The 56,203-nt window shown below is 67.1% G+C and carries 55 protein-coding genes and 2 pseudogenes (1 of these 57 cut by a window edge); 41 read left to right on the top strand and 16 right to left on the bottom strand.

Going from position 1 to position 56,203, the window contains the following annotated elements; translation table 11 throughout:
- Positions 1-571 carry the 5' portion of an imidazolonepropionase gene (hutI, locus tag JX613_RS03925; protein WP_207100162.1) on the bottom strand. It extends 632 nt beyond the left edge of the window, so the window shows 571 of its 1,203 coding nt (coding positions 1-571); it begins with the start codon at positions 569-571; the stop codon falls past the left edge of the window.
- A gap of 108 nt (positions 572-679) precedes the next feature.
- On the opposite strand from hutI, the gene JX613_RS03920 reads away from it, so the two are divergent.
- On the top strand, positions 680-2,044 hold the full coding sequence (locus JX613_RS03920; RefSeq protein WP_207100161.1) for a formimidoylglutamate deiminase: 1,365 nt from the start codon (positions 680-682) through the stop codon (positions 2,042-2,044).
- Positions 2,041-2,754 (top strand): GntR family transcriptional regulator, encoded by a 714-nt coding sequence (locus JX613_RS03915; RefSeq protein ID WP_336512263.1) that lies wholly within the window; start codon positions 2,041-2,043, stop codon positions 2,752-2,754. Before JX613_RS03920 ends, JX613_RS03915 begins: the two co-directional genes overlap by 4 nt.
- Before the next feature lie 72 nt (positions 2,755-2,826).
- Here the strand turns inward: JX613_RS03915 and JX613_RS03910 are convergent, their stop codons facing one another.
- Positions 2,827-3,150, bottom strand: a complete 324-nt coding sequence (locus JX613_RS03910) for a hypothetical protein (RefSeq protein ID WP_207100160.1) — start codon at positions 3,148-3,150, stop codon at positions 2,827-2,829.
- Here JX613_RS03910 and JX613_RS03905 point away from each other — a divergent pair.
- Entirely contained in the window at positions 3,149-4,207 is a 1,059-nt protein-coding gene (locus JX613_RS03905; RefSeq protein ID WP_207100159.1) for a YeeE/YedE family protein, read from the top strand. The two genes, JX613_RS03910 and JX613_RS03905, sit on opposite strands and share 2 nt — an antisense overlap.
- Positions 4,208-4,228: 21 nt before the next feature.
- Here JX613_RS03905 and JX613_RS03900 read toward each other — a convergent pair whose 3' ends face one another.
- Genes JX613_RS03900 through JX613_RS03885 form a run of 4 tightly spaced genes read right to left on the bottom strand, consistent with a single transcriptional unit; the run spans position 4,229 to position 7,459 of the window.
- Entirely contained in the window at positions 4,229-5,191 is a 963-nt protein-coding gene (locus JX613_RS03900; protein WP_207100297.1) for an MBL fold metallo-hydrolase, read from the bottom strand.
- Positions 5,192-5,193: 2 nt separating this feature from the next.
- On the bottom strand, positions 5,194-6,120 hold the full coding sequence (locus JX613_RS03895; protein WP_207100158.1) for an MBL fold metallo-hydrolase: 927 nt from the start codon (positions 6,118-6,120) through the stop codon (positions 5,194-5,196).
- Positions 6,121-6,161: 41 nt separating this feature from the next.
- Complete coding sequence (locus JX613_RS03890) at positions 6,162-6,725, bottom strand: thioredoxin family protein (RefSeq protein WP_207100157.1); 564 nt, start codon at positions 6,723-6,725, stop codon at positions 6,162-6,164.
- Positions 6,722-7,459 carry a cytochrome c biogenesis CcdA family protein gene (locus JX613_RS03885; protein ID WP_207100156.1) on the bottom strand — a complete coding sequence of 246 codons (738 nt, stop codon included), beginning with the start codon at positions 7,457-7,459 and terminating at the stop codon, positions 6,722-6,724. Before JX613_RS03885 ends, JX613_RS03890 begins: the two co-directional genes overlap by 4 nt.
- A 117-nt stretch (positions 7,460-7,576) precedes the next feature.
- Between JX613_RS03885 and JX613_RS03880 the strand changes: the two genes are divergently transcribed.
- Together JX613_RS03880 and JX613_RS03875 are read left to right on the top strand one after the other, a co-directional pair.
- The gene (locus JX613_RS03880) at positions 7,577-8,002 is read left to right on the top strand and encodes a thioredoxin family protein (RefSeq protein ID WP_336512262.1); all 426 of its coding nucleotides are present in this window, start codon (positions 7,577-7,579) and stop codon (positions 8,000-8,002) included.
- Between the two features lie 35 nt (positions 8,003-8,037).
- Positions 8,038-8,520, top strand: coding sequence for a DUF302 domain-containing protein (locus JX613_RS03875; protein ID WP_237168341.1), 483 nt, complete (start codon positions 8,038-8,040; stop codon positions 8,518-8,520).
- A gap of 8 nt (positions 8,521-8,528) precedes the next feature.
- Here the strand turns inward: JX613_RS03875 and JX613_RS03870 are convergent, their stop codons facing one another.
- Both JX613_RS03870 and JX613_RS03865 read right to left on the bottom strand, forming a co-directional pair.
- Positions 8,529-9,575, bottom strand: coding sequence for a YeeE/YedE family protein (locus tag JX613_RS03870; RefSeq protein WP_207100155.1), 1,047 nt, complete (start codon positions 9,573-9,575; stop codon positions 8,529-8,531).
- A gap of 11 nt (positions 9,576-9,586) precedes the next feature.
- Positions 9,587-9,991 carry an ArsR/SmtB family transcription factor gene (locus JX613_RS03865; protein WP_207100154.1) on the bottom strand — a complete coding sequence of 135 codons (405 nt, stop codon included), beginning with the start codon at positions 9,989-9,991 and terminating at the stop codon, positions 9,587-9,589.
- Positions 9,992-10,146: 155 nt separating this feature from the next.
- Between JX613_RS03865 and soxX the strand changes: the two genes are divergently transcribed.
- From soxX to JX613_RS03790, 15 genes and pseudogenes are all read left to right on the top strand, one after another.
- On the top strand, positions 10,147-10,626 hold the full coding sequence (gene soxX, locus JX613_RS03860; protein WP_207100153.1) for a sulfur oxidation c-type cytochrome SoxX: 480 nt from the start codon (positions 10,147-10,149) through the stop codon (positions 10,624-10,626).
- A 53-nt stretch (positions 10,627-10,679) separates the two neighbouring features.
- On the top strand, positions 10,680-11,129 hold the full coding sequence (gene soxY / locus JX613_RS03855) for a thiosulfate oxidation carrier protein SoxY (RefSeq protein WP_207100152.1): 450 nt from the start codon (positions 10,680-10,682) through the stop codon (positions 11,127-11,129).
- Positions 11,130-11,151: 22 nt separating this feature from the next.
- Positions 11,152-11,481, top strand: a complete 330-nt coding sequence (gene soxZ / locus JX613_RS03850) for a thiosulfate oxidation carrier complex protein SoxZ (RefSeq protein ID WP_207100151.1) — start codon at positions 11,152-11,154, stop codon at positions 11,479-11,481.
- Between the two features lie 79 nt (positions 11,482-11,560).
- Entirely contained in the window at positions 11,561-12,424 is an 864-nt protein-coding gene (gene soxA, locus JX613_RS03845) for a sulfur oxidation c-type cytochrome SoxA (RefSeq protein WP_207100150.1), read from the top strand.
- Positions 12,425-12,499: 75 nt separating this feature from the next.
- Positions 12,500-14,191 carry a thiosulfohydrolase SoxB gene (gene soxB / locus JX613_RS03840; RefSeq protein WP_207100149.1) on the top strand — a complete coding sequence of 564 codons (1,692 nt, stop codon included), beginning with the start codon at positions 12,500-12,502 and terminating at the stop codon, positions 14,189-14,191.
- 14 nt (positions 14,192-14,205) lie between these two features.
- On the top strand, positions 14,206-15,477 hold the full coding sequence (gene soxC, locus JX613_RS03835; RefSeq protein WP_207100148.1) for a sulfite dehydrogenase: 1,272 nt from the start codon (positions 14,206-14,208) through the stop codon (positions 15,475-15,477).
- Positions 15,461-16,162 (top strand): annotated as a pseudogene (locus JX613_RS03830) (c-type cytochrome); the annotation flags it as partial. The gene soxC and the pseudogene JX613_RS03830, both read left to right, overlap by 17 nt.
- Before the next feature lie 305 nt (positions 16,163-16,467).
- Positions 16,468-17,517, top strand: a complete 1,050-nt coding sequence (locus JX613_RS03825) for a DmpA family aminopeptidase (RefSeq protein ID WP_237168340.1) — start codon at positions 16,468-16,470, stop codon at positions 17,515-17,517.
- Between the two features lie 99 nt (positions 17,518-17,616).
- Positions 17,617-18,492 carry a MurR/RpiR family transcriptional regulator gene (locus tag JX613_RS03820; protein WP_207100146.1) on the top strand — a complete coding sequence of 292 codons (876 nt, stop codon included), beginning with the start codon at positions 17,617-17,619 and terminating at the stop codon, positions 18,490-18,492.
- Positions 18,489-20,360: an ABC transporter ATP-binding protein gene (locus JX613_RS03815; protein ID WP_207100145.1), complete on the top strand. Its 1,872-nt coding sequence runs from the start codon at positions 18,489-18,491 to the stop codon at positions 20,358-20,360. The genes JX613_RS03820 and JX613_RS03815 overlap by 4 nt, the downstream gene beginning before the upstream one ends.
- A 27-nt stretch (positions 20,361-20,387) precedes the next feature.
- The gene (locus JX613_RS03810) at positions 20,388-21,914 is read left to right on the top strand and encodes a glutathione ABC transporter substrate-binding protein (RefSeq protein ID WP_207100144.1); all 1,527 of its coding nucleotides are present in this window, start codon (positions 20,388-20,390) and stop codon (positions 21,912-21,914) included.
- Positions 21,915-22,022: 108 nt separating this feature from the next.
- On the top strand, positions 22,023-22,943 hold the full coding sequence (gene gsiC / locus JX613_RS03805; protein WP_207100143.1) for a glutathione ABC transporter permease GsiC: 921 nt from the start codon (positions 22,023-22,025) through the stop codon (positions 22,941-22,943).
- Positions 22,940-23,824 carry an ABC transporter permease subunit gene (locus tag JX613_RS03800; RefSeq protein ID WP_237168339.1) on the top strand — a complete coding sequence of 295 codons (885 nt, stop codon included), beginning with the start codon at positions 22,940-22,942 and terminating at the stop codon, positions 23,822-23,824. The genes gsiC and JX613_RS03800 overlap by 4 nt, the downstream gene beginning before the upstream one ends.
- A 9-nt stretch (positions 23,825-23,833) precedes the next feature.
- Positions 23,834-24,652, top strand: coding sequence for a M55 family metallopeptidase (locus tag JX613_RS03795; RefSeq protein WP_207100142.1), 819 nt, complete (start codon positions 23,834-23,836; stop codon positions 24,650-24,652).
- A gap of 22 nt (positions 24,653-24,674) precedes the next feature.
- Positions 24,675-25,640, top strand: a complete 966-nt coding sequence (locus JX613_RS03790) for an isoaspartyl peptidase/L-asparaginase family protein (RefSeq protein ID WP_207100141.1) — start codon at positions 24,675-24,677, stop codon at positions 25,638-25,640.
- 120 nt (positions 25,641-25,760) lie between these two features.
- Here the strand turns inward: JX613_RS03790 and JX613_RS03785 are convergent, their stop codons facing one another.
- The gene (locus JX613_RS03785; RefSeq protein ID WP_207100140.1) at positions 25,761-26,627 is read right to left on the bottom strand and encodes a LysR family transcriptional regulator; all 867 of its coding nucleotides are present in this window, start codon (positions 26,625-26,627) and stop codon (positions 25,761-25,763) included.
- Positions 26,628-26,723: 96 nt separating this feature from the next.
- On the opposite strand from JX613_RS03785, the gene JX613_RS03780 reads away from it, so the two are divergent.
- The 6 genes from JX613_RS03780 (at position 26,724) to JX613_RS03755 (ending at position 33,591) form a co-directional block, all read left to right on the top strand.
- Positions 26,724-28,172: an aldehyde dehydrogenase family protein gene (locus JX613_RS03780; RefSeq protein ID WP_207100139.1), complete on the top strand. Its 1,449-nt coding sequence runs from the start codon at positions 26,724-26,726 to the stop codon at positions 28,170-28,172.
- Positions 28,169-29,185, top strand: a complete 1,017-nt coding sequence (locus JX613_RS03775; protein WP_207100138.1) for a membrane dipeptidase — start codon at positions 28,169-28,171, stop codon at positions 29,183-29,185. Before JX613_RS03780 ends, JX613_RS03775 begins: the two co-directional genes overlap by 4 nt.
- A gap of 40 nt (positions 29,186-29,225) precedes the next feature.
- Positions 29,226-30,779, top strand: coding sequence for a BCCT family transporter (locus JX613_RS03770; RefSeq protein WP_207100137.1), 1,554 nt, complete (start codon positions 29,226-29,228; stop codon positions 30,777-30,779).
- A 61-nt stretch (positions 30,780-30,840) separates the two neighbouring features.
- Positions 30,841-32,511, top strand: coding sequence for a hypothetical protein (locus JX613_RS03765; RefSeq protein WP_207100136.1), 1,671 nt, complete (start codon positions 30,841-30,843; stop codon positions 32,509-32,511).
- Positions 32,508-33,212, top strand: a complete 705-nt coding sequence (locus tag JX613_RS03760; protein WP_207100135.1) for a DUF3726 domain-containing protein — start codon at positions 32,508-32,510, stop codon at positions 33,210-33,212. The genes JX613_RS03765 and JX613_RS03760 overlap by 4 nt, the downstream gene beginning before the upstream one ends.
- A 19-nt stretch (positions 33,213-33,231) precedes the next feature.
- Positions 33,232-33,591 carry a RidA family protein gene (locus JX613_RS03755; RefSeq protein WP_207100134.1) on the top strand — a complete coding sequence of 120 codons (360 nt, stop codon included), beginning with the start codon at positions 33,232-33,234 and terminating at the stop codon, positions 33,589-33,591.
- A 243-nt stretch (positions 33,592-33,834) separates the two neighbouring features.
- On the opposite strand, the gene JX613_RS03750 is transcribed toward JX613_RS03755, so the two are convergent.
- Together JX613_RS03750 and JX613_RS03745 are read right to left on the bottom strand one after the other, a co-directional pair.
- Complete coding sequence (locus tag JX613_RS03750; protein ID WP_207100133.1) at positions 33,835-34,911, bottom strand: alpha/beta fold hydrolase; 1,077 nt, start codon at positions 34,909-34,911, stop codon at positions 33,835-33,837.
- A 176-nt stretch (positions 34,912-35,087) separates the two neighbouring features.
- Positions 35,088-36,020, bottom strand: a complete 933-nt coding sequence (locus tag JX613_RS03745) for a helix-turn-helix domain-containing protein (RefSeq protein ID WP_207100132.1) — start codon at positions 36,018-36,020, stop codon at positions 35,088-35,090.
- Between the two features lie 100 nt (positions 36,021-36,120).
- Here JX613_RS03745 and bcoG point away from each other — a divergent pair, with 100 nt between their 5' ends.
- The 3 genes from bcoG to JX613_RS03730 are packed head-to-tail and all read left to right on the top strand — an operon-like array spanning position 36,121 to position 39,492.
- A complete protein-coding gene (bcoG, locus tag JX613_RS03740) occupies positions 36,121-37,044 on the top strand; it encodes a 3-dehydrocarnitine:acetyl-CoA trimethylamine transferase BcoG (protein ID WP_207100131.1) in 924 nt (307 codons plus the stop codon).
- Positions 37,041-38,474, top strand: coding sequence for a carnitine 3-dehydrogenase (locus JX613_RS03735; protein WP_207100130.1), 1,434 nt, complete (start codon positions 37,041-37,043; stop codon positions 38,472-38,474). Before bcoG ends, JX613_RS03735 begins: the two co-directional genes overlap by 4 nt.
- A gap of 34 nt (positions 38,475-38,508) precedes the next feature.
- Positions 38,509-39,492: a GlxA family transcriptional regulator gene (locus JX613_RS03730; RefSeq protein WP_207100129.1), complete on the top strand. Its 984-nt coding sequence runs from the start codon at positions 38,509-38,511 to the stop codon at positions 39,490-39,492.
- Here the strand turns inward: JX613_RS03730 and choX are convergent.
- The 3 genes from choX to JX613_RS03715 form a co-directional block, all read right to left on the bottom strand.
- Complete coding sequence (choX, locus tag JX613_RS03725; RefSeq protein ID WP_207100128.1) at positions 39,481-40,416, bottom strand: choline ABC transporter substrate-binding protein; 936 nt, start codon at positions 40,414-40,416, stop codon at positions 39,481-39,483. The genes JX613_RS03730 and choX overlap by 12 nt on opposite strands.
- Before the next feature lie 276 nt (positions 40,417-40,692).
- Positions 40,693-41,745: a 2,3-butanediol dehydrogenase gene (locus tag JX613_RS03720; protein WP_207100127.1), complete on the bottom strand. Its 1,053-nt coding sequence runs from the start codon at positions 41,743-41,745 to the stop codon at positions 40,693-40,695.
- A gap of 60 nt (positions 41,746-41,805) precedes the next feature.
- On the bottom strand, positions 41,806-41,961 hold the full coding sequence (locus tag JX613_RS03715) for a hypothetical protein (protein ID WP_207100126.1): 156 nt from the start codon (positions 41,959-41,961) through the stop codon (positions 41,806-41,808).
- A 686-nt stretch (positions 41,962-42,647) separates the two neighbouring features.
- Here JX613_RS03715 and JX613_RS03710 point away from each other — a divergent pair.
- Positions 42,648-43,346 carry a GntR family transcriptional regulator gene (locus JX613_RS03710; protein WP_207100125.1) on the top strand — a complete coding sequence of 233 codons (699 nt, stop codon included), beginning with the start codon at positions 42,648-42,650 and terminating at the stop codon, positions 43,344-43,346.
- Positions 43,347-43,445: 99 nt separating this feature from the next.
- Positions 43,446-44,408 carry a dihydrodipicolinate synthase family protein gene (locus JX613_RS03705; RefSeq protein WP_207100124.1) on the top strand — a complete coding sequence of 321 codons (963 nt, stop codon included), beginning with the start codon at positions 43,446-43,448 and terminating at the stop codon, positions 44,406-44,408.
- Between the two features lie 47 nt (positions 44,409-44,455).
- Here JX613_RS03705 and JX613_RS03700 read toward each other — a convergent pair whose 3' ends face one another.
- Positions 44,456-45,487 (bottom strand): Ldh family oxidoreductase, encoded by a 1,032-nt coding sequence (locus JX613_RS03700; protein ID WP_207100123.1) that lies wholly within the window; start codon positions 45,485-45,487, stop codon positions 44,456-44,458.
- 121 nt (positions 45,488-45,608) lie between these two features.
- Between JX613_RS03700 and JX613_RS03695 the strand changes: the two genes are divergently transcribed.
- From JX613_RS03695 to lhpI, 10 genes are all read left to right on the top strand, one after another.
- Positions 45,609-47,123 carry an aldehyde dehydrogenase (NADP(+)) gene (locus JX613_RS03695; RefSeq protein ID WP_207100122.1) on the top strand — a complete coding sequence of 505 codons (1,515 nt, stop codon included), beginning with the start codon at positions 45,609-45,611 and terminating at the stop codon, positions 47,121-47,123.
- 152 nt (positions 47,124-47,275) lie between these two features.
- The gene (locus JX613_RS03690) at positions 47,276-48,085 is read left to right on the top strand and encodes an ABC transporter substrate-binding protein (RefSeq protein ID WP_207100121.1); all 810 of its coding nucleotides are present in this window, start codon (positions 47,276-47,278) and stop codon (positions 48,083-48,085) included.
- 63 nt (positions 48,086-48,148) lie between these two features.
- Positions 48,149-48,814, top strand: a complete 666-nt coding sequence (locus JX613_RS03685) for an amino acid ABC transporter permease (RefSeq protein ID WP_207100120.1) — start codon at positions 48,149-48,151, stop codon at positions 48,812-48,814.
- A gap of 12 nt (positions 48,815-48,826) precedes the next feature.
- The gene (locus JX613_RS03680) at positions 48,827-49,480 is read left to right on the top strand and encodes an amino acid ABC transporter permease (RefSeq protein WP_207100119.1); all 654 of its coding nucleotides are present in this window, start codon (positions 48,827-48,829) and stop codon (positions 49,478-49,480) included.
- Positions 49,473-50,195 carry an amino acid ABC transporter ATP-binding protein gene (locus JX613_RS03675; protein WP_207100118.1) on the top strand — a complete coding sequence of 241 codons (723 nt, stop codon included), beginning with the start codon at positions 49,473-49,475 and terminating at the stop codon, positions 50,193-50,195. Before JX613_RS03680 ends, JX613_RS03675 begins: the two co-directional genes overlap by 8 nt.
- A 7-nt stretch (positions 50,196-50,202) precedes the next feature.
- Positions 50,203-51,432: an NAD(P)/FAD-dependent oxidoreductase gene (locus JX613_RS03670; protein WP_207100117.1), complete on the top strand. Its 1,230-nt coding sequence runs from the start codon at positions 50,203-50,205 to the stop codon at positions 51,430-51,432.
- Between the two features lies 1 nt (position 51,433).
- On the top strand, positions 51,434-52,438 hold the full coding sequence (locus tag JX613_RS03665) for a 4-hydroxyproline epimerase (protein ID WP_207100116.1): 1,005 nt from the start codon (positions 51,434-51,436) through the stop codon (positions 52,436-52,438).
- A gap of 72 nt (positions 52,439-52,510) precedes the next feature.
- Positions 52,511-52,717, top strand: coding sequence for a tautomerase family protein (locus JX613_RS03660; protein WP_207100115.1), 207 nt, complete (start codon positions 52,511-52,513; stop codon positions 52,715-52,717).
- A 12-nt stretch (positions 52,718-52,729) separates the two neighbouring features.
- Positions 52,730-53,770, top strand: a complete 1,041-nt coding sequence (locus tag JX613_RS03655) for a proline racemase family protein (protein ID WP_207100114.1) — start codon at positions 52,730-52,732, stop codon at positions 53,768-53,770.
- A gap of 50 nt (positions 53,771-53,820) precedes the next feature.
- Entirely contained in the window at positions 53,821-55,512 is a 1,692-nt protein-coding gene (gene lhpI / locus JX613_RS03650) for a cis-3-hydroxy-L-proline dehydratase (protein WP_207100113.1), read from the top strand.
- Positions 55,513-55,793: 281 nt separating this feature from the next.
- Here the strand turns inward: lhpI and JX613_RS03645 are convergent.
- A pseudogene (locus JX613_RS03645) lies at positions 55,794-56,203 on the bottom strand (putative 2-aminoethylphosphonate ABC transporter permease subunit); the annotation flags it as partial.

Raw genomic sequence — 56,203 nt, 5'->3', positions numbered from 1 at the left:
CGACATCGCGCAGATAGGCCGCGCGGTCGTCCCTGTATTCGGGCGGCAGCGCATGGGCCGCAAGCCAGGTCGTGCGCACCGATACGGGGCGGACTTCGCCGATGCGGCGCGCGACGCGCAGCATCTTCAGTTCCGATTCGATCTCCAGCCCATAGCCGGACTTGATTTCCAGCGTGGTCACGCCTTCGGCCAGCAGGGCATCGACGCGGGGCAGGGCGGTTTCCAGAAGCTGATCCGGGCTTGCCGCGCGGGTGTCGCGCACGCTGGACAGGATCCCGCCGCCCGCGCGGGCGATGTCTTCATAGCTGGCGCCTTCCAGCCGCATCTCGAATTCGCGGGCGCGGTCGCCGCCAAAAACGACATGGGTGTGGCAGTCGATCAGGCCGGGCGTGACGACCCGCCCGCCAAGGTCGCGGCGGGGGGCCTGTTCGTATTCGCCGGGCAGGTCGGCCGCGTCCCCGACCCAGGCGATCCGCGCGCCGTCGATCACGATCGCCGACGGATCGGACAAGGTGGCCTGGCCCGAGCCTTCCGCAAAGCCCGCTATCCTGACGTTGCCAAGAATCTGCATCGGATCGCCGCCCCTCGTTTCCGCTTGCCGTTTCTATGTTTAAACATATATCATGACTATGTCTAAACGTATTTGACGTCAAATGAAATCGGCAAGGCGGGGATCGCGATGACGGTGCTGTGGGCGGAACGGGCTTTGCTGCCCGAAGGATGGGCGGAAAACGTCCGGGTCACGATCGCGCCGGACGGTCGCATCGGCCAGGTCCGCGCGGGCGCAAACCCCGAGGGCCAGCGGATCGGGCTGCTGCTGCCCGCCATGGCGAACCTGCATTCGCACGCCTTCCAGCGGGCCATGGCGGGCCTGTCCGAGGCGCGCGGCCCCCACCCGCGCGACACCTTCTGGACCTGGCGGCAGATCATGTACCGCTTCCTGGACCATCTGACGCCCGACGATGTGGAAGCCATCGCCGCCCTTGTGCAGATGGAGATGCTGGAGGCCGGTTACGCCACCAATGTCGAATTCCATTACCTGCACCACCAGCCGGGCGGCACGCCCTATGCCAACCTGGCCGAGATGTCGGAACGCATCGCCTCTGCCGCCGCCCGCACGGGGATCGGGCTGACGCTGCTGCCGGTGCATTACCAGTTCGGCGGCTGCGACGGCCGTCCGCTGGGGCCGGGGCAGGCGCGCTTCGGCACCGATCCCGCCCTGTTCATCCGCCTGCTGGATGCCGCCGAAGCCGCCCTTGGCCACCTGCCCCCCGACGCGGGCATCGGCGTCGCGCCCCATTCGCTGCGCGCGGTCAGCCCGGATGCGCTGCGCCTCTGCGCGACCCTGCGCCCCGGACGCCCGCTGCACATGCACCTGGCCGAACAGATCCCCGAGATCGAGGAGGTCCGGGCCGCCCGGGGCCTGCGCCCGGTCGAATGGGTGCTGGACCACTGCGCGCCCGACCGCAACTGGACACTGATCCACCTGACCCACATGACCCCGGATGAGACCCGCCGCCTTGCCGCGACCGGGGCCGTCGCGGGCCTGTGCCCCGTCACCGAGGCCAGCCTTGGCGACGGCATCTTCAACGGCACGATCTGGCGCGACGCGGGCGGGCGTTTCGGCTTCGGCTCCGACAGCAACATCCGCATCTCCCTGGCCGAGGAGTTGCGCGGCCTGGAATACAGCCAGCGCCTGCGCGACACCGCCCGCGCCATCCTGGCCGAACCGGAACGGTCCACGGGCCGGGTGCTGTATGACGCCGGGCTTGACGGCGGCGCCACGGCGGCGGGCCGCGACACCGGCGCGATCCGCGAAGGGCTGTGGGCCGACCTTTGCGCGGTGGCCCTGGACACGCCGGTCATGGCGGGGCGCACGGGCGACCGGATGCTGGACAGCCTGGTCTTCGCGGGCGGCGACGGGCTGGTGCGCGATGTCTGGGCCGCCGGGCGCCATGTCGTCCGGGACGGCAGGCACCGCGACCGCGACCGGATCACCGCCGCCTATCTGGCCTGCATCGCCAGCCTGCAGGAGCGGATGTGACCGCCAGAAGCCCCGCCCCGACCCTGCCCAAGGCGCAGGCCATCGCCCACGAGGTGCGCCGCCGGATCATCGACCGCGAATGGCGGCAAGGCGACCGCATCCCGGACGAGGCCGACCTGGCCGTCGAATTCGGCGCTGCGCGGGCGACGGTGAACAAGGCCCTGCAGATGCTGGCCGACGAAGGCCTGCTGGACCGCCGCCGCCGCGCGGGCACGCGGGTCGCGGTGGACCCGGTGCGCAAGGCGGTGCTGACGATCCCCATCGTCCGCGAACAGATCGAAAGCGCGGGCATGGCCTATGGCCACCGCATCGTCGCGCATCGCCGCGCCCCCGCGCCCGAGGCCATCGCCCTCAGGCTTGGCATCGCGCCCGGCGCGCCCATGATCCACCTGCGCGCCGTCCATTACGGCAATCAGGCCCCGTTCCAGTACGAGGACCGCTGGATCAACCCCGGGGCGGTCGGCGGCATGGGCGGCGTGGATTTCCGCCATGTCAACGCGAACGAATGGCTGGTGCGCAACGCCCCCTATTCCCGCGCCGACTTCACCTTTTCGGCGGCCAATGCCGATGCGCGCGACGCCCGGATGCTGCAAACGCATCCGGGCCAGGCGCTGCTGATCCTGCACCGGACCACCTGGAACGAGGATCACCCGATCACCACCGTCCGCATCGCCTGCAAGCCCGGCCACCGGATCAGCACCAGCCACTAGGCGCCGCCCGCAGGCATCCAGGCTTCCGCCATCGGCGGCGGCAGGCCTGCGGCCTTGCAGGGGGTGACTTCATCAGCATCGGGAAACCGGTGCCCTGGCGGCCCTTGTCTGCGACAGCGGCGACCCCCACGGCAGCACCTGCTTCAATGATGACTGGCAGGGCAAGGAATCGAGATCACCGGCTGGCAGCAGCGCATCGCAGCCTTCCCTGATACCGGCGAGGGGCCAGCTTCCTTGACGGAAGCCGTGGAGAGCCGTTCTGAGTTCGATGGTATTTTGCCCAAATATTTGAATATTTGCATGAAAAACAATTGCTGCACAGAATACCATGAAGGCGTCAATCCAGAACCCGCACCCTTGCGGCCCCTGCCACGTTCGCTGAAAAATCCGGATCATGACCCTTTCTGCCATCACGGACAGCCTCGGAGACTTGCCCACGGCGGCCCTGATGGGGCTGGTCGTGGGGATCTTCTTCGGCGTCGCGGCGCAGCGGTCCGCCTTCTGCCTGCGCGCGGCCACCGTTGAATTCGCCCGTGGCAGGCTGGGGCCGCGCATGGCGGTGTGGCTGCTGACCTTCTCCTCGGCCGTGATCTGGGTTCAGGCGGCGCGGCTGCTGGGGTGGGTGGATACCGGGGCCGTGCGGATGATGGCCGTCACCGGCAGCATCAGCGGGGCGATCATCGGCGGGCTGATCTTTGGGGCGGGCATGGTGCTGGCGCGGGGATGTCCGGGCCGCCTTCTGGTGCTGGCGGCGACCGGCAACCTCCGGTCGATCCTGAGCGGGCTGCTGTTTGCCGTGACCGCGCAAATGACGCTGCACGGCTGGCTTGCCGGCGCGCGCACGCGGCTGGCGCAGATCTGGATCACGCCGGACGGGCGCAACATCGACCTGTCCGCGGCCCTGGGCCTGCCCGGCTGGAGCCCGCTTGTCCTTGGCCTGGCCTGCGCGGGGCTGGCGCTGTTCCTGGCCTGGCGGAACCGGATCACGCCCGCCATCCTGATCTTCGGCGCGGGCGTGGGCGTCACCGTGGCGATCGGCTATTTCCTGACCTACAGCCTGTTACAGATCGCCTTTGACCCCCTCTCAGTGACATCCATCACCTTCACCGGCCCGTCCGCCAACACGCTGATGGCCATGCTGGTGCCGTTCGAGGGCTGGAGCTTCGATTTGGGCTTGGTGCCGGGCGTCTTTGTCGGATCCTTTCTGGCGGCATGGACCGGCGGCGTCCTGCGGTTCCAGAGCTTTGAAAGCGCCGGGCAGACGCGCCGGGCCATGGGGGGCGCCGTGATGATGGGGTTCGGGGGAATGCTGGCGGGCGGCTGTTCGATCGGGAACGGCGTGTCGGGCGCCTCGGTCATGGCGCTGACGGCCTGGGTCGCGCTGTTCTCGATGTGGGTCGGCGGCGTGGCCACCGACCGCCTGGTCGATCAGCGGCGCGAGGCGGGGGCGTGACCCCGCCCGGGGCGCGCGCGGTCATTCGAACTCCATCTCGGAAAAGACCACGCCGGCGTTCTTGGTGGCCAGTTCCTCGAAGGTGTCCATCCAGGCCCATTGCGACTGATCCACGTAATAGGCCTGCGACAGGTCGCCCCCGTTTTCCAGATGCTCGGCGATCCTGGCGCGCAGATCCCTGAGGTAATCGACGGTCGCGTGCCGGACCGTGGCCAGATCGGTGGGCGCCCCGTGGCCGGGGACGATGATTTCCGCCCCCATCGGTTCCAGCCCCGTTTCAAAGGTTTCGATCCAGCACGGGGTGCAGGTGCCTTCGAAGATCGGCGGCATCCGTTCGGAAAAGGCGATGTCGCCCGCGATCAGAACCTTGCTGCCCGGCAGCCAGACCTGCGTGTCGCCGGGCGAATGGGCGGGGCCCAGATGCAGCACCTCGATGCTTGTGCCGCCCATCCGGATGTCCTTGCGGTCGGTGAAGGTTTCCGTCGGCGGCACGATCCGCGTGCCTTCGGCGTTTTCCCGTGCATAGGCCTTCAGCGCCTCAAGCCCGCGCGGGCCTTCGCTGTCGATGAAGTCCGCCGCAGCCTCCTCATGCGCCAGGATGGGAACGCCCTGCGCGGCCCAGTAGCTGTTGCCCAGCATCGAATGGCCCTGGCCGTTTTCGTTGATGACCAGCCTGACCGGCTGGTCGGTGATCTTGCGGATCTCGGCGTGCAGGGCCTCGGCCAGCTTCCAGGACGCGCCGCCGTTGACCACGGCCACCCCGTCGGTGGTCACGATGAAGGACAGGTTGTTGTTGTGGCCCGCGTTTTCATAGGTGGGCGGCTGCGTCGCGCCGATCGCGCTGTAGACGCCATCGGCCACCTTGACCGGCGCGTCATAAAGGACCGAGCTGGGATATTTGTCCGGCGTGTCGTCGGCCCGGGCCAGGGACGCCCCCGCCGCCAGCACCATGGCGGCCGCAACCGTTCTTGCGTCAAACCGCATCGTCATGCCTCGCTGTCAAAGGAAAAGGCCCCGCCGTCGCGCCGGACCCTGCCGATGCCGCCGTCGGGCAGGTGATAGCCGAGCATCCTCCACCCCTCGTCGGCCAGCCGCGCCAGCAGGGCCGCGCGCGTCTGCGCCGCCAGCGCCGGGTCGTGGTCGGTGGCGGCGCCCAGGTCCGGCCGGGCAAAGCCCGCAAGCATGGTGACAACATCCCCGGTCACGAACAGGCCCTCGGCGGGGGTGCCGATCTGGAAGGACATGTGGCCGGGCGTGTGGCCGGGCGTCATCACCGCGCGGATGCCGGGCAGGATCTCGTCCCCGTCGCCGAAGCGGTCCATCCGCTGGCCAAGCGCCGTCAGGCGGCGCATCGCCCCGGCGGCGAAGGACTGGCGTTCCGCGCCGATGGCGTCGATGGTGGCGGGGTCGGTCCAATAGTCGAACTCGACCTGTCCCATCCGGTGGGCGGCAGAGGGAAACAGCGGCTCGTCGAAGTCGTCCAGCACGCCCCAGAGGTGGTCTGGATGGCCATGGGTGAAGATCACGTCCGTCACGTCCCCGGGGGCCACGCCGATGGCCGACAGCCCCTCGACCAGGGTGCCGGCGGTGGGAACGAAGTCGGGGCCCGAGCCCGCGTCGAACAGCACCACCCGGTCGCCCTGGCGCAGCAGCGTGATGTTCAGCGGGCTGCGCACCACCGCCGCCGGGTCGATGTCCAGCCCGCGCAGCAGGTCGGCCCGCTCGCCCTTAGGGATCATGGCAAAGGCGAAATCGGGCGGAAACTCGATATGCCCGTCCGACACGCTGTCGATGCGCAGGCCGCCCGCCGTCATTGTCGTGACGGCCCAACCCCGCAGGGGCGCAAGCGGCAGCGCCGCGGCCGAGATCAGCGCGGCGGTGCGGGTCAGAAAAAGGCGGCGGGCGATCTGCATGGCGGTTCCTTCCTGTCAGGCATCGTTGGGGTTAGGGCGGATCAGCGGGACAGCACGTCCCGGATGTCGCGCCCCGTGCGGGGCCCGTCCGCCGCCGCCCATTCCAGGACCGCCAGCAGATCATCGGCCTCCAGCACGCCCGGGATCACCGCCATGGCGGCGCGGGCGGCGTCCTTGTCGGGCGGCGGGGCGGAGGGCAGGAAGATCAGCGTCGGCGTCACGGTCACGCCCCATTTCGCGGCGGCGCGCTTTTCGGTCAGAACCTCGCCATCCATGTCGGTCAGGTCGGTCCCGCCGAACAGATCGACCTGCACCACGTCGAAGGCGTCGCGGATCAGGCGGTCGATGCCCGGATCCGTCAGAACCTCGTTGTGCAGGCGGGCGCAATAGATGCAGCCCCGCTGTTCGACGATCAGCAGCAGGTGGCGGCCCGCATCGGCGGCCTCAAGGCTGTCCTCGGCCAGAACCTTGAAGCTGTTCTTCAGCCAGTCGGGCTTGTGCAGCCCGTCGTCGCCCAGCGGCACCTGGCCCGCAAGCGCCGGAACGGTCAGAAGCGGCAGCACAAGGCCGATGGCAAGGGCCGCTGCAAGGGAAGGTCGTGTCATCGCGTTGTTGCACTCCAATCCATGTTGTCCACCATGACGGCGGCGATCCGGTTCACCCCGTCCGTGGCGATAAGGACCGCGAACAGGATCAGCATGACGCCCATGGCCCGCTCGACCAGCCCCAGGGCTCGTTGGTGGCGCGCGACCCAGTCCATGAAGGGTCGGGCGAAGAACGCCAGCAGGATAAAGGGGAAGGTCATCGCCAGGCCATAGACCAGCAGCAGCGCCGCCCCCTGCCACAGGCTGTCCTGCGCCGAGGCGACGAACAGGATCGCCGCAAGCGCCGGGCCCGCGCAGGGCGTCCAGCCGAACCCGAAGGCCAGCCCCATCGCATAGGCGCCCGCCAGCGTCGCCGGATCGCCCGGGGATTCGATCCGCGCCTGCCGGTAAAGGAACGGGATGCGGATGATGCCCAGGAAATGCAGGCCAAAGACCGCCAGGATCGCCGCCGCCGCCCAGGACAGTTCCGTCCGCCAGCGCGAAAAGGCCGATCCCGCAGCCGTCGCCCCAAGGCCCAGCAACACGAAGATCGTCGTGACGCCCAGCGAAAACGCGACCGCCCCCACCACCAGCCGACGCTGCGCGCGGGGGTCCATCCCCCCGGGCCCCTTGATCTGGGCGATCGAGACGCCGGCCAGATAGCACAGGTAGAACGGCACCATCGGCAGGATGCAGGGCGAGAGGAACGACAGTATTCCCGCGAGGGCGGCCCCGCCAAACGTGATTTCGGGCATCGGCTACCTTCCGGCAAGTCCCGGCGGATCGGGGCGTCCCGTTCCGCCATGCTTGCAACGACACAAATATATCATCATATTGGAATACGTATCACCATCCGTCAATGCGGTTCGCTTGTGTCCCTGAAGCTGCGCCTGGCCCGATCCTGTCCCGCCGCCATGGTCGCGGTTCTGGCGATGCTGTGGGCCGCCGTTGCCGCGGCGGGGCAGTTCCAGCTTCTGATGTTCGAGCGCGACGGATGCGGCTATTGCAGGCAGTGGAGCGAGGAAATCGGCCCTGCCTATCCCAGGACGGCAGAAGGGCAGGCCGCCCCGCTGCATCGGCTGGACATCAAGGCCCCCCTGCCGCCGGGCGTGACCCTGACCGGGCGGCCCCCCGCCTTCACGCCCACCTTCGTGCTGCTGTCCGGGGGAACCGAGGTCGGCCGGATCGAGGGCTATGCGGGCGACGAATTCTTCTGGGTTCTGCTGGACCGCCTCTTGCGCGACGCGGGATGGCTGGCCCCCGCACCCCCTTCCGATCCGGCAGGAACCGGACCGTAATCCCCCCGCGTCATGACAGCAGGAGACATGAGCCGATGATCAAGACCGCTTTCCCCAAGGCCTGCGCCGCGCTTCTGGTTCTTTCCCTTTCCCACGGGCAGGCGGCCGCGCAGGATGCGCCGTCGCCCGGTGCCGAGGGCGGGGCCTATGTCCGCACGGTCGATGCCCCCTTTGACGATGTGTCCTTTGCCGTCGAACAGGGCATCACGAACGAGGGGCTGGTGATCGACCTGACCAGCCATGTGGGCGACATGCTGGCCCGCACCAAGGAGGATGTGGGCGGCGCCCGGGATCTGTTCGCCCATGCCGACATCTTCAGCTTCTGTTCGGCCAGGGTGTCGCGCGAGGTGATGGAGGCCGATCCGGCCAATATCCGGCACTGCCCCTACACGATCTTCGTCTATGAGATGGCGGACGAACCGGGCAAGGTCATGGTCGGCCACCGGACCTATCCGGGCGAGACGATGAAGCCCGTGAACGAGATGCTGACCCGGCTGGTCGATACCGCGGTCGAATAGCCGGAAGGCTAGGGATCCCCTGACAGCAGTAGCCGCTGCAAGCCCACCCAGGCTCCGGCGGCGATCGCCATCAGCGTCACGGGGCCGGACCATGCCAGCAGGGCGGTGGCCGTCAGGCCCTGGCCGATGGTGCAGCCCATCGCGACGACCCCGCCGATTCCCATCAGGATGGCGCCGCCCAGCTGGCGGCCCAGTTCGCGCGGATCGTCGCAGGCCTCCCAGCGGAAGCTGCGCCGCCACAGCGACCCCGCCACCGCGCCCGCAAGCGTGCCCGACACCAGCCCGACCGAGAAGGACGGCAGCGTTCCCGTCGCGGTCATCAGATACAGGATCGTCCGCCCGACCGGGGCGGTATAGGACGGGCCTTCGATCGGAACGGCCTCCATGCCAAGGCGCGAAACCAGCGTGGTGCCGATGAAGGCCAGGACGACCGACAATCCGACCCCCGTGGCGCAGATCACCGTCACCGCCGAATGGCGCACCTGCGGATGGCGCAACCCGGCCGCGATCAGCGCCAGGCCCAGGGCCGCGGCCAGCCAGGCCGGATCAAGGCCGGTCACGGCCGACAATGCCTCGCCCATCCCGGACCGCCCCTGCTGTTCGGCCTGGGGGAAGATGAAGGCCCGCAGCGGCGCCAGCGGCCCCGCAAGCGTGGCATAGGTGGCGATCCCCAGGACCACCACGATCAGGATCGACCGGATGTCGCCGTCGCCCGCGCGCACCAGCGCGCCAAAGCCGCAATTGCCCGCCATCGCCATGCCATAGCCGAACAGCAGCCCGCCCGCGACGCTGGCCACGGGATTCCACGCGATGCTGTGATACAGGCTGCGGCCGATGTCGATCAGGCCCCGGGCATCGGCCAGATGGGTCGTCAGGATGGCCACGCCAAGCGCCAGGCTCCAGATGTGGATGCGGCGGAAGTCCCTGCCGATCAGGGCGGTCTCAAGGGCGCCAAGCGTGCAGAAATCGCCCAGCCTTGCGCAGAAGCCCAGAAGGACGCCCACGCCCACCCCGACGGCTCCGGCCTGCAATCCCGCCGCGATATCCGCCGTCATGGCCGCGCCGGTCAAGGTTCCCGGCGGTCTTCGCCGCCGAAGATGCGCGCATAGCAGATCAGCAATTCGCCGATGCGCGGATCCCTGAGCGAATAGAAGATCGTCTTGCCGTCCCGGCGCGCCGTGACCAGCCCCTCGATCCGCAGCCGCGCAAGCTGCTGGCTGACCGCCGATTGCCGCGCGTCCAGCATCCCCTCCAGCTCTCCGACGCTCTTGGGGCCCTGGGCCAGGTGGCACAGGATCAGAAGCCGCCCCTCGTGCCCGAGGGTCTTGAAGATGTTGGCGGCCTCCTCGATCGCGGCCGAGCGCGCGGCCGTTTCCGGGGGCGCGGCGGCGGGGCTCGGGGCGGGGGCGTCCGCCCGGCCGAACAGCAGTTTTCCCAGGCCGAAGCGCGCGATGCCTTCCGATCCGCTCATGGATGTCCTTCCTGCTGCGCGGCCCGTCCGGCCGGTGCTTCGCCAAGTATTCAATTATTGCAATATAAGCATTGCTTCCGCGATCAAAGACCCTAGAGTGATCCCAGCATGAGTCGCAAGGGAGAGCGGCTTCCATGCCTGTGCGGGGGGGGCAGATGCGGCATATCTTGGTGCTTACGGTTGTGGCGGCCGGCCTGGGCGCGCCGGCGATGGCGGAAATCCTGCCCGGCGACGTGCCCTGGGCCGAGGACGGGTCCATTGCCCGGTCGCTGACGGGCGCGCCCGGCAACGCCGAGGAAGGCAAGGTCGTCATGACCACCAACGCCCTGGGCAACTGCGTCGCCTGCCATGCGGTCCAGGCCATGCCCGAGGTGCCCTTCCAGGGCAATATCGGCCCGCAGCTTGACGGCGCGGCGGACCGCTGGACCGAGGCTCAGTTGCGCGGGATCGTGGTCGATGCCAAGCACACGTTCCCGGACTCCTTCATGCCGGGCATGTACAAGGTGGGGCCCTTCATCCGCCCCGGCGTCGCCTATACGGCGAAGCCCCCCGAAAAGCCCGAGGACATCATGCCGATCCTGTCGGCCCAGCAGGTCGAGGATGTCGTCGCCTATCTGATGACGCTCAGGGAATGAACCAGCCGCGCCCCGTCGGGGTGCCTGGAATGCGACAAGGAAGGAAGGAAAACATGCTCATTTCACGACGCGGGGTTCTGGCTGCGGGCGCTGGCCTTGCCGGGCTGGCGATGCTGCCGGTGGCCGTGCGGGCGCAGGACGCGGCGGCTGCGGCGCCCGCCCAGACAGCAGACGAGATGATCGCCGAGTTCACCGGCGGTGCCCAGGTGGCAGAGGGGGACGGGGTCAAGTTGACCGCGCCCGAGATCGCCGAGAACGGCAACACGGTCCCGATCTCGGTCGAGGCGCCGGGTGCGGCCGAGATCCTGCTGATCGCCACGCAAAACCCCACGCCGGGCGTGGCGCGGTTCAGCTTCGGCCCCCTGGCCGCCAGCCAGGACGCGGCGACCCGCATCCGCCTGGCCAAGACGCAGGACATCGTCGCCATCGCCAAGCTGGCCGACGGCAGCTTCGTGCGCACGGCGGCGAATGTGAAGGTCACCATCGGCGGTTGCGGCGGCTGATCCAGAGAAAAGGAACGGAAACATGGCAGAAAACGTCAAACCGCGCGTCCGCGTCCCGAAAACCGCATCCAGGGATGAGGTGATCACCATCAAGACGCTGATCTCGCATCCCATGGAATCGGGCCAGCGCAAGGACAAGGACGGCAAGGTCATCCCGCGCTCGATCATCAACCGCTTCACGGCCGAGTTCAACGGGCAGATGGTGCTGGACGCCAGGCTGGAACCGGCGATCAGCACCAATCCCTATCTCGAATTCGACGCCAGGGTGCCGGAAACCGGGGAATTCAAGTTCACCTGGTACGACGACGACGGCTCGGTCTACGAGGACGCCCACAAGGTCGAGGTGTCCTGAATCCGGGTTCCAGGCCCGGTCCGTCCGCGTCCATGGAGGGTGGCGCGGTCCGGCAACGCCAGGGAGGAAACAAGGCAAGATGAAGCTGCACCATGTTGTAAAGGCCGCGACGGTTCTGGCGGCGTCCCTTGCCCTGACCGCCGCCCGGGCGGATCCGGTCCGGGACGACCCTTTGGTCGTCAATGGCGAACAGGAACTGGCGACGCAGGCGCCCGCGCCCGATCACCTGGGGGGCGCGTTGGGCGATACCGTCTATTCGGGCTGGCTGTTCCGCGACACCGACACGCGCGCCATGCAGAAGGACGATTTCGACAACCCGATGTTCCTGTTTGTCGATGCCGGCCTTGAGGCTTGGGAAACGCCCGAAGGGACCGCGGGCAAGTCCTGCGCCGATTGCCACAACGCCATCGAGGACAGCATGAAGGGCCTGCGCGCCCGGTTGCCCCGCGTGAACGCGGGCGGAGAGCTTTGGTCGCTGGAAAACCATGTCAACGACTGCCGCACCAACCGGATGGGCGCCGAGGCCTGGGGCTGGAACAGCCAGGAGATGAAGAACATGACCGCCGCCATCGGCCTGCAAAGCCGGGGAATGCCCGTGGCGGTCCAGATCGACGGCGAGGCCGCGCCCTTCTGGGAAAAGGGCAAGGAGATGTATTACACCCGCTACGGCCAACTGGAAATGTCCTGCGCCAATTGCCACGAGGACAATTTCGGCAACAACATCCGTTCGGACCATCTGAGCCAGGGGCAGGTCAACGGCTTTCCGCTGTACCGCCTCAAGGACCAGGGCGCGGTGTCCACGCATCAGCGGTTCGTCGGCTGCATCCGCGACACGCGCGGGGTGCCTTTCGAGCCGGGCAGCCAGGAGTTCCGGGAACTGGAGCTTTACGTGGCCTCGCGCGGGAACGGCCTGGCCGTCGAGACCCCGGCCGTGCGGCACTGAACCGGCCGCGGCCTGGCGCCGCGGCTGATCAACCACGACCGATATGTGCAATTATCCGAATATGATGAGATAACCATGGCTTCGCGCAGGGAATTTCTACAGGCCGGTCTGGCCACATCGGCGATCCTTGCCGGGTTGGGCCTGTCGAACTGGTCGCGCGCGATGGCGCAGCAGGCGCTGACGCAGGACCGGCTGCTGCAATTCGACGACTTCGGCAACCTGACGCTGATCCACGTCACCGATGCCCATGCCCATCTGCGCCCCGTCTGGTTCCGCGAACCCGATACCAATATCGGCGTGGGCGGGGCCGCCGGGCGCGTCCCGCATGTGGTGGGCGAGACCTTCCAGAAGATGTTCGGCATCGCCCCGGGCAGCCCCGAGGCCTATGCCCTGACCTATCCCGACTTTCAGGCGCTGGCCCGGACCTATGGCCGGATGGGCGGCTTCGACCGCATCGCCACGATCGTCAAGGCGATCCGGGGCAGCCGGCCCGACGCGATCCTTCTGGATGGCGGCGACACCTGGCACGGCAGCTATACCAGCCTCAGGACCGGGGGCGAGGACATGGTCCGGGTGCAGAACCTGCTGGGCGTCGAGGCCATGTCCAGCCATTGGGAATTCACCTTTGGCACCCAGCGGGTCAAGGAACTGATCGACAAGTGCGACTTCCCGTTCCTGGGCGCCAACATCTATGACGCCGAATGGGACGAGCCGGCCTTCGAGCCCTACAAGATCATCCAGAAGGGCGGCCTGGCCGTCGGCGTGATCGGGCAGGCCTTCCCCTATCTGCCCATCGCCAACCCGAAATGGATGTTCCCCGAATACAGCTTCGGCATCCGCGAGGAGCGGATGCAGGAGGTCGTGGACGAGTTGCGCGCCCGGAACGTCGACCTGGTCGTCTGCCTGTCGCACAACGGCTTTGATGTGGATCACAAGATGGCGGGCCGGGTGAAGGGCATCGACGTGATCCTGTCGGGCCACACCCACGACGCGGTGCCCGAGCCGGTGCTGGTGGGCGAGACGATCATCGTCGCCTCGGGCAGCCATGGCAAGTTCGTCAGCCGCGTCGATCTGGACGTGCAGGGCGGCCGCATGGCGGGCTTCCGCCACAAGCTGATCCCGGTCTTTTCCGACGTGATCGCCCCCGATCCCGAGATGGCCTCGCTGATCGAGGAGATCCGCGCGCCCTTCAAGGCGGATCTGGGCACCGTGGTCGGCCAGACCGACAGGCTTCTGTACCGGCGCGGCAATTTCAACGGCACCTGGGACGACCTGATCTGCCGCGCCATCCTTGAGGAGCGCGACGCCGAGATCGCGCTGTCCCCCGGGGTCCGCTGGGGCGCCTCGGTCCTGCCGGGCGACATCACGCGCGAGGACATCCATTCCGTCACCTCCATGACCTATGGCCAGTGCTACCGCACCGAGATGACGGGCGAGACATTGAAGACGGTCATGGAGGACGTGGCCGACAACATCTTCAACCCCGATCCCTATTACCAGCAGGGCGGGGACATGGTCCGCGTGGGCGGGCTGGCCTACACGATCGACCCGGCCGCGCCGATGGGCAGCCGCATCACCGACCTGCGGCTGGTCGCGGGGGACGTCCCCATCGAACCGGCCCGCAGCTATGTGGTCGGCGGATGGGCCTCGGTCAACGAAGGCACCGAAGGGCCGCAGATCTGGGACGTGGTCGAGGACCACATCCGCAAGACCGGAGGGGCGGGGCAGGACGCGCCCGTCTCTGGCATCACCGTCAAGGGATTGTGAAGGAGGTGGCTCGCATGACCGACAGACCGGGAACGACCAGCCGCCGGGCTTTCATGCGCGCGGGACTGGCCGCAAGCGTGGCCCTGCCCGCAGCCGTGTCCGCCGCGCGCGGACAAGGCGCACCCGACCCGCTGATCACCGAGGTGCAGGACTGGGCGCGCTATTCGGGCGAGGGGGTGGACGCCACGCCCTATGGCCTGCCCATCCGGTTCGAATCCGACGTGATCCGCCGCAACGTGTCCTGGCTGACGGCCGACACGATCAGTTCGATCAACTTCACGCCGATCCACCAGCTGGACGGCACCATCACCCCGGCGGGCTGCGCCTTCGAGCGGCACCATTCCGGCGCTATCGAGCTTGCCAAGCCCGACTACCGCCTGATGATCAACGGCCTGGTGGACCGCGAGCTGGTCTTCACCTATGAGGATCTGGAACGCTTCCCGCGCACGCAGGGCGTCTATTTCTGCGAATGCGCCGCCAATTCGGGCATGGAATGGGCGGGCGCGCAGCTGAACGGCTCGCAGTTCACGCATGGCATGATCCACAACATGGAATATGTGGGCGTCTCGCTGAAGACCCTGCTGGCCGAGGCGGGCGTCAGGCCCGAGGGCAAGTGGATCTTCGTGGAAGGGGCCGACGCCTCGTCCAACGGCCGCTCGATCCCGATCGAGAAGGCGATGGACGACGTGATGGTGGCCTTCAAGGCCAATGGCGAGGCGCTGCGCATGGAACATGGCTATCCCGCGCGCCTTGTGGTGCCCGGCTGGGAAGGCAACCTGTGGGTCAAGTGGCTGCGCCGCATCGAGGTGACGGCCGGTCCCGTCGAAAGCCGCGAGGAAACGTCGAAATACACCGACACGCTGGCCAACGGGATCTCGCGCAAGTGGACCTGGGTGATGGACGCGAAATCGGTCGTGACCGCGCCCAGTCCGCAGGTCGGCATCACGCACGGCCCGGGGCCGCTGGTCATCACCGGGCTTGCCTGGTCGGGGCGCGGGGCGATCACGCGGGTGGACGTGTCGGTGGATGGCGGCCGGAACTGGACAACCGCCCGCCTGGCGCAGCCCGGCGTGCCCAAGGCGATGACCCGCTTCTATCTGGATCACGTCTGGGACGGCGAGGAGATGCTGCTGCAATCGCGCGCCGTCGATGAAACGGGCTATGTGCAGCCCACCAAGAACGCGCTGCGCGAGATCCGGGGCGAGAACTCGGTTTACCACAACAACGGCATCCAGACCTGGTGGATCAAGAAGGACGGAAGCGCGGAAAATGTCGAAGTCTCGTAAAGCGGCCGCCCTGCTGATCGCCCTTGCCGCGGGGCCTGTTTCGGCACAGGCCCCGGCGCCGGCGGAGGACGCCCCCGCCGCCGTCCGGCCGCTGGGGTTGGGGCGTCCCGCCCTGCCCGAGGAGGTCGCGGCCTGGAACATGGATGTCAGCCCCGACGGCACCGGCCTGCCGGAAGGGTCGGGCGATGTCATGACGGGCGAGGAAATCTATCTTGAACATTGCGCGGCCTGCCATGGCGACTTTGCCGAGGGGCTGGACAACTGGCCGTCGCTGGCGGGGGGCGAGGGCACGCTGGACCGCGAGGATCCCGAAAAGACCATCGGCAGCTACTGGCCGCATCTTTCGACCGTGTGGGACTACGTGCATCACTCGATGCCCTTCGGCAATGCCCGGATCCTGACCCCGGACGAGGTTTATGCGATCACGGCCTATCTGCTTTATTCCAACGACCTTGTGGAGGAGGATTTCGTCCTGTCGAAGGACAACTTCACCCAGGTCCGGCTGCCCAATGCCCAGGGCTTCATCGAGGACGACCGCCCGCAAACCGAATACCCCGTCTTCTCAGTCGAGCCCTGCATGGAAAACTGCAAGGACAGTGTGGAAATCACCATGCACGCCTCGGTTCTTGACGTGACGCCGGGGGGCGAGGATGCCGGGGCGGCGGAAGATGCGCCCGCGCAGGCAGGCATCGACTAGAAGGCCGGCAGATCACGAACGGGGTGCGGAATGCCCGGTTCGCTGGCGGTCCCGGCTTGCGGGTCGCGCCATGACGCAGTTGAAAACGATGAAGCTTCCTTCATGCCTTTCCGTTCCGGCGGTAGCAAAGGCCGGGGCGCTGTCAGCGGTCGTCGTCCTTCTCCAACTGCTTTGCGCGTCAGCCGGGCCGACAGCGGGGCAATGCCACGCATCTTGACCTTGCCCCCTGGGTGAGATGAGGGACGGGCACCCGTGGGCCACCATGCCGCCCACGCTGATGCACAAGGAAACCCATGTCCAGATCAAGAGAGTTCGGTATCGCGCCGGGCATCATGCCCGCGGGACCGCGAAATGCCATCACCGACGTGCCGGGCGTCAAGGTCGGGCATGTCACGCTGTCATCCGGGGACATCAACACGGGCGTGACGGCAATCATCCCCCAGCCGGGCGATCTTTTCGGCGACAAGCTGACCGCAGCCGTCGAGGTCATCAACGGCTTTGGAAAAAGCGCGGGCCTTGTTCAGGTGGCCGAACTGGGCACCCTGGAGACACCGATCCTGCTGACAAACACCTTCGGCGTCGGCACCTGTAGCAACGCCCTGATCCGCCGGGCCATTTCGCAGCGCCCCGACATCGGGCGCGAGACATCGACCGTCAACCCGGTTGTCTGCGAATGCAACGATGGCGTGCTGTCGGACATCCAGGCCATGGCCGTGACCGAGCAGGATGCGCTGCGTGCCATCGAGGCGGCGGGGGAAGATGTCGCGGAAGGGTCGGTCGGGGCGGGAACAGGCATGATCGCCTTCGGCTTCAAGGGCGGGATCGGCACCGCGTCGCGCCGGATCCTGCTGCAAGGGTCCGCGCATGTCCTGGGCGCGCTGGTGCTGGCCAATTTCGGCAAGGCCGGCGATCTGGTCCTGCCGGACGGGCGGCGGCCGGATCCGCGCAGCATGGCCCAAACCGAAAAGGGCTCCATCATCGTCGTTCTGGCCACGGACCTTCCCCTGGACCAGCGCCAGCTTGCGCGTGTCTGCCGCCGGGCGGGGGCGGGGATCGCGCGGCTCGGGGCGTTCTACGGGAATGGCAGCGGCGATATTGTGCTTGGCTTCACGACCCGCAACCGGGTTCCGCACCATCCCCGGGCGGATGTCTGCCAGGTGGAGCGGATGGCGGACAGGCGGATCGACGACGCGTTCCGCGCGGCCTGCGAGGCGACCCAGGAAGCCATCCTGAACGCAATGTGCGCCGCCACTGCGGTTGAAGGCAGAAACGGCGCCACCCGGCCCCTTCTGTCGGACTGGCTTCGGGATGGTCAAAATACAGGCACACCTGAAACAGTCTGAAAAAAAATACGCGCGAAGCAGAATTTGTGAAAATAAAAGTTTCACAAAGCCCGATTTCCTCGGCTACTGTCGGGTGCGAGGGAAACAAGAAGTCGGCAGATGACGGACCTGAGACAGATCATCGAAGCGCATTGGGCGGACCTGACGCCCAATCAGCAGCGCGTCGGTGATTACGCCTTGTCCAATCCGTTTCTTGTGGCGACCATGGGGATCGAGGATCTGGCCGAGGCCGCCTCGGTTTCCGCCGCGACGATCACGCGCTTCGTGCGCCAGTTGGGGCTGAGGAACTATGCCGAGTTCCGCGCCATTGCCGTCCGCCGCTATCAGGATCTGCTGCGTCCCATTGAAAATGTCAGCCGTGCCCAGGAAGCCTCCAGCGCCGAGGTGATCGGCTCGGCGCTCGCCTCGGCGCGCGCCAACATCGAGGGGCTGGCGGATCTTCCCGTGGCCCGATGCGAGGCGCTGGCCGACCGCATGGTTGCAGCAGGGCAGGTCGGCCTTCTCGGCTTTGGCAGCAGCGCCCGCTGCATGACCTATTTTCATGGCCTGGCCGAGCCGTTTCTGCGCAACCCGCTTCTTCTGGACGGCACCGGCGGGCACGAGCGGATGGCCCGGCTGATCGGCCGCATGGGGCCGCGCGACCTGCTGATCGCGATGACGCTGCCGCGCTATTCGGTCGCCACGGTGGAATTCGTCCGCCTGGCGCGGGGGTCGGGGGTGCCGTGCATCGGGATCACCGATGGCCCGCAGTCGCCGCTCTGCGCGCTGTGCGACGACACCATCCTGCTTCCTGCGGGCCATCCGGTGCTCAACAGCTCGGCCCTGGCCAGCTTTGCCTTTTTCGAGACCATCGCCGCCTTGCTGACGGCCCGTTACCAGAGCACGTCCGACGCGACCGCCATGACGCGCCTGATCTTTCCCTATCTCTACAAGGACGAGCCCTCGTCCCCTGCGAATCCCAAGGAACAGCAATGACAGCACAACCGGATGGGCTGGCTCCGACGATCAGCGTCGAGGGCCTCAATGTCGAGTTCCGCGGCGAGGCTGGCACCTTCCGGGCGGTCAAGGACCTGTCCTTCCAGATCCGCGCGGGCGAGACGCTGGCCGTGGTGGGCGAATCAGGTTCGGGCAAGTCGGTCAGCTCGCTTTCGGTCATGCGCCTTGTCGAATTCGGCGGGGGCAGGATCACCGGCGGGTCGGTGCGGCTTGTGGGCCGCGACGGCACGGCCCGCGACCTGACCCAGGTGCCCTTGCCGCAGATGGAGGCCATCCGCGGCAACGATGTGGCGATGATCTTCCAGGAGCCGATGACCTCGCTGAACCCGGTCTTCACCGTGGGCGAGCAGATCGCCGAGGCGGTGCGCCTGCACCAGGACTGCACGCCCGCCGAGGCCCGGGCCGAGGCGCTGCGGATGCTGGAAAAGGTCCGTATCCCCGACGCGTCCAGCATCCTCGACCGCCACCCCCACCAGTTGTCGGGGGGGATGCGGCAGCGGGTCATGATCGCGATGGCGCTGTCCTGCAAGCCGCGCCTTCTGATCGCGGACGAGCCGACGACGGCGCTGGACGTGACGATCCAGGCCCAGATCCTGCGCCTGATCCGCATCCTGCAGGACGAGATGGGGATGGCGGTCCTGTTCATCACCCACGACATGGGCGTGGTGGCCGAGGTGGCGGACCGCGTGCTGGTCATGCGCCATGGCGAGAAGGTCGAGGAGGGCACCGTCCACGACATCTTCGAGGCCCCGGCCCATCCCTATACCCGCGCGCTGCTGGCGGCGGTTCCCCGGCTTGGCGCGCTGAGCGGGCAGGATCTGCCGCGCCCCTTCCCGCTGCTGAAGGACGGCGGCGATTATCGCAGCGCCGGGGGGTTCCAGGACTATCCGGCCCAGGACACCGTCACCTCGGAGGCGCCGGTGCTGCAGGTGCGCGACCTGGTCACGCGCTTTGACATCCGCAAGGGCCTGCTGTCGCGCGTCTCCGGCCGGGTCCATGCGGTCGAGGGGGTGAACTTCGACCTGCGGCAGGGCGAGACGCTGGCCTTGGTGGGCGAGTCCGGCTGCGGCAAGTCCACGACCGGGCGCACGCTGATGATGCTGCAGGGGGCCACGTCAGGCCAGGTGCTTTACCAGGGCCGCGACATCTTCAAGCTGCCCCCGGGCGAGCGCAAGGCCGTCCGCCGCAAGATCCAGTATGTCTTCCAGGATCCGTTCGCCTCTCTGGACCCGCGCCTGACCGTGGGCTTTTCCATTGCCGAGCCCCTGCTGACGCATGGCCTGGCATCGGGGCGCGCTGTCGACGAGCGCGTGGCCGAGTTGCTGCGCGATGTGGGGCTGAAGCCCGAGCACGCGCACCGCTATCCCTACGAGTTCTCGGGCGGGCAGCGGCAAAGGGTGTGCATCGCGCGCGCCCTGGCGGGCGAGCCGGACGTGCTGATCACCGACGAGGCGGTCGCTGCGCTGGACGTGTCGATCCAGGCGCAGGTCATCAACCTGCTGATGGAACTGCAGCGCAAGCGCGGGCTGGCCTATGTCTTCATCAGCCACGACATGGCCGTGGTGGAGCGTGTCAGCCACCGCGTGGCCGTGATGTATCTTGGCCAGATCGTCGAGATCGGCCCCCGCCGACAGGTCTTCGAGAACCCGCAGCACCCCTACACGCGGCGCCTGCTTTCGGCCGTGCCCGTCGCATCCCCCGCGGCGCGAAACCGCGAGCGCCCCCTGATCGAGGGCGAGATCCCCAGTCCCATGCGCCGCGTGGACGACCCGCCGCTTGTCGCGCCCCTGGCCCAGGTCGGCCCGCAGCATTTCGTGGCCCGCCACCCGGTCGGCGCATACGCCTGACACAAGACATACCAGAAGGAGAGGAAGATGACCCTGAAATCACTGATGATCTCGTCGGCGCTTGGCGCGATGCTGCTGGCGCCGGGTGCGGTCCTGGCGCGGGATCTGACCGTTGCGATCCAGAACAACCTGACCGGGCTGGACCCGACCAATGTCAACGACACGCTGTCGCAGACATCCTTGCGGCTGGTCTATCAGGGGCTGTTCGGCTTCGACAAGGACATGAAGCTGATCCCGCTTCTGGCCGAAAGCTATGAAAGCAACAAGGAAGCGACCGAGTTCACGATCAAGCTGCGCGGCGGCGTGACCTTCCACGACGGCACCCCCTTCAACGCCGAGGCGGTGAAGATCAACATCGACCGGCTTCGCAACCCCGACAACAACCTGTCGCGCCGCAGCCTGGTGTCGATGGTCAAGGAGGTCCAGGTCGTGGACGACCTGACCGTGAAGCTGCTGCTTGACGCGCCCTTCGGCGCCATGATCGCGTCGCTGGCCCATCCGGGCGCCATGATGATCTCGCCCGCTGCGCTGGAAAAACACGGCAGCGAGATCGGGCGCAATCCGGTCGGCACCGGGGCCTTCACCTTCACCCGCTGGTCGGCCGACACCCTGGAGGTGGCGCGCAACGACAACTACTGGAAGGAACCCGTCAAGGTCGACAACATCATCATCCGCTCGGTTCCCGAATCCGGGGCGCGGATGGCGATGCTGCAAACCGGCGAAGCGCAGTTCGTCCCGAACTTCCCGCCCGAACTGATGAAGGTCGTGGAAGCCAACCCCAACCTCAAGGTCGAGACCTCGCCCTCGATCGTCGAATGGTATGTGACGCTGAACAACAACAAGGAACCCTTCGGCAACAAGCTGGTCCGGCAGGCGCTGAACCACGCCGTCGACAAGGACGCCTTCTGCCAGGTCGTGTTCAGCGGCCTTTGCACGCCCGCGGATTCGATCATCCCGAAAGGGCTGGCCTTCCATGTCCCGGTCGGCGAATACGAATTCAACTTGGACCGCGCGCGCGAACTGATGGCCAAGGCGGGCTATGCGGACGGCTTCTCGACCGAAATCTGGGCCAACTCGAACACGGAATCCCTGCGCGCGGTGCAGTTCCTCCAGCAGCAGCTTGCCCAGATCAATGTCGATGTGAACGTCGTCCCGCTGGAGGCAGGCGTTGCCGCGCAGCGCATCTGGTCGATCGAATCGCCCGAGGATGCCGAGGTGCAGATGTATTACGGCGGCTGGTCGTCCTCGACCGGGGACGCGGACTGGGGCATCCGCCCGCTGCTTCTGAGTGAAAACGTCCCGCCGTCGATGTTCAACGTCGCCTATTACGCGGACAAGGAACTTGACGCGGCGATCAACGGGGCGATCGGCACGGCCGACCCCGCCGAACGGGCCGCCTTTTACGAAACCGCGCAGAAACTGGCATGGGAAGGCGCGCCCTGGATCTTCCTGGGCGTGACCGACCTGATCGCGGCGCAGACCTCGGACGTGACCGGCGTCCACATGCTGGCCGACCGGGGCTTCCTGCTGGAAGACGCGGCCTTCACCGAATGATGCACCTGCGGGGGCGGCGCCGCGCCGTCCCCGTCCTTCGACAAGCGCCAACCGTCATTGCCCCTGGGCGCAGCGGCCCGGGTCAGGCCCGGCCGGGACAGGAACCTCATGCTATCCTTTCTGATCAAACGACTGCTGGGCACGATCCCGGTTGTCCTGATGGTGATGATCGCGGTTTTCGCCTTCGTCCACCTTCTGCCCGGCGATCCGGCCCGTCTGGTCGCGGGCCCGGAAGCCACCGCGCAGGACGTGGCCGCCGTCCGCACGGCCCTGGGCCTGGACCGGCCGCTGCCCCAGCAGTTCCTGACCTATGTCGGCAATACGCTGCAGGGCGATTTCGGCACCTCGCTGCGCACCCGCCGCCCCGTCGTGGACGAGATCGGGATGCGGCTGATGCCGACGGTCTGGCTCACGCTGTTCGCGATGATCTGGGCGGTGGCCCTTGGCCTGCTGATCGGCGTCGTCTCGGCGGTCAGGCGGGGCCGGTGGCAGGATTATGGCGGCATGATCCTGGCGGTGTCGGGCATCTCGTTCCCGCCTTTCTGGCTGGGGCTGCTGCTCATCAACCTGTTCTCGGTCCGGCTTGGCTGGCTGCCCACGGGGGGATACGGCACCTGGCAGCATTTCCTGATGCCGTCCTTCACGCTGGGTCTTGGCGTCGCGGCGGTGATGGCGCGGTTCACCCGTTCCGCCTTCATCGAGATCGCGCGCGAGGATTACGTCCGCACCGCCCGCGCCAAGGGCGTGCCGGAACGCCGGGTGATCTGGCGCCATTCGCTGCGCAACGCCCTGATCCCCATCATCACGATGGTCGGGTTGCAGTTCGGCTTCCTTCTGGGCGGCTCGATCGTGATCGAGGCGGTCTTCGCCTGGCCCGGCGTGGGGCGTCTTCTGGTCGATTCGGTCAGCTACCGCGACTATCCCGTGATCCAGGCGCTGGTGCTGATGTTCTCGATCCAGTTCATCCTCATCAACCTTCTGGTCGATGTCCTTTACGTCCTTGCCAATCCGGAGATCCGTTACCAATGACCGATGCCAGCATGAGCATGGACGAGATCGGCAAGACGAGAAAACCCCTTGCCGAGTTCTGGAAACGCTTTCTGCGCCAGAAGGTCGCGCTGGTCGCGCTGGCCTTCCTGGTCCTGCTGATCGGCGCCGCGATCCTGGCGCCCTGGATCGCGCCCTATGACCCGGCGGCCCCGGATTACGTGAACGTCCTGCAGGGGCCAAGCGCCGCGCATTGGGCGGGAACGGACACCTATGGCCGCGACATTTTCAGCCGCATCATCTGGGGGGCCCGGATCTCGCTGACGGTGGGGTTCCTGTCGGTCAGCCTGGGCGCGCTTGGCGGGGTCGGCCTTGGCATCGTCGCGGGCTATTACGGGGGCTGGACCGACAGCGCGGTGATGCGGCTTTGCGACCTGCTGCTGGCGTTCCCGGGCATCCTGCTGGCCATTGCCGTGATCGCGATCCTGGGGCCGGGGATCACCAACGTGATCTATGCCGTCGCCATCTTCTCGATCCCGGTCTTCGCGCGGCTGGCCCGGGGCACGACGCTTCAGTTGAAGCGCGCCGTTTACGTCGATGCGGCCCGCGCCGTGGGCGTCGGCGACGGCACCATCATGCTGCGCCACATCCTGCCCGGCACGCTGCCGAACGTGATCGTCTATTTCTCGATGCGCATTGGCACCTCGATCCTGACGGCGGCGGCCCTGTCCTTCATCGGACTGGGGGCGCAGCCGCCCTCGCCCGAATGGGGGGCCATGCTGGCCGACGGGCGCACCTACATGGGCGTCGCCGACCACCTGACGCTGTTTCCGGGCCTTGCCATCTTCCTGACGGTGCTGGGCTTCAACCTGCTGGGCGACGGCCTGCGCGACGCGCTGGACCCCAAGCTGCGCATGAACTGAGGGGCGGCGATGCGCGTCTATATCTCGGCCGATATCGAGGGCGTGGCCGGCGTCGTTTCTCCGGCGCAATGCCAGGCAGGCCATGCCGACCATGAAAAGGCCCGCCTGTTGATGACACACGAGGTCAATGCCGTCATCGAAGGCCTGCTGGAAGGCGGCGCGGCCGAAATCCTGGTCAACGACTCGCACGGTCCGATGACCAACCTGCTGCCCGACCTGCTGCATCCGGCCGCCGACGTGATCCTGGGCAAGCCCAAGCCCATGAACATGGCCTGCGGCCTGGACGGCGGTTTCGATCTGTTCTGCATGACCGGCCATCATTCCCGCGCGGGCGGCGGGGGCGTTCTGTCCCACACCACCAACGGCTTTGCCTTCCACGAGGTGCGCGTTAATGGCGTCCCCTGCGGGGAACCGGCGATCTATGGCGCCTATGCCGCGGAACTCGGGGTGCCGGTCGGGCTGATCTCGGGCGACGACCGGACCGAGGCCGAGAACCGCCCGCTGTTCCCCGACGCCCAGTTCGCCGTCGTGAAGCACGCGATGGGAGAGCGGGCGGCCCGGCAACTGTCGGTGACGCGCGCGCGCCAGCTTTTGCGAGAGGCCGCGCTGCGGGCCGCCAGATCCTCGGCCCGCCTTGCGCCTGTCCCGCCGAAAGGCCCGTTCCGCGCGGAATTCACCGTCTCGCGCGCCGTGCTGGCCGACCAGTTCGCCGTCCTTCCCCCCGCCATCCGGGTCGATCCGATGACCGTGGCCTTCGACTGCGCCACCATGGCCGAGGTGATCGGCTGGATGACCGCGCTGTCGGCGATGAGCTTCGCCGTCCGTTAACCCCTGTTCCACGAGGCCAACCTTGACGCGTTTCACCCCTGTCATTGCCCTGCACGGCGGCGCCGGCACCATCCTTCCCAGCAAGATCACCGCCGAGAAGGAAGCCGCGCTGCACGCCGCCCTCCACGCCTGCCTTCAGGCGGGGCTGACCCTGTTGCGGCAGGGCGCACCGGCGCTGGATGCCGTCACCGCGTCCGTGATGGCGCTTGAGGACGATCCGCTGTTCAACGCCGGTCGCGGCGCGGTCTTCACCTCGGACGGCACGCATGAAATGGACGCCGCCGTCATGGAGGGGACGACACGCGCGTGCGGCGCCATCGCGGGGATCTGCGGTCCCCGCCATCCCGTTCTGGCGGCCCGTGCGGTCATGGAGCAAAGCGGGCATGTCCTGCTTGCCGGCGAGGGTGCCGCCCGCTTCTGCGCCTCGGTGGGGTTGGAGATGATGCCGCCCGACTGGTTCGGCACCCCCGTCCGCCGCGAGGCGCTGGAAGCCGAGTTGGAGCGGCGGCGCCTGAACCTGCCCGACGATGGCGATCCGGCCCGCAAGCACGGCACGGTTGGCGCCGTGGCCTGTGACGTTCACGGGCACCTGGCTGCCGCCACCTCGACCGGCGGCATGACGGCAAAGCGTCCGGGCCGGGTGGGCGACAGCCCGGTGATCGGTGCCGGAACCTGGGCGGATGACGAAACGCTGGCCATGTCCGCCACCGGCCACGGCGAGTTCTTCATCCGCTGGGCCGCCGGCCACGAGATCGACGCCCGGATGCGGTGGGCGGGCCAGGACCTGGCGCGCGCCGCCGGCGATGTCGTGACAGAACTGGGCGCGCGCGGCGGCTCGGGCGGGCTTGTCGCGGTGGATCGCCATGGCAACGTCGCTCTGCCGTTCAACAGCCCCGGGATGTATCGTGCCTGGTGCGACAAGAGCGGCGAAATCAGGACGGCGATCTTTCGGGCCGATGTCCACGGTTCCGACAGTCTGCTGGAATAGCCGGGCCTGAACGCGGCTTGCGAGACCCTTCACCGACAGGAAGACGGCGGGGGTGATGATGCGCGCTGCCGGGAAAGGAACTTTCCTGGACGATGGTCCAGCGGCTTGCCAGAGGCCGGATCAGGCGCCGATCAGATCCCAGAAGGCCCGAGCGGCAGGGCTGAGATGCCGGTCGGTGCCGTGTATCTTGCGAAGCTCGCGCCAGCTTTCGGGATCCCGGGGGGCCACGAATTCCAGCTGTTCGGGGCTGTGGCCGATGGCGCTCTCCGGCAGGACCGTGGCGCCCATCCCGCTGCGCACGAAGGCCAGCAATGCGGTCGTGTTGCGGGCTTCCAGGTTGCAAACCGGCAGCAGGCTGGAAAGCACCGGGGAAGAAACCAAGTGACACAGCGGGTTCTCGATCAAAGGCTCCAGCTTCAGCAGATCCCAGGACGGAACGACACTCGTGGCCAATGTCCGCGAGATCGGTCCGCCTGTCCGGCACACGATGCCCAGCATGTCGCGCCGGATCATCCTGCCGATCTGCCCCTCTCCGGCGGGGGCCGAGAGGATGCCGATATCCGCCTCGTCCAGCTTGACAAGGCGGCGCACCGTCGCGGTATCCACATCGCTGATCTCCAGCCGCACATCCGGGCGCTGGTGGCTGAACCGGGCGATGACTCCGGGTAGCAGGTCGATCGTTGCCGAAGGCACGGCAGCAATGCGCACCAGGCCCGCCGTGGATTTGGCATGTCTGCGGATCGAGGCCGCGCTGCGGTCAAAGGCGTCGATTGCCCGGCCCGCCTCCTCCAGAACCAGCGCGCCCAGGGGGGTCAGGCGGTTCTTGCGGTCCGTTTCGAACAGTTCGGCGCCAACGTTGTCCTGCAGTTGCGCCAGCATCATGGACACCGCGGACGGGGTCCGGCCCAGAACCGCAGAAGCACGGGCGAGTGAGCCTTCCTCGGCGACGACCTTGAAGACACGCAGCATGTCAAGCTTGATGGACATTCAGCACTTCTGAAATAATGTTCAATTATTTAAGATTGATTGAAATCGGTCGCGAAGTCTATCTGCTTTCTGCACAGGCAGACCGGAGGCAGACCCATGACCGAAACCAGACTCTATATCGACGGCCAATGGCAGTCTGGCGCAACCACGGTGGAAAACCGCAACCCTTCGGATCTTCGTGATGTGATCGGCCAGTTTGCCCAAGCCAGCGCCGCCCAGCTTGACGAGGCGCTGGCGGCGGCGCGCCGGGCCCAGCCGTCATGGTGGGCGGCCGGCATCCAGAAGCGCCACGACGTGCTGATGGCCATCGGCACCGAGCTGATGGCCCGGTCCGAGGAGATCGGCCGCATGATCGCGCGCGAGGAAGGCAAGCCCCTGGCCGAGGGCAAGGGCGAGGTTTATCGCGCGGGCCAGTTCTTCACCTATTCCGCGGCCGAGGCCTTGCGCAACCATGGCGACCTGGCCGAAAGCGTCCGCCCCGGCATCGAGATCGACGTGCGGCGAGAACCCGTGGGCGTGGTGGCGATCATCTCGCCCTGGAACTTCCCGGTCGCGACGCCGGCCTGGAAGATTGCCCCGGCGCTGGCCTATGGCAATGCGGTGGTCTGGAAACCGGCGAACCTGACCCCGGCCAGCGCCATCATGCTGGCCGAGATCATTGCCCGCCAGGACATTCCGAAAGGCGTCTTCAACCTGGTCGCCGGTCCGGGCCGTGAGGTCGGCCAGCGCCTGGTCGAAAGCCCGCTGGTCGATGCGATCAGCTTCACCGGATCGGTGCCCGTCGGGCGCGGCATCGCCGCCGCGGCCACCGCGAACATGACCAAGCTGCAGATGGAGATGGGTTCGAAGAACCCCATGCTGGTCATGGAGGATGCCGACCTGGACCTGGCCGTCGCCCATGCCGCCAATGCGGCCTTCGGCGGCAGCGGGCAGAAATGCACCGCCGCCTCGCGCCTGATCGTGCACGAGGCCGTCCACGACGCCTTTGTCGAGCGGCTGGTGGCGGCGGCCCGGACGCTGAAGGTCGGCCATGCGCTGGAACAGGGCACGCAGATCGGCCCGGTGGTCAGCGAAGGGCAATTGCAGCAGAACCTCGACTATATCCGCATCGGCCAGGAGGAAGGCGCCGAACTGCTTTGCGGGGGCGAGCGGCTGGAGCGGGCGACGCCGGGCCATTACATGGCCCCCGCCGTCTTTGCCCGCACCCGCAACGACATGCGCATCAACCGCGAGGAGATGTTCGCGCCGATCACCTGCGTCATCCGCGCCGGCAGCTATGACGAGGCGCTCGCCATCGCCAATGACAGCGCCTTCGGCCTGACGGCGGGCATCATGACCCGCAGCCTTGCCCGCGCCAGCCATTTCCGCGCCAACATGCGGGCGGGTTGCGTGATGGTGAACCTGCCCACGGCAGGCACCGATTACCACGTCCCCTTCGGCGGGCGCGGCGCCTCCAGCTTCGGCCCGCGCGAGCAGGGCCGCTATGCCGCCGAATTCTATACCACCGTGAAGACCGCCTATGTCGCGGCGGGGGTGCCTGAATGACGCGCGCGCCGCTGATCGACGGGCTGCAATATGCAAACTGGTCGGAAGGCATCTTCCGCCAGATGCGCCAGGGCGGGCTGGACGCCGTGCATGTCACGATCACCTATCACGAAACCTTTCGCGAAACGGTGCTGAACATCGAACGCTGGAACCGCTGGTTCGAGCGTTTCCCCGAACTGATCCTTCACGGCCGCGGCGCCCGGGACATCCGTCTGGCGCAGCAGACCGGGCGGACCGCGATCTTCTTCGGCGCGCAGAACCCGTCCTGCATCGAGGACGACATCGGCCTGGTCGAGATCCTGCATAGGCTGGGCCTGCGCTTCATGCAGCTCAGCTACAACAACCAGTCGCTGCTCGCCTCGGGCTGCTACGAGGCCGAGGATACCGGCCTGACCCGCATGGGCCGCGAGGTGGTGGCCGAAATGAACCGGGTGGGCCTGGTCGTGGACATGAGCCATTCGGGCGACCGCTCGACGCTGGAGGCCATCGAACATTCCAGCCGCCCCATCGCCATCACCCATGCCAACGCGAAAGCCTGGCATCCGGCGCTGCGCAACAAGACGGATGATGTGTTGCGGGCGCTTGGCCAGTCGGGCGGGATGCTGGGGGTCTCGACCTATCCGCATCACCTGCGCAACGGCAGCGCCTGCACGCTTCAGGATTTCTGCGACATGGTGGCCCGCACGGCAGAGATCACCGGGCCGCAGAACATCGGCATCGGCACCGACCTGTGCCAGGACCAGCCGGATTGCATCGTCGAATGGATGCGGGTCGGGCGCTGGACCAAGGGGATGGATTACGGCGAAGGCAGCGCCGAGGCGCCGGGCTTTCCGGCACCCGTGACCTGGCACCGCGACAATCGCGACTTCGCGGGCATTGCCGAGGGGCTGCGCCGCGCCGGTCTGTCCGGACCCGAGATCGACGGCGTGATGGGCGGCAACTGGGCGCGTTTCTATGCCGAAAGCTTCGGGCCGCTTGAGGCCCGCACACCGATCCGGCGGGCGGCCGAATAGCGCCGCCTGCTAGGGTTTCTTTGTCCGAGGGAGGAAGGACATGAGCAATCTCGACATTCCACGGGGGGTTTCGGGCGCCTGGCGCCGGATCAACCTGCCGCTTCTGGGCATCACGGCGGGCTTCATCCTGCTGTTCTGCCTGCTGGCCGTCGCCGATCTGGCGGGGCTGAGCGCGATGATCGACCGGGGCTTTGCCCTGTCGGCCCGGATCTTCGGTCTTTATTGGCAGATCCTGCTGTTCGCGACGCTGGCGATCAGCATCGTGCTGCTGTTCATGCCGGGCAGCGGGGTCAAGCTGGGCGGGTTGGACAAGCCGGAATTCACCACCTTCCAATGGGCGGCCATGGTGATGACCACGCTGCTTGCCGGTGGCGGCGTGTTCTGGGCTGCGGGAGAGCCGATCGCCCATTTCATTTCACCCCCGCCCTATTTCGCCGGGGCAGGCGCCGATCCGCAATCGCTTGCCACCATCGGCCTGGCGCAGGCCTATCTGCACTGGGGCTTCCTGGCCTGGGCGATCCTGGGATCGCTGACCACGGTGATGCTGATGCATTACCATTACGACAAGGGCCTGCCGCTGGCGCCGCGCACCCTGATCTATCCGGTCTTCGGCGACCGCGCGATCCATGGCTGGATCGGCACCGTGGCCGACGCCTGCTGCGTCATCGCCGTGGTCGCCGGCACGGTCGGACCCATCGGCTTCCTGGGACTGCAACTGTCCTATGGCCTGAACGCCCTGTTCGGCCTGCCCGACAGCTTCGCCACGCAAAGCACGCTGATCCTGCTGCTGGTCGCGATCTATACCATCTCGGCCATCACCGGGCTTGAACGCGGCATCCAGTTCATGTCGCGCTGGAACCTGATCCTTGCCTTCGGCCTTCTGGTCTTCATCCTGCTGTTCGGCCCGACCTGGGCGATCCTGTCCGGCTTCCTCGGCGGCCTGGGGGTCTATCTGCAGAACTTCGTCGGCATGGCCTTCTATCGCGGCGATGCGGGGCTGTTCGGAGAGCCGGGCTGGCTGGGCTGGTGGACGGTCTTCTTCTGGGGCTGGTTCCTGGGCTATGGTCCGATGATGGCGATCTTCGTGGCCCGGATCAGCCGGGGCCGCACCAACCGCCAGATCATCCTGCTGCTGTCGATCTTCGCGCCGCTGATCACCAATTTCTGGTTCACCATCATCGGCGGCACCGGAATCGCGCTGGAACAGGCCGCGCCAGGGGCGATTTCCGGCCCGTTCGAGGGCTTCAATCTGCCTGCGGCGCTGCTGGCGATCACCTCGAACCTGCCGGCGGGCTTTCTGGTGTCGCTGCTGTTCCTGGTGCTGACCATGTTCTTCGTCGCAACCACCAGCGATTCGATGAGCTATGTGATCTCGACCTCGATGTCGGATGGCGAACCCTCGACGCCGCTGCGCGCCTTCTGGGGCGTGGCGATGGGGGTGATGGCGCTGATCCTGATCGCCACCAGCACCGGCGGCATCGACAAGCTGCAAAGCTTCATCGTCATCACCGCCGTGCCGGTGTCGCTGATCCTGCTGCCCTCGCTCTGGGACGCCGTCCGCATCACGCGGCTGCTGGGCCAGGGCCGGAAATAGGGCGTCTGGCGGGCAACCCGATCCGTTGCCCGCCATCCGAGAGGAACGGATAATGCAGACCATGACCCAAGACCTTGCCCTTGCCGAAGCCGCCAGCCTGCTGCGCCCGCCCGCGCAGGTCATGCGGCTGGCACGCCTGGGCTGCGCCCACCCGACGCGGCTGTCCTTTTTGCGTGTCCTGCTGCGCCGGGTCCGGCGCGAGGGCTGGACCTTCGACCGCCCCCTGTGGCAGGTCGATGCGCGGGGGGTCGGCCGGGCCGTCTATCGCGCACGCGGGCCGCAGCGCAGCTATTGCCTGGTGGCCTTCGCGCATGACCTGCCCGACGAGATGCGCTCGGACCGGGTGATCGCCACCGCCTGGGACGCGACCTTCGCCCTGTTCGACGGCGAGCCCTCCGAGGCGGATCTGGCACGGCTGGCCGCGAATGTTCCCTTGCAGGAGGCCGGCCGGATCACCGCCGCCGAACTGACGCTGAGCCGCGCCAACCGCTCGGTCCGGCTGTTCGCCCATGTGGTCGAGCGCCTGGCGGCGGGGCAGCAACCGGATGCGGCCGAACTCGACTCGGTGGGCTATCTGATGCGGACCACGGCGGTCTATGGTTCGGGCAAGTTCGGCGCGGCGGACCGCGACAGGATCGCCCAACGGCCCGAACTGGCCGCGCCTTTCCAGGCCGAGATGCTGACGGTCTGGCTGATCCGCGAATTCACCTTCGACATCGTCGAGCATCTGGCCCGCGCGCGGGGCGGCGACCGGGCCGTCCGGCTGGACCCCGCCCTGCGCCGCAGGCTGGGCGTCGGCAATTCGACCGGGCTTGGCATGGCGCCGTTCCTTGTCAGGCATCCCAATCTGCTGAACAACTGGATCGCCGCGCGGGAAACCGCGCTGGCGCGGGTGCGGGCGCTGCCCTCGGCCACGCCCGATGCCGTTGCGGCCTTCCGCCGCGCGCTTGGAAAGGCGTGCGACAATGCGGCCGCGTGGAAGTCCACGCACGACCTGCAGTTGCGCAAGCTTGCCGATCTGCGCGCGGATCTGGATCGGGTCACGGAATGGCTGAAGTCCTGGCCGGGATCCGTGCCCTATCCCTGGGATGCGCTCTGGCAGCGGGCAGAGGCCGAACTGACCCTTGAAGGGCAGGAAGCGCTGGTTTCCCTGCTGATCGAACCGCATGGCCCCTTGGTCGATAACCTGGCCGAGACGATGGGCGCCGACGAGGAGGCGCTTGCGAGACTGGACGGCTCGATGTCCCTGGACACGGTGCAGGCGCTGCTCGAAGACAGCTACCGCTGGGCATTGCAGATCGATTTCTCGGAACCGGAAAACCAGGCCCGCTTCTGGTATGTCTCGGCCGAGAAGCTGGAACCGCGCATCGGTGACCGCCTTGCCGAGGCGGGCGCGGCGCTGGAACAACCTCTCTGCATCGCAAGGATGGCCTGCGAGTTTCATGCGGCGATCCGTGACATGCCCCGGGACATGACGCTGGCCGCCTTCCTGCTGCAACATCCGCAGCATCGGTTCATGGCGCGCCGCCTTCAGATGGTTCGCGCCGCGCCCTATGCAGAGATCCGCGACAACCTGATCGCGGAGGATGTGCTGCCCATCGACATGATGCGCTGCAAGCTTGCCTTTTTCGGAGCCAGCCATTTCGACCCCCGCTCGGATAAATGGGTGCGGATCAGCCTGTTCCAGGGCGAGCCGTCCCCGGGCGACCTGGACGAGGAGAGCGGTTCATGATCCTGTCGGACATCAAGACCGCAGCACAGACGCATCCGGCCGATCCCATCCGGCTGTCATGCAACGAAACGGCTGCGCTCTGCTTCAAGGCGGCGCGCGGTGCCGGCATGGCCTGGGGACTTGCCGAGGAAGCGGCCTTTGCCACGGGCTGGCTTTGCGCCCATGGCATCGACGGCGCGGGCGCGCTGCTGCGCCATCTGGATGCCGTCGGTGACGCGGGTTCGGGGGATCTGCGGCCCTGGCCGCAACCGGGGTACTGGCGTGCGGGGCACAAGGGCATTCTGTGCCCCATCCGGCTGGGGGCATCGCTGCTGGACCATGCCGGGTCAGCACAGGATCCGCTGGCGGCCGCCATCCGAACCGACGCGGTCTCCATGCCGGTTCTTCTGGTGCCCTTCCTGGCAGAGGCTGGCAGGCGAAGGGGCGACACCGTGCAGCTGTCCTGCCGGGAACTGGTGCTGGCGCTGGATAAAGGTCCGCCGGACCTGCCGGTCCTTGCCGCGCTGTCCCGGATACCGGCCGCGCCGCTTTGGCTGGCGCCTGCCGCCGGCACGCGCCCTGCCTCGGCGCCTGACGCGCCGCTTCCAGGGGTTGCGCCCGGCACCGTCGCGGCGCTGGAAGCCTATGCGCTGCGCATCACCGTTCCCGCAACCGAGGCCTCGCGCCGGGGTGCTGGCACAGGCAGCAACGATAATGACTGAACCAAAAGGAAACTTCAGGATGCTGAACCGTCTCAATCCAGGTCCGCGCATGAGCGAGGCCGTCACCATCGGCGACATCGTTTTTCTGGCCGGCCAGATCCCGTCCACGCTGGACGGCGACATTGCTGTCCAGACCGCCGAGGTGCTTGCCGGGATCGATGCCGTGATGGCGGAACTGGGCGGCAGCAAGGCCGACATTGCCTCTGTCCAGGTCTGGCTCAGCGACATGGCGGATTTTGCCGGCATGAATGCGGTATGGGATTCTTGGGTTGACCGGGAAAACCCGCCCGCACGCGCAACCTGCGGCGTGGCATTGGCGCGGCCCGGGATGCGCGTCGAAATGATCGCAACGGCACGCCGCCCCGGCGCAGGAAGATAGGCCACGGGAAACCGATCGGCAATTCGGCGGCCTCAGGACAGAACTCTGGCATGGGCGGACAGCCTGCCCGACGGTGCCAGCAGGTGATGCCGGAAACATCGGTCGGGGGGAGTGGCGTACTGCCAAACGATGGCGGTGCTGAAGATCCCTTCACCCTGATCGTGTCGAGGCAGCGGTCCCGGAATATCCACGTCGCGAGGCTGCGGTCCATCGGTCATCAAGCCGCGCGGACCCGAGGGAAGGCTAGGGCCTTGCCGCCGTCCAGGCGCAGAGGCCAAGCGCCTCGCCCTCGGCCACCTGATCGTTCGGGACAAGCCTTGTGACCCCTTCCCGGCAGACCACGGTGTGATCGCCATGACCCGCCATGTCGGCCAGGATCTGGTCCCAGTGGCGGTACTGCACGGTATGCCCCTCGCCCGGATAGGCCACGGCCTTCGCGACATTGGGAAAGGCCGCCTGCCATTGCCGCATGTCCTGGACGGTGACGATTTCGTCGGCCTCGCCATAATAGAGATAGACGGGCGCCCCGACCCCCGAGATGTCGGCCACCGCGCCGTCCTGGCAGGCCAGCATGGATTCGTGGACCAGGGCCGCCGGATCCCCCCTCTGGCCGTTGACATAAAACGACCGCGTTCCGTCGGCATAGGCCCGTGCCTGCCAGCCGGGAATGGCAAGCACCGGCGATCCGGGAACCCCCCACCAGTCCTTCGGCTTGTGGGTGAAGGCCGCAAGGCGTTCGGTCCAGTCCTCGGCGCTGCGCGAGCAGTCGGGTTCCCTGCGCGTCGGAAGCGTCCGCGCAACCGCAGCACCGGCATGGATCGAGATGACCCGGTCCGGCGCCGCCGCCGCAAGATGGGCCGCATAGGCCCCGCCGCCCGAGATCGCCATGATGGCGAAGCGATCCACGCCCAGGTGATCCAGCACCGCCAGCACCTCGCTGACGTAGTCGGCATATCCCAGGTTCGGATCAAACGGGGACTCGCCAAAGCCGTTCCGCTCGACCGAGATGACGCGCAGGCCAAGCTGCCGGCGCATCGTACGGGCGAATTCGGTCAGTTGAAATGCCTCCAGGCTGGTGCCCTGGCCGCCGATGAACACCACCGCGCGGTCGTCCCCATCCCCTTCGTCGATGAAGAAGATGTCGCGGTTCCCCTGGCTCAGGGAATGAACCTCGGCCCCGATATGATCGAAGCCGTCCTGCAACCGCAATGCCGCCGGGTCGGGCCGGGCCGCGCCGTCCTGCGGCGCCTGTTGGGCCATGGCGGGCAGGATGCCGCAGGCACAATGAACGGCAATCGCCGCCATGCGGAGTGTCTTCATGTCAGTCCCTCCTTCTGAAACGCCCTCCCGCCAGGCCGCGAAACGGTGGAACAAGGCGGGCGAGCCCGAGCCATGGCCGAAGTATAGGCCGGACAGGGACCGCGACTTGACCGGAAGCGCAGCAATTCGTGCAGCCTGCGCAAATCCCTGAATTTTTCACAGGTTTCCCTTTGCCCCTACAGGCTTCGCCGCCCCCGTCCGGTTTGCCGGATCGGGTGGCCGAAGGCGCCCTTGAACGCCTTTCCCAGGGCAGAGGCGCTTGCGTAACCGCAGCGCAGCGCGATGGCGCGCAAGTCGAGATCCGTGCCAAGCGCCAGATCGCGCGCCCGCGCCAGCCGCAGCATCTGGAAATAGCGGCCGGGCGACATGCCCGCCTCGGCGCGGAACAGCCGCTCCATGCTGCTGAGGGACAGGCCGGACCGCGCCGCGATCCGGGCCAGCGGCTCGGGCGTCTCGATCATCCCGACCATCAGGCCGATTACCTGGTGCAGCCGCGCCGAAGCCCTGCCCACGGGCAGGAGCGTCCTTGTCCCGGTGCCGGCGGTGGAATGATCCGCGTCATGCAGGAACATCGAGGATGCCAGAAAGGCACTGGCCCGTCCGAACCGCTGCTCGATCAGGGCCAGCGTCATGCCCAGGGCGGCGGACGCGCCGCCGCAGGACCAGACCCGGCCCTCCATCACATGGGGCGCGGGGTCCACCTGCACGTCGGGAAAGGCCTCGGCGAATTCGGGAACCAGCGACCAGTGGATCGTCGCGCGCCGTCCCGACAGCAGGCCCGCCGCCGCCAGCAGCCACGACCCCGTGTCGGCGCCCACGACGATCCGCCCCTGCCGCGACAGCGCCTGGACGCGGCGCAGGCCGATGTCGTTCGCGTGGTCCCGAAAGCCATAGCCCGCCACCACGACCAGCAGGTCGAACGGCCCGCGCAGCCCGCCGTCGGGTGCGATCAGCAGCCCGCTTGAGGACCGCGCCGGCCTGCCGTCCACCGTCAGCACATGCCAGCCCAGGTCCGCCTGCCCCTGGTCGCGCAGCGCCCGCAAGGGTTCCAGCAGGCAGGACAGGACCATGTTCGAAAACCCGTCGAACAGCAGGAAAGCGACTTTCACGGCAAATCTGACGCCTTTGGACCTATCGGTGAAGAAATAGGACCATTGCGGCACCGGGGGAAGCCCTAGCCTGCCACCAGCCGGAGAGAAGGAAGGTTCCATGCCGCTTGCCATGAACAAGGATGTCTTCATCACCTGCGCCGTCACCGGATCGGGGGCGACGCAGGACCGATCGCCCCATGTGCCGCGCAGTCCGAAGGACATCGCCGACAGCGCCATCGCGGCGGCCAGGGCAGGGGCGGCGGTTGTCCACTGCCATGTGCGCGATCCCGGCACCGGCAAGCCGTCGCGCAGGCTTGATCTGTACCGCGAACTCACCGACCGCATCCGCGAGGCCGAGGTGGATGTGGTCCTGAACCTGACGGCGGGCATGGGCGGCGACATCGTCTTCGGGCACGTCGAGGCACCCTTTCCGGTCAACGCGGCGGGCACCGACATGGTGGGCGCGACCGAGCGCATGGCCCATGTCGCGGAATGCCTGCCCGAGATCTGCACGCTGGATTGCGGCACGATGAACTTTGCCGAGGCCGATTACGTGATGACCAACACGCCCGGCATGTTGCGGGCCATGGGCGGCATGATGACGGCCCTGGGCGTGAAGCCCGAGATCGAGGCCTTCGACACCGGCCACCTGTGGTTCGCCAAGGAACTGGTGCGCGAAGGCACGCTTTCCAGCCCCGCGCTGGTGCAGTTGTGCATGGGGGTGCCCTGGGGCGCGCCGAACGACCTCAACACCTTCATGGCGATGGTGAACGCGGTGCCCGCCGACTGGTGCTGGTCGGCCTTCAGCCTGGGCCGCGACCAGATGCCCTATGTCGCGGCGGCGGTGCTGGCGGGCGGCAATGTCCGTGTCGGGCTGGAGGACAACCTGTGGCTGGGCAAGGGCCAGCTTGCCACCAACGCCCAGTTGGTCGAACGCGCCGCCACCCTCATCGAGACCATGGGCGCGCGCGTCATCGGCCCGCAGGCGGTGCGCGACAAGCTGGGGCTGGTGAAGCGCGCCCCGAAAGGAATGGCGGCATGAGCAGGGCGGCGATCATCGGCGGCGGCGTCATTGGCGGCGGTTGGGCCGCGCGCTTTCTTCTGAATGGCTGGGACGTGGCGGTCTTCGACCCCGACCCGCAGGCCGAACGCAGGATCGGCGAGGTGCTGGCCAATGCCCGCCGTGCCCTGCCCGCGCTTTATGACCGGGTGCTGCCCCCCGAGGGACGCCTGACCTTTCACACGGATCTGGCCGAGGCCGTGAGGGGCGCCGACTGGATCCAGGAAAGCGTGCCCGAAACCCTGGCGCTCAAGCACCGCATCCTGCCCGCCATCCAGGACGCGGCGGGACCGGAGGCGGTGATCGGCTCCTCGACCTCGGGGTTCAAGCCGTCGGACCTGAACGAACCTGGCACGCGCGCCATCGTGGCCCATCCCTTCAACCCGGTCTATCTGCTGCCGCTGGTGGAACTGGTGGGCGATCCCGCAGCCTGCGCCCGCGCGGCCGACATCCTGCGCGGCATCGGCATGTATCCCCTGACCGTCCGCAAGGAGATCGACGCCCATATCGCCGACCGCCTGCTGGAAGCCGTCTGGCGCGAGGCCTTGTGGCTGGTCAAGGACGGCATCGCCACGACCGAGGAGATCGACGAAGCGATCCGCATGGGCTTTGGCATCCGCTGGGCGCAGATGGGCCTGTTCGAAACCTATCGCATCGCGGGCGGCGAGGCGGGAATGGCCCATTTCATGGCCCAGTTCGGCCCCGCGCTATCCTGGCCCTGGACCAGGCTGATGGACGTGCCCGAATTCAACGACGACCTGGTGGACCTGATCGCGTCGCAATCGGACGCCCAGTCGGGGCACCTGTCGATCCGCGACCTGGAACGGCTGCGCGACGACAACGTGGTGGGCATGATCCGCGCCCTGCGGCGCACCGGCAGCGGCGCGGGCGGCGTGGTGCGCGCGCATGAAGGCAGCCTGCCCGCGCCCGGCGAACGCGGCGGCCTGCCGATCACCGTTCTGCGCCAGGTTCCGGTCGGCTGGACCGACTACAACGGCCACATGAACGAAACTCATTATCTTGAAGCAGCCTCGCAGGCGACCGACAGGTTCATGGAGATGATCGGCGCCGATGCCGCCTATGTCGCGGCGGGCCGCAGCTATTTCACGGTCGAAAGCCACATCCGCCATCTGGACGAAATCCACGCGGGCGAGCGTCTGACCATCACCACGCAGGTCTTGTCGGGGCAAGGCAAGCGGCTGCACCTGTTCCACCGCCTGTGGCGCGGCGAGGGCACGCTGGCCGCCACGGTCGAGACGATGCTGCTGCATACCGACCTGTCCACCCGCCGCACCAGCGCGCCCGACGCGGCGGTGGCGGAACGCCTGTCCGTCTGGGCCGCGTCCCACGCGGGGCTGCCCGCCGAGGGCGCGGGACGCTTCGTCGGACAGCCGACCCCCGCCCCGGCCTAGCCTGCGTGGCACGAAGCAGGGGGCACGTGATGGGATGAGCCGCAACGACATGGTCTTCTGCCCTTCCGGCCAGCCGCTGGAGGTCACGATCCTGGTCCTGCCCGACGCCTCGCTGATGAGCATGGCGGCGACGCTGGACCCGATGCGGGCGGCCAACCGGATTTCGGGGCAGCGGCCCTATCGCTGGAAGGTCGTGTCCATGGACGGCCGGTCCGTCGCGACCAGTTGCGGCCTGACATTGCAGGTGGACGGCTGCTTTGCGCCGCAGGACCGTTGCGACATCCTGATCGTGGTCGCAGCCTTCAACGTGGCCGCCCATGCCTCGGCCCCGGTGCTGGCGGCGGTGCGCCAGGGCGCGCGCCGCGCCCGGATGGTCGGCGGGGTCGAGGCGGGCAGCTGGGTTCTGGCGATGGCCGGTCTTCTGGATCAGCGCAGGGCCACCACCCATTGGGAGGATCTGGAGGATTTCGCCGCCCGCTTTCCCCAGGTCCGCGTGATCCCCGACCGCTGGGTGGTGGACGGCGGGGTCTTCACGACGGGCGGCGCGGCGCCGGCGCTGGATTTCATGCTGGCGCTGATCCGCGCCCGGCAGGGCTTTGGCGCGGCCCTGAACGTCGCCAGCCTTTACGTCTATGACGAGGTGCGCCTGCCCTCGGACGCGCAGCCGCTGGTGTCGCTGGGCCGCGACGGCCGGATCGACCCTCGGCTGGCCCAGTCGATCCGCATCATGGAACAGCATATCGACACGCCGCTGACCGTCCACGACATCGCAGGCCGCATCGGCTGCTCGATCCGCACGGTCGAGGTTCTGTTCCGCCGGCTCGCGCAATGCTCTCCGGCGGCCTATTACCTGTCGCTGCGGTTGCAGGCGGCACGGCGGCTGGTCACCGACACGCGCCTGCCCATGGCCGAGATCGCGGTGCGGACGGGGTTTTCTTCCATCGCCTCGCTGTCGCGGGCCTTCCGGCGGCAGTTCGGGCAGGCGCCCTCCGCCGCCAGGCGGGGATCACAGGCCTAGCGTCGCCCGGGCGGCTTCCAGGCCGGGCTGCCCGTCGGCCGTGGTCACGTCCTGAAGCCAGGCGTCCAGGACGGCGGGGTTTTCCTTCAGCCAGCGGCCCGCAGCCTCGCGCCCCTCCATCCCCTCGTCCAGGATATAGGACATCATCACGTCCTCGGCCCCGACGGTGAAGGCCAGGTTCTGCAGGAACCGGCCCAGGTTCGGGCATTCCGCCGACAGGCCCTTGCGCGTGTTCGTCAGCACGGTCGCGGCGCCGTCCCTGGGGCCGAACATGTCGTTGCCGTCGGTCAGGTATTCGATGTCATAGCGCACGTTCATCGGATGCGGCCGCCAGCCGAAGAACAGGATGTCGCCCTTGGCCCCGATGGCGCGTTCCACCTGGGCCAGCATTCCCTGTTCGCTCGATTCGACCAGCTCGAAATCGCCCAGCTCGAAGCCGTTCTCCTCGATCGTCTTCAGGATGGTGGTGTTGGCGCTGCTGCCGGATTCGATCCCATAGATCTTTCCGCCAAGCCGGTCCTTGAACCTGGCGATGTCGCCATAGGTCTTCAATCCGGCTTCATGGGTGCTGGCCGGCACCGCAAAGCCGATCAGCGCCCCTTCCAGGTTGGCGCGCACGACCTCGATATCGCCGGCATCGACCAGCGGCTTCTGGACCGGCTCCTGCAGGGGCATCCAGTTGCCCAGGAAAATGTCGGTGTCGCCCTGCTTCAGCGATTCAAAGGTCACGGCGACCGACAGGACCTGGACCTCGGGCTGGTATCCCAGGGCCTCCAGCACCATCGCCGCCGCCGAGGTCGTCGCGGTGATGTCGGTCCAGCCCACGTCCGAGAACCGGGGGCTCTGGCACTGGTCGGGTTCGGCCGCGTGAAGCTGCGGCAGGACTGCGAAGGATGCGACAAGCGTCACGGCGATCTTCTTCATGGTTGTTCCCTCCCTTGCGGGCGCCGGATGCCGGCGATCCGCTCTGACCCTGCGGGAAAGATACCCTCCTGGCCAGAATGTGGTTGGCCGTTTGCGCGGGATTCTTGCCCCGATGCGCAACGCCTTTGGGCGGGATTTCGGCGGGGTCTTTTCGGCTAACTTGCGCAGGTTCGATATGGTCGTGTTCATCGGTCATCTGCGGGGCAGGCTGGCGCTGGCACCGTCGAATCCAGACAGGAGGTCGGGCACGGGATCCTGCCCCGTGCCCGGCTGCCTTCATTCGGGTGCTTCCACGAGGATCTTCACATGGGATTTCTCCTGGGCCAGCGCCTCGAACCCCTGGTCCACGATGTCGTGGAGGGCAATCCGCCTGGTCACCAGCTTTTCGGCGCTGAAATAGCCCTGCGTCATAAGCTCCATCACGGCGGGATACACGTTGCGATAGGCGATGGTGCCCTGAAGCTGGCGCTCTTTCAGCACGACCGTGTTGGGCTGGAAGGCGGCATCGGTTTCCCAGATCGACACGATCAGGGTCTGGCCCTCGTGCCGGGTGGCATTGATGCATTGCGCAAGAACCTGCGGGACGCCGGTCACCTCGAAGGCGACATGCACGCCGCCGGTGGCCTTGCGGATCAGGGCGACGGCATCGGCCGAGATCGGGTCCGTGGCGGTCGTCGCGCCAAGATCCAGGGCCTTCTGCCGCCGCACCTCGGATGGTTCCACCACATGGATCTGGGCGGCCCCGGCGACGCGCAGGGCCTCGACGACCAGCAGCCCGATCGGACCGGCCCCGAACACCGCCGCCGTGTCACCGGCCCTGATCTTCGACAGCCGCACGGCGTGCAGCGCGACTGCGGCCGGTTCCACCAGCGCGCCCTGTTCCATCGACAGCCCTTCGGGCATCTTGTGGACCATGCGCGCGGGCACCACGGAAAAGGCGGCAAAGCCCCCGTGGCCGCCGGAAAGGCCCACGAAGCCCAGCGAATCGCAAAGGTTGTATTTGCCTTCAAGGCAGGCGGCGCAGGAACCGCAGGCAAAGATCGGCTCGATCGCCACCCGGTCGCCAACCGCCAGACCCGTGACGCCCTGGCCAAGCTCGGTCACGGTGCCGCAGTATTCGTGGCCCATGGTGATCGGCGCCTTGTCATGGCTCAGCGGGTGATCCTTTTCGACCGGCACGAAGATCGGGCCTGCAAGGTATTCATGCAGGTCGCTGCCGCAGATGCCGGTCCAGGCGACCTTGACCTTGACCTCGCCCGCTGCCGGGCTTGGCTCTGCGATGTCTTCGACGCGGATGTCCTTCACGCCATGCCAACGTGCTGCTTTCATCTTTTTCTCCGGATGCTGGGGTGGGCGCGCCCGGCCGCAACCAGCCGGGCGCAAGATCTGTCAGGACAGGTGATGCACCTGCTGCAGGCCATGGACGGGATTTTGGTCGCGGGGGCGATTGCGCTTGTCCAGGATGATCGTCGGCACGCCCAGTTGCCGCAGCAGGGCCGCCGCCCCGATGCCTTCCTGGCTGCCGCCCACCATCACCGTGCGCATGGCTGGGTGTTATGGCCAAGGCTGCCCTCCTCGGCCTCCAGGGCTGTGTTCAGGGTATCAAGCACCTGCTGCCTGCGGGATGTCACGGTCGAATCAAGCATTGCCTCTTCTCCTCATCCTGGCGGAAGTATCGGGGCCGCTTTGCAGGCATTCCACGGAAAGATCGGCAAGGACGCCGGAAAATGGACGCTGCGATGCGGCATGTTGCAGGCGCAACGCCGCGCAACATCTCAGCCGGGCGGCTGCAACCCGGCCTTGCGCAAACGGCACAGGACATGTTCCAGCCGCAGGTCTCCATGACCTGCTCTGGCGGATCTTCGGGATCGCTCGCAGGAGTCGTGGCCTCGATGGGGGCGGGCACGTGCCTCGGCTTCCGCGCCCCCCGCCGAAGTGTTCAAGACCAACCCGCTCGGACGCGGCTGCGGACGCAAGAAACCATCCCGGCGGCCATTGCCGCATCTGGGATGGCGCGTCCAATCCTGGCAGAGTTGCAGCTTTGTCCTCGGGCACTGCCTTTAGGCAAAAGCGCAGACATGGAAAGCGGACCACCCTGGGCTCAGTTGGCCCAAGTGCCCCTTCCCGGGTCGAGGGCTTTTCTGCTCCACTGCAGGGCAAGAGGATTGCAGGGTTAGCGAACTCTAAATATCCAAGTTGTCGACTTCACGGCAGCTTTCAGGAGATCCTTCATGGCCGAGACAGAGACCTTCCCCGACCGCAAGCGTGGATCGGGGGTCAAGCTGGTCTATGACCTGCTGCGCGACGAGATCCTGGACCTGGTCCTGCCCCCGGGCAGCACGATCGACGAGGTGCAATTGGCCGAACGCTTCGGCATGTCGCGGACGCCCATCCGCGAGGCGCTGGTCCGGCTTGCGGGCGAAGGGCTGGTCGAAACGCTGCCGAACCGCTCGACCATGGTGGCCAATATCGACTTTCTCAACCTGCACACTTTCTTCGATGCGCTGACGCTGATGTATCGTGTCACCACACGGCTTGCGGCGACCTATCACCAACCGGCCGAACTGAACGCCATCCGCCAGCATCAGGCCCGGTTTGCTGCCGCGGTCGAGGCGCAGGATGCGCTGGCGATGATCGCCTCGAACCGTGATTTTCATGCCGCCATTGCCGAGGCGGGACGCAATCCCTATTACACCAGCCTGTTCCTGCGGGTGCTGGACGAAGGCCGGCGGTTGCTCCGGCTGTATTACCAATCCTTCGACGACCGCCTGCCGCGCGAATATGTCGATGAGCACGAGGCGATCATCGCCGCCATCGAGGCGCGGGATGTCGAACTGTGCGACCGGCTGGCAAAGGCCCATGCGGACCAGATCGTCCGCCAGATCCAGAAGTTCCTGACGCGCGACCGCCGACAATCCCTGCCACTATGATGTCATGACAAAACTTTGTCGACAAATAAAATGCAGCTAATATGATGCGGGTTCAAGAATCAGAACCCCTGCTCTGCCTGACAGAAGGAGCCATCATTGATGAACACCGGAATTTTCACGGGCGTCATTCCCGCCCTGATGACACCCTGCACCCCTGATCGCCGTCCCGACTACGAGGCTCTGGTCCGCAAGGGGCAGCAGCTGATCGAGGCGGGCATGTCGGCGGTCGTTTATTGCGGCTCGATGGGGGATTGGCCGCTGCTGTCGGACGAACAGCGGATGGAAGGGGTCGAGCGGCTGGTCAAGGCGGGCCTTCCGGTGATCGTGGGCACGGGGGCGGTGAACTCGGCATCGGCCGTGGCCCATGCGGCCCATGCCCGCAAGGTCGGCGTGGCGGGCCTGATGGTCATCCCCCGGGTGCTGTCGCGCGGCCTGTCGGCCACGGCGCAGCGCCACCACTTCAAGGCGATCCTGGCGGCCGCGCCGGACCTGCCCGCGGTGATCTACAACAGCCCCTATTACGGGTTCGAGACAAAGGCCGACCTGTTCTTCGCGCTCAGGGCTGAACATCCGAACCTTGTCGGCTTCAAGGAATTCGGCGGCGCCAGCGCCATGACCTATGCGGCCGAACACATCACCAGCGCCGACGAGAACGTGATCCTGATGGCGGGCGTCGACACAGGCGTCTACCACGGATACGTCAAGTGCGGCGCAACCGGGACCATCACCGGCATCGGCAATGTCCTTCCCAAGGAAGTCCTGCATTTCGTGGCGCTTGCCAAGGCGGCGGCGGCGGGAGACCTGGACGCCCGCACGCGGGCGCGGGAGCTGGGCGAGGCGCTCGAGGTGCTGTCGTCCTGGGACGAGGGGACCGACCTGGTCCTTTATTACAAGCATATGATGGTGCTGCAGGGGGACGCGGAATACACCCTGCATTTCAATGAGACGGATGAATTGACGCCAAGCCAGCGTGGCTGGGCCGAACGGCAGCTGGACCAGTTCAGGACCTGGTACGGCGCCTGGAGCAAGCTGCCCGGGGCCGTCCAATCCTGCAAGGTCTGAGCCTCAGGCGCCCCATGGCCTCTCCGGTCGCGGAGGGGCCACCCCTTTCAGCGTGCCCCGTCCGGCCCGGACGCCAGAAGGCGGTCCAGCTGAGCCACCTCTGCGTCCGACAGCGCGATGCCGTCGGCTTCGGCCTTGGCGCGGGCCGCAAAGCGGCGCTGCGAGGGAAGGCGGGCCCCTTGCCCCTCGATGGCCTCGAGCAGGGCCTCCGCCCGGGCGAAGGGATCACCGGCCCGGCCCGCGGCGAACCGTTCGGGCGACAAGGCCAGGACCAGTTCGCCATGACAGGGCGCCAGCGTCGTGGTGCCCAGGAAATCCAGAACCTCGGGGCTGGTCAGGTCGCCGATCATCACCCCCGCCAGCAGTTCGATCATCGTGCCGATGGCCGATCCCTTGTGCCCGCCGAACGGCATCATCGCGCCCGACAGGGCTGCGTCGGGATCCGTCGTGGGACGGCCCGCCGCGTCCATGGCCCATCCTTCGGGCAGGGGCTTTCCGGCACGGCGGTGCAATTCGATTTCGCCCCGCGCGGCGACCGAGGTGGCAAAGTCGAACACATAAGGATCGCGCCCTGGACGGGGCCAGCCGAAGGCCAGGGGGTTGGTTCCCAGCAGGGGCCGGCTTCCCCCGGCAGGCGCCACGGTCGCATAGCTGGGGCACATCACCAGGGCCGCGAGCCCGTGCCCGGTGACAGCCTCGACCTCGGGCCAGAGGGCGGCAAAATGGGTGCAGTCATTGATCACCAGGGCCGCCAGCCCCAGATCCCGTGCGCGTTCCGCCAGCAGCGGCAGGCCGAGATCGAAGGCCGCGTTCGAAAACCCACCCCGCGCGTTCACCCGGACCAGGGCGCCGTTGCCTGCGGGATCGACCACAGGCACCGCCGTGCCGCTGACCTTCCCGGCCTGCAGGGTCCGCAGCACCCCCTCGACCCTGTAGAGGCCGTGGGACTTGCACCCGTCCCGCTCTGCCGCAACGATCACCCGCGCAAGGGGGGAGGCCTGGACGGCGTTCATTCCCGCCCGGAGAAAGACCTGTTCGACCCGCTGCCGCAGGGCCTCGACGGAGATGATCTGGCTCATCCTGTGTCTCCTGTGTCTGTGAACCACGGTTGATTTTTTGCATACAAGAAATATACATGCCAGGAAAGAGCCCGCGCTTTGTCCGCCGTTCTTTCCCCTTCCATCGACGCAGAGGATGTCCATGACCTTCACCCCCCACGGCAAGCACCTGATCGCAGGCGAGTGGATCGGCACCGAGGCGCGCTTCGCCGATGAGCCTGCCTTCGGTCCCGTCCACGAATTCAGCATGGGCACGGTCGATCTGGTGAACCGCGCAGCGCAAGCCGCCGAGGAGGCCTTCTGGTCCTATGGCCAGGCCAGCCGGGAGGCCCGCGCGGCCTTCCTGGACGTCATCGCGGACGAGATCGAGGCTCGTGCCGAGGCGATCACGGACATCGGCAGCCGGGAAACCGGCCTGCCCGAGGCGCGCCTGCAGGGCGAACGCGGCCGGACCACGGGACAACTGCGGCTGTTCGCGGACCACATCCGCAAGGGCGATTATCTGGACCGCCGCGTCGATCCGGCGCTGTCCGACCGCCAGCCCGCGCCGCGTCCCGAGATCCGCATGATCCAGCGCCCCATCGGCCCCGTGGCGGTCTTCGGGGCCTCGAACTTCCCGCTGGCCTTCTCGACGGCGGGCGGCGACACCGCCGCCGCGCTGGCCGCCGGTTGCCCGGTGGTGGTCAAGGGCCATTCCGCCCATCCCGGCACCGGCGAGATCGTGGCCGAGGCGGTCCATGCCGCGATCGCCAAGACCGGCATCCATCCCGGCGTCTTTTCCCTGATCCAGGGCGGACGGCGCGACGTGGGTCATGCCTTGGTCCAGCACCCGCTGATCAAGGCCGTGGGCTTCACCGGCAGCCTTTCCGGGGGACGGGCGCTCTTCGACCTTTGCGCCGCGCGTCCCGAGCCGATCCCGTTCTTCGGCGAATTGGGCAGCGTCAACCCGATGTTTGTCATGCCCCATGCGGCGCAGGCGCGGGCCGAGGATCTGGGCAAGGGGTGGGCCGCCAGCCTGACCCTGGGTGCGGGCCAGTTCTGCACCAATCCGGGCATCGCCGTGATCACCGACGGCGCGGACGCCGACCGTTTCGTGGCGGCGACCAGGGACGCCCTGGCCCAGGTCGGCCCGCAGACCATGCTGACCGACGGCATCGCCCGCGCCTATCGCGAGGGCAAGCAGCGTTTCGAGGCGCGCAGCGCGGTCACGCCGGTGGTCTCCACCGACAGCCAGGGCCGCCAGGCCAGCCCGAACCTGTATGAAACCACGGCGGAAGCCTATCTCCAGGACCACGCGCTTGGCGAGGAGGTCTTCGGCCCCCTGGGCCTGGTGGTGCGCGTGCGTGACGCGGGCGAGATGGAGCGGCTGGCCAGGGGCCTCAACGGCCAGCTGACCGCCACGATCCACATGGACGACGCGGATCTGGAGGCCGCGCAGAAGCTGCTGCCGGTGCTGGAGCGCAAGGCAGGGCGGGTTTTGGTCAACGGCTTTCCGACCGGCGTCGAGGTGGTCGACAGCATGGTCCATGGCGGGCCTTACCCGGCCTCCACCAACTTCGGCGCCACCTCGGTCGGAACCCTCTCGATCCGCCGCTTCCTGCGCCCTGTCAGTTACCAGAACTTCCCCAAGGCGCTGCTGCCCGAGGATCTGGTCTAGGCGGTCTCCTCAACAGGCAAGGCTTCTTCCAGAAACCTCGTGGACTGTTTGTATACTGTTTGTATTTTTAAATTGCCATTATGCGGGTTTTTGGGAATAGTGACAGGTGGGAATCGGCCGGGAAAGGCCGGACTAACCAACAGGAGAAGGTCATGAAAAAGACTGGGCTTGCCGTTGCCCTGCTGGCTGCCACGGCCGCCATGTCCGCGCCGTCCCTTGCGGACAAGCTGGATGACATCATCGCGTCGGGCACGCTCCGCTGCGCCGTCGTTCTGGACTTCCCCCCGATGGGGATGCGCGACGAAAGCAACAACCCCATCGGGTTCGATGTCGATTACTGCAACGACCTGGCCGCTGCCCTGGGCGTCACGGCCGAGATCGTCGAAACCCCCTTCCCCGAACGGATCCCCGCGCTGATGTCGGGGCGGGTGGATGTGGGCGTGGCCTCGACCTCGGACACCCTGGAGCGGGCCAAGACGGTCGGCATGTCGATCCCCTATTTCGCCTTCCAGATGGCCGTCACCGCCAATGACGCGTCCGGCATCACCTCGTTCGAGGGGATGAAGGGCAAGACCGTGGGCGCCACGGCCGGCACCTTCGAGGCCATCGCCCTTGAAAAGCAGGTCAACGAATGGGGCGAGGGCACCTTCCGTCCCTACCAGACCCAGGCCGATGTCTTCCTGGCGCTGAGCCAGGGGCAGATCGACGCGACCGTGTCCACCTCGACCGTGGCGCAATCGAACGTCAAGAGCGGCAATTTCCCCGGCATCTCGGTCGTGGGCAACGCGCCCTTCGACATCGATTATGTCGCGCTGTTCACCAACCGCGAGGAATACGGCCTGATCAACTATCTGAACCTGTTCGTGAACCAGCAGGTCCGCACCGGCCGCTATGCCGAGCTTTACGAAAAATGGGTCGGCGGCGATCTGCCCTCTCTCACGGTCGACAACGTCTATCGCTGAAGACCGCCGGGGCGGCGCGGGGACGCGCCGCCCTGACGCCTTCCGGCAGCTGCGAGACGGTCCATGTTCAACTACACCTTTCAATGGAAGCAGGCCCTGGCCCGGCTTCCACAGATGCTGGATGGTGCCCTTGTCACCATGCAGATCGCGATCCTGTCCATGGCGATCGGCATCCTGCTTGCAGTCCTGCTGACGATGTTCCGCCTTTCGGGCCTCCGCCTCCTGTCCGCCATCGCCCGGACCTGGGTCGAGATCGCGCGCAACACCCCCGCGCTTTTCCAGATCTACATGGCCCATTTCGGCCTGGGCAGCTTCGGCCTTCACCTCAGCCCCTTTGCCTCGATCCTTCTGGGGATCACCTTCAACAACGCGGGCTACCTGACCGAGAACTTCCGCGGCGCGCTGAAGGCGATCCCCGAGACGCAGACCCGCGCCGCGCGGTCGCTGGGCTTCGGCCAGGGCGGAGCCTTCCGTTATATCGTGCTGCCGCAGATGCTGCGGATCGCCTTTCTGCCGATGACCAACCAGATGGTCTGGGCGATCCTGATGACCTCGCTGGGGGTCACGGTGGGCATGAACAGCGACCTTTACGGTGTCACGCAGGATCTGAACGCGCTGACCTTCCGCACCTTCGAGCTGTTCGCCCTGGCGGCGGTGATCTTCTATCTGATCACCAAGGTCATCACCCTGGGCGCGCGGCTGATCGCCGCCCGCCTGTTCCGGTACTGAAGGGGCTGTCCGATGTTCGACACCGCGCTGACCGCCGCTGATTTCGCCTTTCTCGCCAAGGGGGCGGGCGTGACGATCCTGGTGACCCTGGTTTCGGTGCTTGCCGGAACCGTTCTTGGCATCCTGTTCGGCGTCTTCCGCTATCAGGTGGGGCCGGTCTTGGCCGCGCCCCTGACCTTTGTGCTGGATATCTTCCGGTCGATCCCGCTGTTGATCCAGCTTGTTCTTGCCAATGCCTTCCTGGGCACGATCCTGCGGCTGAACATCTCGGGCTTTGCGGTCGCCTGCATCATCCTGTCGCTGTACACGGCCGCGTTCTGCGCCGAGATCGTGCGCGGCGGCATCGAGGCCGTGCCCGCGACGACGCGCCGCGCCGCACGGTCGCTGGGCATGACCTGGGGCCAGGACATGCGGGAAATCGTGCTGCCCCTTGCCACGCGCGTGGCCCTGCCGTCCTGGATCGGGCTGGCGCTTGGCGTGATGAAGGACTCGGCGCTTGTTTACATCGTCCAGGTGACCGAGCTTCTGAAATCGACCCAGATCCTGATCACCCGCCTGCAGGAACCGCTGCTGCTGCTGATGATCTGCGGGGCCTTCTACTTCGTCATCTCGTTTCCGCTGGCCCGGTTCGGCGGCTATCTGGAAAAACGGTGGTCCAATGATTGAGATCGAAAACGTCCGCAAGTCCTTCGGCGCGCTGGAGGTGCTGAAGGGTATCGACCTGACCGTCAGAAAGGGCGAGGTTGTCACGATCATCGGCGGGTCGGGGTCCGGCAAGTCGACGCTTCTGACCTGCATCAACGGCCTGGAGCCAATCGATTCCGGCCGAATCGTGGTGGACGGGACCGAGGTCCATGCCAAGGCCACCGACCTGAACAAGCTGCGCCGCAGGATCGGCATCGTGTTCCAGCAATGGAACGCCTTCCCGCACCTGACGGTGCTGGAAAACGTGATGCTGGCCCAGGTCAAGGTGTTGAAGCGGTCGAAGCCCGAGGCCGAGGCCGAGGCGGTCAAGCAGTTGAACCATGTGGGTCTGGGCGACAAGCTGAAGGTCTTTCCCTCGCGCCTGTCGGGCGGGCAGCAGCAGCGCATGGCCATTGCCCGCGCGCTTGCCATGTCGCCCGACTACATGCTGTTCGACGAGGTGACATCGGCGCTGGATCCGCAGCTTGTCGGCGAGGTTCTGGACACGCTGCGGATGCTGGCCCGCGAGGGGATGACGATGATCTGCGTCACCCACGAGATGAAGTTCGCGCGCGAGGTGTCGGACCGCGTGGCCTTCTTCCACAAGGGCGTCATGGCCGAGATCGCCCCGCCGGAACAGCTGTTCGGCGCGCCCCAAAACCCGGAATTGCAGAAATTCCTGTCCGCCACCCATTGAGAGCGTCATGAGCAAGTCCGAGATGATCGTGATCGGCGCCGGCGTCGTCGGGCTGTCGGCCGCATTGGCGTTGCAGGCGCGCGGTCTGCCGGTGACCGTGCTGGACCGCGAAGGCCCTGCCGCCGGGGCCTCGGCCGGCAATGCCGGGGCCTTCGCCTTTACCGACATTCTGCCGCTGGCCTCTCCGGGCATCATGCGCAAGGCGCCGCGCTGGCTGCTGGATCCCTGCGGTCCCTTGTCGGTGCCGCCGTCCTATGCGCTGCGGATCGCGCCCTGGATGCTGCGGTTCTGGCGGGCCTGCCATCCGTCGCGGGTTGCGGCATCGACCGCGGCGCAGACCGCGCTGATGGACCTGTCCCGGACGGAACTGGAACCCTTCCTGGCCGCGACCGGCACCCTGCCGATGCTGCGCAAGGAAGGAAACCTGCAGGTTTACGAATCGCAGGCGGAATTCGACGCCTCCTTGCCCGGCTGGCAGGCGCGCGCCGACCACGGCATCGCGTTCCGGCACATGACCGCCGAGGAGATGGCGCAGCTCCAGCCCGGCCTTGCGCCGCGCTTCACCCATGGCACGTTCACCCCCGGCTGGTATTCCATCGCCGATCCGCGCGACTATACCGTCGCCCTGGCGGACCGCTTCCGCGCCAATGGCGGACGGATCACCATTGCCGAGGCGACGGAACTGACCCGTGACGGCGTCATTACCAGCCATGGCCCCCTGCAGGGGCGGGTCGTGCTGGCGGCGGGGGCATTCTCGCACCGGCTGGCGCGCACCCTCGGCGTGCGGATCCCGCTGGAAACCGAACGCGGCTACAACACCACGCTGCCGGGCGATGCCTTCGACCTGCGCACGCAGGTCACCTTCGGCGGGCACGGCTTTGTCGTGACCAGGCTTTCGTCGGGCATCCGCGTCGGCGGCGCGGTGGAACTGGGCGGGCTGACGCTGCCGCCGAACTTCAGGCGGTCGCAGGCGATGCTGGAGAAGGCTGCGTCCTTCCTGCCCGGCCTTCGGACCACCGGCGGCAAGCAGTGGATGGGCTTTCGTCCATCCCTGCCCGACAGCCTTCCCGCGATCGGCCCGCTGCCCGGCCATGGGAACGTGATCTGCGCCTTTGGTCACGGCCATCTGGGCCTGACGCAATCGGCGGGCACGGCGCGGATCGTGGCCGACCTTGCGACCGGGGCCAGGCCCCCCATCGACCTTGCGCCGTTTTCCCCGGCGCGTTTCCGAGGCTGACATGACCCAATACATCTTCCCCTGCATCGACGGCCATACCTGCGGCAATCCCGTCCGCCTTGTCGCAGGCGGCGCCCCGCGCCTGGAAGGCGCGGACATGCTGGAAAGGCGCGCCCATTTCCTGCGCGAGTTCGACTGGATCCGCACCGGCCTGATGTTCGAGCCGCGCGGCCATGACATGATGTCGGGCTCGATCCTGTATCCCCCCACGCGGCCCGACTGCGACGTGGCGGTGCTTTATATCGAGACCTCTGGCTGTCTGCCCATGTGCGGCCACGGCACCATCGGCACCATCACCATGGGGATCGAGAACGGGCTGATCACGCCCCGCACTCCGGGGCGGCTGTCCATCGAGACGCCTGCCGGCAAGGTCGACATCGAATACCGCCAGGAGGGCCGCTTCGTCGAGGAGGTGCGCCTGACCAACGTGCCCGGCTTTCTTTACGCCGAGGGCCTGACGGCCGAGGTCGAAGGCCTGGGCGAGATCGTGGTGGACGTGGCCTATGGCGGCAATTTCTATGCCATCGTCGAGCCGCAGAAGAATTTCCGCGACATGGCCGACCATACGGCGGGCGAACTGATCGGCTGGTCGCCCAGGCTGCGCGCGGCGCTGAACGAAAAATACGACTTCGTCCACCCCGAGCATGCCGCGATCAACGGCCTCAGCCATATCCTTTGGACCGGGGCGCCGACGCAGCCTGGCGCCCATGCCCGCAACGCCGTCTTCTATGGCGACAAGGCCATCGACCGAAGCCCCTGCGGCACCGGCACCTCGGCCCGGATGGCGCAGCTTGCCGCCAGGGGCAAGCTGGCCGTGGGCGATGAGTTCCACCACGAATCCATCATCGGTTCCATCTTCAAGGGCCGGGTCGAGGCGGCGGCAACCGTGGCAAACCGGCCCGCCATCATTCCTTCGATTGCCGGATGGGCGCGCCAGACGGGGCTGAACACGATCTTCATTGACGCCGAACGCGATCCCTTCGCCCACGGCTTTGTCGTGAAATGAGGGCGCCATGACCCGCGCGCGGACCGATACGCCCATGCCCCCGATCCCGAACGCCACCAATCAGGCCTGAAAATGCCCCTTGTCCGCATCGAGCTGTTCCCGGGCCGCAGCCCCGAACTGAAGCAGGAAATCGCCAGCCGCATCACGCAGATGCTGTCCGATGTGGCGGGCATCGCGCCCGGGGCCACGTCGGTCATCTTCCAGGAAACCCCACCGGCGGACTGGTTCGTCGCGGGACGGTCCCATGCCGCAGCAGCGGCGCACGGCCGCATTGATTGACAAGGATTCCCCATGCGCTCTCGTCTTTCCATTTCCGTCATCGGCTGCCATGCCGAGGGCGAGATCGGCGACGTCATCATCGGCGGCGTGCTTCCCCCCGCCGGGGCCACGATGATGGACCGCATGATCGCGATGGAGCGTGATCATGACCACATCCGCCAACTGCTGATCTGCGAACCGCGCGGATCCGTGGCCCGCCACGTCAACCTGATCGTGCCGCCGATCACGCCCGGCTGCGCGGCTGGCGCGATCATCATGGAGCCGACCGAATACGTGCCCATGTCCGGGTCGAACACGATCTGCGTCGCCACGGTGCTGCTGGAAACCGGCATGGTGCCGATGCAGGAACCCGTCACGCGCTTCACGCTGGACATGCCCGGCGGCGTGATCGAGATCACCGCCGAATGCGAGAACGGCAAGTGCCGGTCCGTCACCTTCCGCAACGCCCCGGCATTTGCCGCGCTTCTGGACGGCCCGCTCGAGGTCGAGGGCCATGGCACCATTCCCCTGGATATCGCCTATGGCGGCATGTTCTTCGGGATCGTCGACGCCCAGAGGCTTGGTTTCCAGATTCGCCCCGACGAGGCACGCGATCTGGCCATTCTGGGCGAGAAGATCCGCAAGGCCGCCCGGGACCAGTTCGATGTGGTCCACCCCGATTTCCCGAACGTGCGCGGCGTTTCCATCGTGCAGTTCGCCATGCCGTTCCAGGGCACGGGGCAGGTCACGCGCAACACCTGCATCGTCGCGCCCGGCCGGTCGGACCGCTCGCCCACGGGAACGGGAACATCGGCGCGCATGGCGGTGCTGCAGGCGCGCGGCATGATGGCCGAAGGCGATGTGCTGATCCATGAATCCATCATCGGGTCGCGGTTCATCGGCAAGATCCTGGAAGTCCGGGAAAGCGGCGGAAAGACCACGATCATCCCGCAGATCACCGGCCGGGCCTGGATCACCGGGCAGCACAGCTATTTCCTTGACCCCGAGGATCCCTGGCAGTCAGGCTATATGCTGTCCGACACCTGGGGCATCACGCCCACGCTGAAACAGTGACAAAGGATTGCCTTCCGCTGCGGCGGGGCAAGCCGACCGGAGGCGATTTCATGGCCATGACCGCCTTGGGCATCCTGCCAGGAACCGCGGAAGGCCGGGTCATTTCGTCCAGCGAGGCGCTGAGCTTCTGGGGCGGCGTCGATCCCGCGTCGGCAAGGATCATCGACGTTCATCACCCGCTGCACGGCAGCGTCATCACCGGAAGCATCCTGATGATGCCGTCCACGCGCGGATCCTGCACGGGGTCCGGTGTCCTTCTGGATCTTGTCCTGTCCGGGCGGGGCCCGGCGGCGCTGATCTTTTCGGAACCCGAGGACGTGGCAACCCTGGGGGCGCTGATCGCGTCCGAAATGTTCGGCAAGACGCTTCCGGTGCTGCGGCTGTCGCCCCGGGCCATCGAAGCCCTGGCTTGCGAAAGCACGGCACGGATCGGGCAGGACAGGATCACCGCAGGCACTCTGTCGATCAAGGTCAGCCCGCTTGCCACGGCCTCGCTGGATCTGACCGATGGCGATCGCGCAATGCTGGAAGGCAAGAACGGCACCGCCACCGCGCAGGCGATGCGGATCATCTGCGCCATGGCGTGCCAGCAGGGGGCGGAACGGCTGGTGGACGTGACGCAGGCCCATATCGACGGCTGCATCTATGCCAGCCCCGCAAACCTGACCTTTGCCCAGCGGATGGCGTCGCTGGGGGCGAAAGTGACGGTGCCGACCACGATGAACGCCATTTCGGTCGACCACGACAACTGGCGTCGACAAGGCGTTTCCCCCGATTTTGGCCGACCCGCTCAACGTCTGGCCGATGCCTATGTCAGGATGGGTTGCCGCCCGACCTTCACCTGCTCGCCCTATCTTCTCGACAGCGCACCGGCCAAAGGCGAGTCGATCGCCTGGGCGGAATCGAACGCCGTCATCTATGCCAACAGCGTTCTTGGCGCGCGCACAGCCAAGCACCCCGATTTCCTGGACCTGTGCATCGCGGTGACAGGCCGGGCGCCCTTGTCCGGTGTCTATCTGGACCAGAACCGCAAGGCACGACGCATCATCGACATGGACCTTCCTGCCGGCGTCGATGATGCGTTCTGGCCTTTGGTCGGCTATCTTGCAGGAAAGCTTTCACCGGACCGCATCCCCATCCTTCGGGGGCTGGCACCCGCACATTCCGGCACGGATGAACTGAAGGCCCTGTGCGCGGCCTTCGGCACCACCTCGGCCGCGCCGATGCTGCATGTCGACCAGGTGACGCCCGAAGCGGGGCAAGTCAGGGAAGATGCCGACCATTGCCGGATCACCCTGGCCGACATGGAACAGGGTTGGCGATCCTTGAACGAAGGGCCGGGGAACGTCGATCTTGTCGCCCTGGGCAGCCCGCACGCGTCACTGACCGAATGCCGCGCCCTGGCTCTGGAACTTGCGGGACGCCGGGTCGTGATCCCGACCATCCTGACAAGCGGCAGGGATACGATCATGCTGGCCCGCGCGGAAGGAACCCTGGCGGCGCTGGAGCAGGCGGGTGTCCAGGTCATGCCCGATCTCTGCTGGTGTTCCATCTCGCGGCCGGTTTTTCCTGTTGAAACGCATGCCCTGATGACGAACTCGGGCAAGTACGCCCATTACGGCCCGGGTCTGTCCGGTTGCAGGATCAGGTTCGGAAACTTGCGGCAATGTGTTCAGGCAGGGGTGACAGGACGGGCAAGCGACGAGTTGCCGGTGTGGTTGCAAACCAAGGTATCGGGTTGAGGAGAGCCTTGACGCACTCCACCACCCCGGGCCGGGCGCCGGACGCGATCAACGGCATCGAGGCGCTGACCGACAAGGGCACCGAGGTTCTGGTCACGGGCGGCTGAAGGCGCTGGAGGACGAGAACGCGAAGATGAAGAAGCTGTTTGCCGAGCAAGGATGTCCCGCAGGCGCAAGTTCGAGGGTCTTTTCGGCTCTGCGTGGCGACGTGATCCGGTGGGTGGCCGTGGCGCTGATCGGGGCGGGGAGGCTTGCCGCCCCGCCCCCCTGGCGGGCGCCGTCTAGCGCACCCGCCAGGCTTGCGTGCGGGCCAGCAGCCTGCGCGACAACAGCCCGTGGACCAGCCGGGCGGCGATGTTGGTATAGAAGATCATCATCCCCATCGCCGCCGCCGGGGCGATGTCGCCCGCGTCGTCCATGTTCAGCACCGCGATCGACGCCAGCGCCGTGTGCGTGGAATAGATGAACACCACCGCCGACACCGTGGTCATCGCGTTCACGAACAGATAGATCATGATGTCCAGGATCGCGGGCAGGCAGATCGGCACCGTGACGCGCGCGAAGACCCGGTGGAAGGGCTGGCGCATCGAGGCCGCGACGGGCTCGAATTCCGCGTCGATCTGCTTCAGCGCGGTCAGCGCCGTCAGGTGGCCCACGGTGTAGAAATGCGTGACCGTGGACAGCACCAGGA

This window comes from Paracoccus shandongensis (assembly GCF_017315735.1).
Lineage (GTDB): Bacteria > Pseudomonadota > Alphaproteobacteria > Rhodobacterales > Rhodobacteraceae > Paracoccus > Paracoccus shandongensis.
This window is presented reverse-complemented; position numbering and strand designations above follow the sequence as displayed.

Coding starts and splice junctions, on each gene's coding strand:
- JX613_RS03920 (WP_207100161.1), top strand. CDS start 680: ATGACGGTGCTGTGGGCGGAACGGGCTTTGCTGCCCGAAGGATGGGCG.
- JX613_RS03905 (WP_207100159.1), top strand. CDS start 3,149: ATGACCCTTTCTGCCATCACGGACAGCCTCGGAGACTTGCCCACGGCG.
- JX613_RS03910 (WP_207100160.1), bottom strand. CDS start 3,150: ATGATCCGGATTTTTCAGCGAACGTGGCAGGGGCCGCAAGGGTGCGGG.
- JX613_RS03900 (WP_207100297.1), bottom strand. CDS start 5,191: ATGCGGTTTGACGCAAGAACGGTTGCGGCCGCCATGGTGCTGGCGGCG.
- JX613_RS03895 (WP_207100158.1), bottom strand. CDS start 6,120: ATGCAGATCGCCCGCCGCCTTTTTCTGACCCGCACCGCCGCGCTGATC.
- JX613_RS03890 (WP_207100157.1), bottom strand. CDS start 6,725: ATGACACGACCTTCCCTTGCAGCGGCCCTTGCCATCGGCCTTGTGCTG.
- JX613_RS03885 (WP_207100156.1), bottom strand. CDS start 7,459: ATGCCCGAAATCACGTTTGGCGGGGCCGCCCTCGCGGGAATACTGTCG.
- JX613_RS03875 (WP_237168341.1), top strand. CDS start 8,038: ATGATCAAGACCGCTTTCCCCAAGGCCTGCGCCGCGCTTCTGGTTCTT.
- JX613_RS03870 (WP_207100155.1), bottom strand. CDS start 9,575: ATGACGGCGGATATCGCGGCGGGATTGCAGGCCGGAGCCGTCGGGGTG.
- JX613_RS03865 (WP_207100154.1), bottom strand. CDS start 9,991: ATGAGCGGATCGGAAGGCATCGCGCGCTTCGGCCTGGGAAAACTGCTG.
- soxX (WP_207100153.1), top strand. CDS start 10,147: ATGCGGCATATCTTGGTGCTTACGGTTGTGGCGGCCGGCCTGGGCGCG.
- soxY (WP_207100152.1), top strand. CDS start 10,680: ATGCTCATTTCACGACGCGGGGTTCTGGCTGCGGGCGCTGGCCTTGCC.
- soxZ (WP_207100151.1), top strand. CDS start 11,152: ATGGCAGAAAACGTCAAACCGCGCGTCCGCGTCCCGAAAACCGCATCC.
- soxA (WP_207100150.1), top strand. CDS start 11,561: ATGAAGCTGCACCATGTTGTAAAGGCCGCGACGGTTCTGGCGGCGTCC.
- soxB (WP_207100149.1), top strand. CDS start 12,500: ATGGCTTCGCGCAGGGAATTTCTACAGGCCGGTCTGGCCACATCGGCG.
- soxC (WP_207100148.1), top strand. CDS start 14,206: ATGACCGACAGACCGGGAACGACCAGCCGCCGGGCTTTCATGCGCGCG.
- JX613_RS03825 (WP_237168340.1), top strand. CDS start 16,468: ATGTCCAGATCAAGAGAGTTCGGTATCGCGCCGGGCATCATGCCCGCG.
- JX613_RS03820 (WP_207100146.1), top strand. CDS start 17,617: ATGACGGACCTGAGACAGATCATCGAAGCGCATTGGGCGGACCTGACG.
- JX613_RS03815 (WP_207100145.1), top strand. CDS start 18,489: ATGACAGCACAACCGGATGGGCTGGCTCCGACGATCAGCGTCGAGGGC.
- JX613_RS03810 (WP_207100144.1), top strand. CDS start 20,388: ATGACCCTGAAATCACTGATGATCTCGTCGGCGCTTGGCGCGATGCTG.
- gsiC (WP_207100143.1), top strand. CDS start 22,023: ATGCTATCCTTTCTGATCAAACGACTGCTGGGCACGATCCCGGTTGTC.
- JX613_RS03800 (WP_237168339.1), top strand. CDS start 22,940: ATGACCGATGCCAGCATGAGCATGGACGAGATCGGCAAGACGAGAAAA.
- JX613_RS03795 (WP_207100142.1), top strand. CDS start 23,834: ATGCGCGTCTATATCTCGGCCGATATCGAGGGCGTGGCCGGCGTCGTT.
- JX613_RS03785 (WP_207100140.1), bottom strand. CDS start 26,627: ATGTCCATCAAGCTTGACATGCTGCGTGTCTTCAAGGTCGTCGCCGAG.
- JX613_RS03780 (WP_207100139.1), top strand. CDS start 26,724: ATGACCGAAACCAGACTCTATATCGACGGCCAATGGCAGTCTGGCGCA.
- JX613_RS03775 (WP_207100138.1), top strand. CDS start 28,169: ATGACGCGCGCGCCGCTGATCGACGGGCTGCAATATGCAAACTGGTCG.
- JX613_RS03770 (WP_207100137.1), top strand. CDS start 29,226: ATGAGCAATCTCGACATTCCACGGGGGGTTTCGGGCGCCTGGCGCCGG.
- JX613_RS03765 (WP_207100136.1), top strand. CDS start 30,841: ATGACCCAAGACCTTGCCCTTGCCGAAGCCGCCAGCCTGCTGCGCCCG.
- JX613_RS03760 (WP_207100135.1), top strand. CDS start 32,508: ATGATCCTGTCGGACATCAAGACCGCAGCACAGACGCATCCGGCCGAT.
- JX613_RS03755 (WP_207100134.1), top strand. CDS start 33,232: ATGCTGAACCGTCTCAATCCAGGTCCGCGCATGAGCGAGGCCGTCACC.
- JX613_RS03750 (WP_207100133.1), bottom strand. CDS start 34,911: ATGAAGACACTCCGCATGGCGGCGATTGCCGTTCATTGTGCCTGCGGC.
- bcoG (WP_207100131.1), top strand. CDS start 36,121: ATGCCGCTTGCCATGAACAAGGATGTCTTCATCACCTGCGCCGTCACC.
- JX613_RS03735 (WP_207100130.1), top strand. CDS start 37,041: ATGAGCAGGGCGGCGATCATCGGCGGCGGCGTCATTGGCGGCGGTTGG.
- JX613_RS03730 (WP_207100129.1), top strand. CDS start 38,509: ATGAGCCGCAACGACATGGTCTTCTGCCCTTCCGGCCAGCCGCTGGAG.
- choX (WP_207100128.1), bottom strand. CDS start 40,416: ATGAAGAAGATCGCCGTGACGCTTGTCGCATCCTTCGCAGTCCTGCCG.
- JX613_RS03720 (WP_207100127.1), bottom strand. CDS start 41,745: ATGAAAGCAGCACGTTGGCATGGCGTGAAGGACATCCGCGTCGAAGAC.
- JX613_RS03715 (WP_207100126.1), bottom strand. CDS start 41,961: ATGCGCACGGTGATGGTGGGCGGCAGCCAGGAAGGCATCGGGGCGGCG.
- JX613_RS03710 (WP_207100125.1), top strand. CDS start 42,648: ATGGCCGAGACAGAGACCTTCCCCGACCGCAAGCGTGGATCGGGGGTC.
- JX613_RS03705 (WP_207100124.1), top strand. CDS start 43,446: ATGAACACCGGAATTTTCACGGGCGTCATTCCCGCCCTGATGACACCC.
- JX613_RS03700 (WP_207100123.1), bottom strand. CDS start 45,487: ATGAGCCAGATCATCTCCGTCGAGGCCCTGCGGCAGCGGGTCGAACAG.
- JX613_RS03695 (WP_207100122.1), top strand. CDS start 45,609: ATGACCTTCACCCCCCACGGCAAGCACCTGATCGCAGGCGAGTGGATC.
- JX613_RS03690 (WP_207100121.1), top strand. CDS start 47,276: ATGAAAAAGACTGGGCTTGCCGTTGCCCTGCTGGCTGCCACGGCCGCC.
- JX613_RS03685 (WP_207100120.1), top strand. CDS start 48,149: ATGTTCAACTACACCTTTCAATGGAAGCAGGCCCTGGCCCGGCTTCCA.
- JX613_RS03680 (WP_207100119.1), top strand. CDS start 48,827: ATGTTCGACACCGCGCTGACCGCCGCTGATTTCGCCTTTCTCGCCAAG.
- JX613_RS03675 (WP_207100118.1), top strand. CDS start 49,473: ATGATTGAGATCGAAAACGTCCGCAAGTCCTTCGGCGCGCTGGAGGTG.
- JX613_RS03670 (WP_207100117.1), top strand. CDS start 50,203: ATGAGCAAGTCCGAGATGATCGTGATCGGCGCCGGCGTCGTCGGGCTG.
- JX613_RS03665 (WP_207100116.1), top strand. CDS start 51,434: ATGACCCAATACATCTTCCCCTGCATCGACGGCCATACCTGCGGCAAT.
- JX613_RS03660 (WP_207100115.1), top strand. CDS start 52,511: ATGCCCCTTGTCCGCATCGAGCTGTTCCCGGGCCGCAGCCCCGAACTG.
- JX613_RS03655 (WP_207100114.1), top strand. CDS start 52,730: ATGCGCTCTCGTCTTTCCATTTCCGTCATCGGCTGCCATGCCGAGGGC.
- lhpI (WP_207100113.1), top strand. CDS start 53,821: ATGGCCATGACCGCCTTGGGCATCCTGCCAGGAACCGCGGAAGGCCGG.